Below are 54,407 nucleotides of genomic sequence, written 5' to 3'. Positions count from 1 at the left end.
GCAGGTCCAAACCTGAGGGTGACCGAAGTGTCTCCGGGCTTCATCGACACCACCTTCACCGATTCATCGATTACCGACGAAACCGTGAGGGCTAGGATCAATACGCAGAAAGAGCAGCTGGCAATCTCGCCGGACGCTATCGCACGCGCCATCGCCTTTGCGATCGAACAGCCCGGCGATGTCGAGGTTGGAAGCATCGTTGTTCGTCCGACAGCGCAGGACTGAAGTCGCGTCCGCGCGCCGTCGGATGTTGGTCCTGGTTTTTGCTCACCACGACGCCGTGCAGCCAGTGAGGGTGTCGCCATTCCCGTGACCACGCGGCTTAAGTCGGCTTCATACCTCTGTTGCCCAAGCCAACCGAGGGTGCGTGTCAGATCTGTGCCATGCCGCCATCGACAGCTAGTTCTGCGCCTGTCGTAAAGCTGCTCTCGTCACTTGCAAGGAAGAGCGTTGCTGCCGCCACCTCTTCAGGCCGACCCATGCGACCAAGCGGGATCATGCTGGACAAGGCATCTCGAACCTCCTTCGAGGCGCTTGCCATCATTGCCGTATCGGTTGGTCCGGGGCTGACAACGTTGACGCGGATTCCTTTCGAAGCGAGCTCATTGGCCCATGTGCGGGTAAACGAACGAACTGCCGCCTTCGTCGCACCATAGACGCCGTATCCCTTCGTGCCGATATCGCCGGCGATCGAGCCTATCAGCACGATCGTTCCACCAGCCTTCATGAGGTCGAGCGCGCCCTGTGCCGCAAAGACGAGAGACCGCACATTCAGGCCAAATGTCCGATCGAAATGATCCTCCGAAATGTCTTCCAACGGCGCATATTCCGACAGGCCTGCATTGATCACGAGGACGTCGATCCGGCCATGTTCTGACCTGATCTGTTCTAGAACAAGCTGAAGATCGGCCTTCTCGCTGGCGTTTGCTTGAATGACCCGGATGCTGCCGGAGCCTCCTGTTTCCAGCAAACTCTCTCCACCTTTGCGGCTAGTTGCATAGACCTGCGCGCCTTCGCGGCCGAAGCGTTGAGAAATCGCTCCACCGATGCCACCGACTCCGCCAATCACGAGGGCGACCTTGTTTGCCAATCTGCTCATGTGAACTCCATCATCGTTGATGAAGCCTAGATATACGCTCTATACCTACGGTCAATTACGCACTAAAGGTAAAGCAGATATCGAGGAGTATACCTATGACTGCACCGGATGAAGGTCCTTTTCTCAAAGTAGACCCCTCCCGCCGGCCCAAAGCTGTGTCTACTGAGGCCTTGCTGGATGTGGAGAAAGCGCGTCCGGTGCTGGAGCAGATCGCCAACAAGTGGTCAGTGCTGATCCTGACGGTCCTGTGCTCCAGGCCATCCAGGTTCAACGAAATCATGCGGCGCCTCGACGGGATTACGCACAAGGCCCTTTCCGAAGCCTTGAAGCGGCTGGAACGCAATGGGCTCATTTACCGCGAAGTTCTGACGACAACGACACCGGTTGGCGTTGAATATACGATTACTCCGCTCGGCCGCTCACTCCAGCAACCGTTCGAGGCGCTTTATGCATGGTCGATGGCTTACGGTCCGGAGCTTGAGGCCGCCCGTCGGCAATACGATCGCGTTCGAGACTAATTCGCTGTCACGGGGCAGAGTTTTATCTCCAGCCTGACACTCTGACGATCTGCATGCCAAAATTCTTGCCTTGTAGGAGCATTCTCAAGACCGCGAACGAAGTCTTCTGCCCACTTGAAGCTGCCATCGCAATCCACGCTGCAAATGGATCGTTGTCGCCCCTGAGGGGCGACAACGGTTGGTCAGATCGCGTTCGCCAGCTTGTTGTCGATATACAGTTGCCGAAGCTTGAGCGTCTGCAGGCCCGGCTTGCCGTCTCCAACCGGTTGCCCATCGATCTTGGTGACCGGTAGAACGAAGTTGGTGGCCGAGGTGATGAAGGCTTCCGCAGCGTTTTTCGCTTCCTCGGGAGTAAATGCACGTTCTTCGACGCCGAGGCCGGCGTTGCGGGCGATGTCGAGAACGCTCAAGCGCGTGATGCCGTGCAAGATCGCGTTCGACAGGCCGCGCGTGATCAGCTTGCCGTCCTTGCTGATGATATGCGCCGTCGCGGCGCTCGCCTCGGTAACGAAACCGTCCTCCACCAGCCAGGCATCATCGGCGCCCATGGATGCTGCCTGCATCTTCGCCATCGAGGGGTAAAGCAGCTGAACCGTCTTGATGTCGCGCCGAGCCCAGCGCTGATCGGGAACCAGGGCGACGGAAATTCCGGTCCTTACCTTCGGATTGTCAAGTACAGACTTTGCTTGCGTGAACAGAACCAACGTCGGCGTCACATTTTCAGGAAAAGCGAAGTCGCGGTCGGCCGCGCCGCGGGAAATCTGTAAATAGATAAGCCCTTCTTGAAGACCGTTCTTCAGGACGATCTCGCGATGAACAGACAGAAGTTCCTCTTCCGTCAGCGGGCAGTCGATGCCGAGCTCGGCCATCGAGCGATGCAGGCGAGCTGAATGCCCGGCATATTCAAGCAGCTTACCATCGACAACGCCAGTAACCTCGTAGATCGCGTCGGCGAACAGGAAGCCGCGGTCGAAGACGGAGATTTTTGCGTCAGCTTCGGCGAGCCAGCTGCCGTTCAAATATACGGTACGGGTCAAGATCATTCCTCGTTCAGATTTCAGGCTTGGAAAAGGGGGCTATGTCGATTCCGGCGGCGATGAGTTTGTCACGCAACGCACGCGCCGTCACCGCAGCGCCCGGCGTGTCGCCGTGAATGCAGACGGTGGCCGCGTCGACGGCAAGGCTTGCGCCGCCGACCGTCGGGATTTTGTTGTTGCAGACCATCGAGAGCACCTGGTCGACGCTCTGCTCGACATCATGAATGACAGCGCCCTCCATCTGTCTAGGCGCCAGCATGCCATTGTCGCGATAGCGGCGATCGGCATAGACCTCGCACGCGACGCTGAGGCCGGCGCTATCCGCGGCGCGCATGGTCTGCGAGTAGGGGAGGGTGATGAAGACGAGGTTCGGATCGACCGCACGGATGGCGCGCACGCAAACCGCAGCCAGTTCCGCATCCTCGGCCGCCATGTTTCCGAGCGAGCCGTGCGTCTTCACGTGGGTGATCGGCCAGCCGAGTGCTGTTGCCATGCCCTGGATCGCGGCGATCTGATAAACGATCTGTGCCTCGATATCTTCAGGCCGTTCGCCCGAAATTCTGCGTCGGCCGAAGCCATAGAGATCCATGAAGGAGGGATGGGCGCCGACGGCGACCCCATGCTTCTTTGCGCTCAGGATCGTGTCGCGCATGACAACGGGATCGCCGGCATGGAAACCGCAGGCGACGTTGGCCGTGGTGATGATCTCCATCATGGCCGCGTCGTCGCCGATCTTGTAGGCGCCGAAGCTCTCGCCCATGTCGCAGTTCAAATCTACGGATACCATGGTCGAACTCCTTGTTTGCGAGGGTGCTGCCGGTCGTTCTTCAATTGCCGGCGCATGTAGGATAACGCTTGACATACAGTTGGTGTACTGAAATGACAAGTGCATTGTCGATTGAGAATCTTGCTTGTCGAGACGTGTTTGATGGTGATGGTGGAAATATCTCTCGCTCTAAGTTTGCGCTCGGCACTCCCGCCTGAGCGGCATTCTACTGCGCCCAAAGCCCTCGTAAAGGTGAAGTCCCGGATATGGTGATGACCCAGTCGGTAAAGCACAAATATCCGCGCATCATCGCCTGTGGCGACAGCGCGCTCGTCGTCGAATTCTCCGACCAGATCGATGAAGAAACGAATCAGCGGGTGATTGCGCTTGCAGATATGCTGGCGACACAGCCAATCACAGGTATCGTCGAAACCGTTCCGACCTACCGCTCGCTTCTCGTCGCCTATGACCCAACCGTCATCCGCGCGAAGAACCTCTCGACTTCGCTCGAAGCACGGCTCGGCCAGCTGTCGGCGGCTAGCGCTACCGCGCGCCGGATCACCGTGCCCGTTCTCTATGGCCACGAGGTCGGGATCGATCTCGATGAATTGGCGGAAATGAAGCAGATGTCGCGCGAGGAATTGATCGCGTTGCATGTTTCTGCGGATTATCGCGTTTACATGATCGGCTTCGCGCCGGGCTTTTCCTATCTTGGCGGCCTGCCGCAGCCGTTGCACACGCCGCGCCTGGCCGTTCCGCGCCAGCGGATCGAGGCGAGCGCGATCGGCATCGGCGGCAGGCAGGCCAGCATCAATTCCGTTCCCGGCCCGAGCGGCTGGCGGTTCATCGGGCGCACGCCGCTCAAACTGTTCGATCCCTCTCGCGCCGAGCCATTCCTGTTGCGCGCCGGCGATCGCGTGCGGTTCCGCCATGTTGATGTCGATGAGGCCGAAAGCCTCGATGCCGCCATCAGCCGAGGCAAGGCGGTGGAGGAGTGGGAGACGCCATGACCGTGCTCCATATCAAACAGGCCGGCCCGATGCTGACGGTCCAGGATTTCGGCCGCGCCGGGCTTATGCACCTCGGTGTCTCCGGGGCCGGCGCGATGGATCGCGCATCGATGCTGATCGCCAGCCGGCTGGTCGGCAACGCTGATGGCGACGCGGCGTTGGAATTCGCGCATGTCGGCGGGGCCTTCGTGGTTGAGAAGCCGGTGCGTTTCGCTGTGACCGGCGGCGCTGTCGACATCACGGTAGATGGTGAGGTCAGACACGGCTGGGAAAGCCACTGGCTGATGCCGGGCGAGGTCCTGAAGATCGGTGCATTGCGACAGGCGGTGTGGGGTTACCTTGCGATCTCGGGCGGCATAGAGACGCCGATGGTTCTGGAGGCGCGCTCGACGCATCTTCGCTCCGGTCTCGGTGGCATCGAGGGTCGGCGGCTTGCGATCGGCGACCATCTGCCGCTCGGCGAGACGAAACCGGCGCCGCTGCTGGCGCTGCGTAAACCGTTCTCCCGCTCCGGTGGGCCGGTGCGGGTCGTTCCGGGGCCGCAGGCGGATCATTTCGACGCGAAGGCCTGGAAGAATTTTCTGCAGCAACCCTTCGGCGTCACGCCAACTCGAGACCGCATGGCGCAGGTTCTCGACGGGCCGGCGATCCATGCCTTTACAGGGCACGATATTGTTTCCGATGGCACAGTGGCAGGCTCGATCCAGGTGCCTTCATCCGGCCGGCCGATCGTGCTGATGGCGGAGCGCCAGACGACGGGCGGCTACCCCAAGATCGCGACGGTTGCCTCGGTCGACCTGCCACGGTTGGCGCAGACCGCGACGGGCAGCACCATTCGCTTCAAATCCATATCCCAGGATGAGGCTGAAGATCTGCTGATTGCGCGCAACGAGGCGCTCGCGGATATCCTTGCATCTCTCGAAGAAAAACCAGAGGCCGCGACAAAGGCGGAGGAACAACAATCATGAGCCAACCGCTTGCCAAGCAGGCCTATGCGAAAATCATCGAGATGATCCTCGCCGGTGGCCTCAAGCCCGGCGACGTCCTGCAGGAGGCGAAGCTCGGCGAGGAGCTTGCCATGTCGCGTACCCCGGTGCGCGAGGCGATCAAGCGCATCGAGGCAGAGGGCCTTGCCATCCAGGAAGGGCGCTTTCTCAAGGTTCGTACGCTGACGCCGGGCGAGGTGAACGAGATCTTCTTTCTGAGAAGCGTCATCGAAGGCTATTGCGCTCGCCATGCGACGGCGGTCGCACCATCAGTTCTCGACAGTCTCGAACGGCGCGTGGCTGCTCTGATGACGGAAGGGCCGGGCGAAGAGGACGAACAGCGCCGGGTCGACGACGATTTCCACCTGACGCTGGCCAGCTCCACGTCCAACCAGATGATGGTGCGGACGATCAGCGACCTCAGGCGCCGGACCTGCATGTTCGACCACAGCCTTGTACCCGCACGCTATCTGAAGGGCTGCGAGGAGCATCTCGAAATCATCGCGGCGCTGCGCGCAAAGGATGGCGAGCAGGCTGGAAAGCTGATGAGCCAGCATGTCCTCAACGCCCGCGACGCGATTGTCGGGCGGCTGGAAACCAACGAGCGGAAAGCAACGCGATGAAGTGCCTGATCGTTCAGCCCATTCACAAGGATGGCCTTGATCTTCTGCAGCAGGCCGGCGTGGAACCCGTGCTGTGCCCATCGCCGGACGCTGAGACCGTATCGACAATGATCATGGGCTGCGACGCCGCCATCACCCGCGATGCGGGCCTCTCGGCTGCGCCCATCCTCGCAAGCGATCGCCTGAAGGTCGTTGTCGTTCACGGCGCGGGCCACGATGCCGTCGACAAGCGCGCGGCGCATCAAAAGGGCGTGCTGGTGTGCAACACACCCGGCGCGAACGCGCAATCGGTTTCGGAACTCGCCTTGGGGCTCACGCTCGCCGCGGCCCGGCTTGTTCCGGCCGCGGATCGTGCGGTGCGCTCCGGCGAGCGCGGCTTTCGCGAAGCCCATACGTTTCATGAATTGTCCGCCAAGACGGCGCTTGTCGTCGGGTGGGGCGCGACCGGCGCCGGCTTGGGGCGGATGCTTTATGCAGCGCTCGGCATGCGGGTTCTCGTCTTTTCGCCGCGAAGCACAGACATCGGCTCGTTCCAGCGGGTGAGCACGCTCGCCGAAGGTCTGGCGCAGGCCGATGTCGTCTCGCTCCACACACCCATGCGCGACGAAACCCGGGGCATGATCGGCGCCAGCGCTTTTTCGGCCATGAAACCGGGTGCCATTCTCGTCAACACTGCGCGTGCCGGTTTGATCGACGAGACGGCACTTTGCGACGCGCTCGCGAACGGCGTCGTTGCCGCTGCCGCACTGGATGTCTATTCGCCGCAAGCGCCGAGCGGTCCGCTGGGCGCCACCGAGCGCGTCATCTTCACCCCGCATCTTGGCGGCACGACGCCCGAGGCGCTGCAGCGCGTCGCTGTTGGTGCTGCCCGCAATGCGCTTTTGGCGCTTTCCGGCGAGAAGCCGGCCACAACCATTGATTTCCTACCGGAGGTAGCCTTATGAGCGCAATCATCAGGGACACGATCGATCGCCTGCTTGATCGCATCAACGCCATTTCCGATCCCGGTCCAGGCTTCACCCGCCCATCCTACAGCCCCCTCGAAAGCCGCGCGTATGATGTGGTAGCCGAGGAGGTCGAGCGGCTGGGCATGGCGGTATCGCGGGATGCGGCCCTCAATCTCTTCGCGCGCCTACCAGGCCGCGATCGCAATGCACCCCCGATCTATATCGGCTCGCACGTCGATACTGTTGCAATGGGCGGCGCTTATGACGGCGCGGCCGGTGTCGCCGGCGCCGTTGCGCTTGCGGCGGCCTTCGTGGACAGCGGGCAGGTGCCGCCGGTCGATCTTGTCGTTACCGTGACGCGCGCAGAGGAAAGCGTGTGGTTCCCCGTCTCCTATGCCGGCTCGCGGGCCGCCCTCGGACGCCTGACCGCGCCTGAGCTGCAGGCGAAACGGGCCGATAACGGCCGCACCCTCAGCGACCATATCCGCGCGGAAGGCGGTGATCCCGATGCCATATTGAGCGGTCCGGGCCTTTCGCCCGCACGCTTCATCGAACTGCATATCGAGCAGGGGCCGGTGCTTGACGACGCGAAGGAAGCCTTCGGCATCGTCGATGGGGTGCGCGGCGGATTGCGCTATCGTGAGGCGCGCATCGGCGGCACCTGGGCGCATTCCGGCGGCGCGGCGCGTGCGGCACGCTCGGACGCGGTCTTCGCGCTCGCCGATCTGATTGTCGCAATGGACAAGCACTGGGGTAACATCCTCGAAGGCGGCGACGATCTCGCTGTGACCTTCGGTCGGGTCGATGCGGCGAGTTCTGAACACGCCTTCGCGAAGGTGCCGGGCCGGGTCGATTTCTGCGTCGATCTGCGCAGCGACGATGTCGCGGTTCTCGAACGCGCCGATGCGCTGCTGCAGGCCGAGGCGGCATCCATCGCCGCGTCGCGCGGCGTGCGCTTCGACTTCGGGCAACAGTCGCGCAGCCAGCCGACGCGGCTGTCGGCTGGTCTCGGCAACATGATTGCCGATGCGGCGCAACGTCTCGGCCATTCCCCGCGCCGGATGTTGTCGGGAGGCGGCCATGATGCGGCAGCCTTCGCGCAGGCGGGCTGGGACTCCGTCATGGTGTTCCTGCGCAACTGGAACGGCAGCCACAATCCCGATGAAGCCATGGACAATGCGGATTTGGCTGCCGCGGTCGAAACCTTGTATGTCGCTATTGCCGGCGAAACGGGCGGTCACGATGAGTGAAAGGGAAAACCTGACACAACAGGTCTATCGCGATCTGAAGCAGCGCATCCTCGAGGGGCAATTTTCCTCCGGGGACATGCTGACCGAACGTTCGCTCGCGCAGGACTCGGGCATATCACGCACGCCGCTGCGCGCGGCGATCTCGCGCTTGGAGAAAGAGGACGTAATCTCAAGGCTGCCGAACGGCGCGCTCATGGTGCGCCAAGTGACCGTCGAGCAGTTGCTCGAGATCGTCCAGCTCAGACGCTTGCTTGAAGGAGCCGCGGCCGAGACGGCAGCGACCCGGCCCCTCACGTCCGATCTCATCCGCTCGCGCGAACTCATGCGTGCCTACGCCAGTGGTGGCGACATCGCTTTCGATCACTTCTGGCTCGACGACGATGCATTTCACAACGCCGTTGCCTATGCAGCCGACCTTCCCTTGCTCGCGGCCATGCTGACCGAGATGCGCGGCGTTGCGCGCCGCTGCACCATTACTCGCACCCACGACCGTTTCGACCAGCAGGCGCTTGAACACATCGCGGTCATCGACGCTATCGAAGTCGGGGACAGCGCGGCGGCGCGAATGGCGATGGAGACCCATTTCGACAGCGTGCGTGCCCGCTTCCTCGGCTGGCTAGCGCGGAGTTAGATATTGAACATGCAATCCAAGATACTGAATGAAAGCATCGATACGCTCCGCGCAAGCGAGGCAGCGTTTTCGCGCGACGAGTTCTCGCGGCGCCAGGCACGTGCGGTGTCGGCGCTTGCCGCCAGCGGCCATGAGGCGCTTGTCGTCACGGGGCCGGAGACGATCTACTGGCTGACCGGGCGCCAGACCGCCGGATATTTCGCGTTTCAGGCCTTGATCATGACGGCATCGGGGGACTTGACGCTGCTTGTTCGGCAGTTGGAGTTCTACGGCACGGTGGCCAACACCTGGCTCTCCGATATCGTCGTCTACCAAGATGGCGAGAGCCCGGTCTCGACGCTTATGGCGCTGTTGCGGGACCGAAAAATCGCGCGGCCGGCGATCGAGCTCGGTGGCTGGTTCCTTCCCCCACGAGTGGCCGAGGAGATCTCCAGGGAGCTCGGGCAAGAGCGTCTTGCCGATGGCTCGGATATCCTGCCGCCGCTGCGCATGGTCAAATCGGCCGATGAGCTCGCCGCCATCCGCGCTGCCGCGGGCTATGCCGAGGCGGGCATGATCGCGGCCATCGACGCCTGCCGGGACGGGGCCAGCGAAAACGACATCGCGGCGGCCATGCTGCAGGCGGCGACACAGGCCGGTTCCGAGGCCATGGCGATGGAGCCGCTCGTCTCATCGGGACCGCGTAGCGGCCTGCCGCACATGACTTGGCGCCGGCGCCTGTTGGAGGCGGGCGATCCGGTGTTCCTCGAACTCGCGGGCAGCCATGCTCGTTATCATTCCGCGCTCATGCGCAGCGTCTGGATCGGCGGCCCGCCCGATGCCGCACAGCGTATGATGGATTGCTCGCTACGCGCCCTCGACGGCGCGCTTGCGGCGATCCAGCCGGGTGCGTCGTGTTCGGCGCCACATGAAGCCGCACAGCGCATCATCGACGAGGCCGGCTACACCGCCGCGTTTCGCAAGCGTATCGGCTACTCGATGGGCGTCGCCTTCGCGCCCGATTGGGGCGAGGGGGGTATCCTCAGCCTGTTCACCGGCGTCTCGCGCCTGATCGAGCCGGGCATGGTGTTCCACCTGCCGGCGACGCTGCGCAGCTACGGCCACTGGACGGTCGGTGCGTCGGAGACGGTGATCGTTACCGAACACGGGGCCGAGCCGCTGTCGAGCCTACCCAGAACCCTCACCATTCGCTGATCAAGACCATTTCGCCATCACAAAGGAGACCACCGTGCGCTCACTCTTCCATCTCGCCTACCATGTCACCGATCTCGACGCGGCAAGACGCTTCTACGGCGACGTCCTCGGCTGCGCCGAAGGCCGCTCGACCGATACCTGGGTCGATTTCGACTTCTTCGGTCACCAGATCTCGCTGCACCTCGGCAAGCCGTTCGAAGTCACGCGTACCGGCAAGGTTGGCGATCACATGGTGATGATGCCGCATCTCGGCGTCGTGCTGCCCCTTGAAGATTGGTTCGCTCTCGCCGAACGCCTGCAAAAGGGCGGTATCGCCTTCGATATTCCGCCGGTCGTCCGCTTCGAGGGTGAGCCGGGCGAGCAGCGGACCATGTTCTTCTTCGACCCGAGCGGCAACCCGATCGAGGTCAAGGGCTTCAAGGATTTCGACAGCGTCTTCGCGCACTAAAAAGAAAAGGACCGGGCGATTATCTCGCCCGGTCCTTTGTTATCGCGGTTACCGCCGCCTGACCTAGAAGACGCTCGGCGACTTCGTCAGCAGCTCGTTGCCATCCTTGCCGATGATGATGATGTCCTCGAAGAAGGCAGCACCAACGCCGTCGAGCGACAAGAACGCCTCGACGCCGAAGACCATGTCCTCTTCCACGACGTCCTCTGGCATCGACATGGTCGTCGAGATGCGCGGCAGCTCGAAGCCGAGACCAATGCCGTGGCCGAAAAAGGGGAAGTTCTTCATGATCGAAGAGATCGAGCCGCCGAACGCGGCCGTCATGCGATCGCCTTCCGCCGCAACATCGAGCAATTTTGTCCCCGGCCTCATCATATCCGACAGGCGATGCACGATATCGCCGGCGGCTTCGATCAGCCGCAGTTGTTCGCTGTTAGCCTTGCCACGCACCGCTGTCCGGCCCGGATCGAGGTAATATCCCTGAAACAGGGGACCATGCAGCGTGCCGGTGACGAGATCGCCGACAGCAGGCACATCGGCGCTGTAGCCTGTCAACGGGAAGCGCTGGTCGAAGCCCAGCGTGTCGCCATGGTTGGTGCCGATCATCTGGATCCGGCCACCGCGGCGCACGACCTCACGCGCCGCCTCGCCGGCCGCTTCGCGCTCCGACATGCCGCTGATCAGGCTTTCCATCAGGATTGTCATTCCCGCCGTCGCCGTCTCTCCCGCGACACGATAACAGTCGAGTTCGCGTTTGCTCTTGATGCGCCGGACCGATCTGACGAGATCGTCGGCCGCGACCCATTCGATCTCGGACGCGATCGCTTCCAGCTGCCGGTAATATTTCACCGGGATCAGGTTGGTGCCGACGAGCGCGACCGGACCCGTAACTCCGCGTTCGACGAGCGAGCGGGCAACGCTTTCAAATGGATGGTTGCTGCTCAGCACGTCATCGATCGAAACCAGATCGCGACGCACTTCCGGCTCATCGATATGCAGCTGCGGCGCCCGCCCTTCCTGGAGGATGACGCCCGCGAAGGAGCGTGCTGTCCAGATCAGCGAGTCCATGCCGCTGCTGATTGCATAGTGGTTGGAGAGGTAGAGGATGTCGCCGCAATTGTCGGTCGTTCCGCCGCCGCGCCCGAAGACGACAGTCGTGGCGAAGCCGCGCAGTTTCATCTCGTTTTGAACGCGAGCCCAGCGGGCCTCGTATTCGTCCAGCGGAAAATAGCGCTCCATCATGTCACTCCGTATGCACTCATTTGTTAAGGCCTTTATTTTCGGTACACCACGAGTATCCGAACGTCAATCGAGCCTGTTGCCCTTCTGCTGATTAATGCGCCAACCGGTCTAATATGCTTACGCGATAAGCATTTCGTGTCTAAATTATATACAAGAAGGCGATTATATAGGCTATAATTTATTGAAATTGCTACTTGAACTCCACTGGTATACTGAATAGGGTTGCCAGGACTTGATCGATCGGACCATCCCAGCACCGATCGCATCGAAGAAAGACGAGTTTGAAATGAGCCTAGACGCAGACATCGTGCCCGCCTCCAGAGGGCGCTCCTTCAGGATGAAGGCGGGGCAATTTGCCCTCGTGACGAACACCCACGGCAACCAGGTCGTCGATGCCTGGGCACTTGCCGACAGTGATCACTTCGAGACGTCTTCGCTCGATCACACGCGTTCAATGAACAGCAATATCTTCTTCACCGAGGGTATGGCGCTGATGAGCTCCCGCCGCCGCCCGATGCTGACGATGGTCGCAGATAGCGCCAAGGTGAGGCACGACACATTGCTCTGCCCATGCAATCGCGAGCTCTATCAGCAACTCGGATGCCAGGAATATCACCGCAGCTGCACCGACAATTTCCACGAGGCGCTCTCCGACGTGGGTATCGAAATGCCCTTCACGCCAGCCTCGCTGAACCTCTTCATGAATGTGCCGGTCACTTCCGATGGCACCGTCGATCGCGTCCCGCCGGATACCGCTGCCGGCGACTACGTCGTCATGCGCGCCGAGATGGATCTGATCTTCGTTCTCTCCGCCTGTCCGCAAGACATCACGCCGATCAACGGCGCCGCGCGCACCCCGCGCGACGTGGCGGTGAACATTCTCGATGCCTATCCGTCGGAGGTGCCAGCATGAGCGAACCGCTTCTAAAACTGCGCGAAATCCGCAAGAGCTTCGGCGAGAACGAAGTGCTGAAAGGCGTTTCACTGGACGTCAAGGCAGGCGAGGTGGTTTCCATCATCGGCGCCAGCGGCTCCGGCAAGAGCACCTTCCTGCGATCGATCAACGCGCTGGAAATGCCGCAGTCGGGCTTCATGGACTTTGAAGGCCTTTCCTTCGATTTCCGTCCGGCCTCGCGCTTCTTCCCCACGCCGTCGCAGCTGCAGTCCTTGCGGGCGCGCGTCGGCATGGTGTTCCAGAGCTACAATCTCTGGCCGCACATGACGGTGCTCGAAAACGTCACGCATGCGCCGATCCGTCTCTTGAAGCTGCCGCGTGCGCAGGCAATCGAGGAGGCGGAGGCACTTCTGTCGCGCATCGGCCTGTTCGAAAAGCGCCATAGCTATCCGTCGCGCCTGTCGGGCGGCCAACAGCAGCGCGTGGCGATCGCCCGTGCGCTTGCCATGAAGCCGCGCCTGATGCTGTTCGACGAGGTCACCTCGGCGCTCGATCCCGAGCTCGTCCACGAAGTTCTGGTTTTGATGGCATCTCTGGCGTCCGAGGGCATGACCATGCTGCTCGTTACCCACGAGATCGCCTTCGCGCGCGACGTCTCTTCGCGCGTCCTGTTTTTCGACAAGGGCGTGATCGCCGAAGAGGGGCCGCCGGATATTCTGAGGCATCCCGAAAGCGACCGCCTGAAGCAGTTCCTTCATCGCATCCTGCATGACGACGTTGGTCATTCCTTCTCGAACGATCAAGGTCAGGGAGCGCAGGCGTAATGAGCGGTTTTATCGAAGAAGTTCAGCTTTATGGTCCAGGCTTTCTTGAAGCCGCATGGACGGTATTCGGCCTGACGATCCTGACGATCGTCGTCAGCTGGGCATGCGGCCTTCTGGCAGCGCTGGCGCAGCGTTCCAAATGGAAATCCGCGCGCGTGGCGGCGGGCTTCTATATCTGGTTCATTCGCGGCACGCCGACGCTGATCCAGGTCTTCATCATCTATTTCGGCCTGCCGCAGATAGGCATCCGGCTTTCGCCGTTTACCGCCGGTGTCATCGCGCTCGGTATCAACAGCGGCGCCTATGTTGCCGAAATCATCCGCGGTGGCCTGAACGCCATCCCGCGCGGCCAGAATGAATCGGCCCTGGCGCTTGGCTTCAGCCCGAGCGAGACGATGCGCACGATCATCCTGCCGCAGGTCTTCCGCATCGTTCTGCCCGCCGTCACCAACGAGGCGATTTCGACGCTGAAGAACACCTCGCTTCTCTCGACCATCACCGTCGTCGAGCTGACGCTTTACGCACAGACGTTGATCGCGGCGACCTTCCGTCCCTTCGAATTCTACATCGCCGTGGCGGTCATCTATCTCGTCCTGACCACGATCCTCACATTCGTCGCCTCCTGGCTTGAGCGACGCTACGCGAACCTGGGTTGAGGTGAGCCATGAGTGTCCTTCCGATCGACTCGCTTGAAACACCACGGTTCTGCGGCGTTCCGACCTTCATGCGCCTGCCGCAGGCGACGACGCTGAGCGGGCTGGATGCGGCCGTGATCGGGCTCCCCTCCGATTCCGGCGGTCCGTATCGCACCGGCGCGCGCTTCGCACCGAACGCGGTGCGCGCCATGTCGGTGATGCTGCGTCCGATCAACCCGTATCGCGGCAACATCAACGTCTTCGAAGAGCTTGTTGTGGCCGATGTCGGCGATGCCAACGTCGTGCCGGGATACGAGATCGAATCCCTGGAGCGCATCGGGGAGTCGGTCGCGGCTCTGGTCAATGCCGGCATCGTCCCCTTCGCGATCGGCGGCGATCACTCGATCACGCTTGCCGAGATCCGGGCGCTCGCCAAGGTTCATGGCCCGATCGCGCTTGTTCATTTCGATTCCCACACGGACACCTGGGACAAGTATTTCGCCGGCAAGAAATACAGCGCGGGAACGCCGTTTCGTCGTGGCGCCGAGGAAGCGATCATCGATCCCGCGCACTCGATCCAGATCGGCATGCGCGGCTCGCTGTTCCAGAGGGACGATATCAGCCAATCGATCGATCTCGGCTACGAGGTGCTGACGACTGACGATGCACTCGATCTCGGTCCTCGTGGTCTAGCACAGCGGATCGCCGATCGCGTCGGTGGGCGCCCGACCTTCATATCCTTCGACATGGATTTCATCGATCCGTCTGCGGCACCCGCGGTCCAGACCCCCGAGGCGGGTGGACCGACGGCGCGCGAGACGCTTCAAATCCTGCGCGCCCTTAACGACCTCAACCTCGTCGGCTGCGACGTGGTTGAGGCCAATCCGCTTTACGACGGGCCAGGACAGATCACCGCCTTGATGGCCGCCACCGTGACGGCGGAGCTGATGGCTTTGCTTGCTTCCCAACGCGCTCACGCGGAGGGCTGACGAAAACCGGCGGCGCGACGCCGAGTGAATGCACCGAAACAACATAAAAGGGAACTGACCATGAAATTGAAGTCTCTGATCATCACCGCCGCCGCACTTGCGGGCATGGCCGTGAGCTCCATCGCCCACGCTGCCGACCTTGAACTCCTGCAGCCTGGCAAGCTGATGGTCGCCACGGAAGGCACCTACGCGCCGTTCAGCATGCGCGCACCTGACGGCAAGCTCGATGGCCTCGAAATCCGCGTCATGACGGAAGTCGCAAAGCGCCTCAACCTCGAATACACGCCCGTCCTGATCAAATGGGATTCGCTGCTCGTCGGCCTTCAGGCGGACCAGTACGATGTCATCAGCGCCGCCATGGACATCACCGAGGCCCGTCAGCAGCAGGTCACCTTCTCGAACGGATGGCTGGAATCCGGTGGCCGTATCGTCGTGCCCAATGGTTCCGCAATCAAGAGTGCTGCCGATCTCAAAGGCAAGACGGTCGGTGCCCTTGTCGCCTCGAGCTGGACGAAGATCGCCGAAGAGAAGGGCGCGACCGCCAAGGGCTACAAGGCCGAATCCGATGCCATGCAGGACCTCGTCAACGGCAATGTCGACGCTGTCATCACCGATGCGATCGCCGCTGCATACGCCATCAAGTCCGCGAAAATGCCGCTGACCATGACCGACGATTATGTCAGCCATGTCCAGAAGGGCTTCGCCTTCAAGAAGGGCAAGCCGCATCTGGTCGAGGCAGTCAATAAGGCACTGGCCGACATGGTTGCCGACGGCACCTACGCCAAGCTGACCACCGATCTGGTCGGATTTGATCCGACACCCAAGGACCCGATCAAGACCATTCAGTAATGATCGCCTGGCCGGGCACAAAAAGTGCCCGGCCTTCCTTCTTAGTACCCCCCGGCGTCCACAACGGGCAACCCATGCAGAGCATATCGATGTCGTCTCGCGTCGCGCTTATCACGCGCTTATCCAAAGCAGCCGAAGACAACTGGCTCACAGTCCTCAGTGCGGCTATGCCACGTGAAACCATCCGTCCCATTCATGCGCTGTCGACCGAAGAGCTTGACCGCGTCGATATCGCGATCGTCGCCAATCCCGATCCTGTCGATCTCGGGCGGCTGCCGAACCTGAAATGGGTTCATAGCCTTTGGGCGGGCGTCGAGCGGCTGGTTCTGGAACTCAAAGGTTTCTCGCATCCGATCGTGCGCCTCATCGACCCGGATCTTGCGCGAACCATGGCCGAGGCTGTGCTCGCCTGGACGCTTTATCTCTCCCGCGACATGCCGGCCTATGGCCTGCAGCAACGCCAAGGTCTTTGGCAGCAACTCCCCTACCGATCGGCACCCGACACCCGGGTCGGCCTATTGGGACTGGGGGCTCTTGGTCGCGCCGCCGCCCAGCAGTTGCAGCTAGCGGGTTTTGCGGTCAGTGGCTGGAGCCGGACCGAGAAGAAGGTCGAGGGTGTGACGACCTACTTCGGCCCGGGGGGCTTGGAAGCCATGCTAAAGGCATCCGACATCGTGGTTTGCTTGTTGCCGCTGACGGCCGAAACGACCGCTCTCCTCGGCACGCGCGAGTTTGAGCTGCTGCCCGCGAATGCTGGCTTCATTAATTTTGGGCGTGGCCGCATTATTAAAACGCTTGATCTCGTTGCCGCACTCGACACCGGCGCCTTGAAGCACGCAGTGCTTGACGTCTTCGAGAACGAACCCCTCGATGGGAAGAGCTCTCTATGGGGGCACCGCGGGGTGACCGTACTGCCACACATTTCGGCTCCCACCAATCCGTCAACTGCCGCGCAGATTGTCGCTGACAGGATTGTTCAGTACCGCGCAGATGGTCTTCTGCCCGATGGGATCGATTTCAATCGCGGCTATTAGTCTTCGATCGATATCCTTTGCAAGGTCGAACACGCCGTTGCGACGAATTCCCGACTGCTTGACCCGTTGATTGCAGTGGATGTTTTATGGAGGCGTCGGCAGGCCATTCGGCCGAATCCTAGTCCATCCGCAGTGCACCGCGCGGTGGAGCGTATAAGAAGCGCTCGGCCGGTTATCAGCCAGGCGCTTCCTGTCAGGTGCCGGCCTTCATGGCGGCTATCAGTTGTTCGAAGCTGCGGACGCCCCTGTTATAATTGCGGGCAACTGCACTCATGAGTTCCGCGACCGCCGCCGGGTCCTTGGCTGTTCCGCGTTCACGTGCGATCGTCTTAACGACATCGACGCAGATGCGCAGATCTTCCTTTGTAAGATTGTTTGCCATCTGATCCTTAGCCTGGAATGCCCGCCAATTTTTGGCGGGCAATCCTGCTTAATAGTCCATTCCGGCACCGGTCGGCAGAGCCGGTGCGGCGTCCTTCTTCGGCTTTTCGGCGATCATCGCTTCCGTGGTCACAAGGAGACCAGCGACGGATGCGGCATCCTGAAGCGCGGTCCGCACGACCTTGGCGGGGTCGATGACGCCTTGAGCATAAAGATCACCGTATTCGCCCGTCTGGGCATTCCAGCCGAAAGAGAAGTCGGTTTTCTCCCGCAACTTGCCCACGATAACCGAGCCTTCCGCACCGGCATTTTCTGCGATCTGCCGCACGGGTGCCTCGATGGCACGCCGGACGATGTCGATGCCGACCTTTTGATCCTGGTTGGGCGTGGCGAGATTGTCGAGAGACTTGACCGCGCGAAGCAGAGCAACACCACCGCCGGGCAGTATGCCTTCCTCGACGGCCGCGCGAGTTGCATGAAGCGCGTCGTCGACGCGGTCCTTCTTCTCCTTGACCTCGATTTCCGTCGAACCGCCAACCCGGATGACCGCGACGCCGCCGGCGAGCTTGGCAAGCCGTTCTTGCAGTTTTTCGCGGTCGTAGTCGGAGGTCGTTTCCTCAATCTGAGCACGGATCTGCGCGACGCGGCCGTCGATCTCGGCCTTCGAGCCGATGCCATCGATGATGGTCGTGTTCTCCTTCTCGATGGCCACCTTCTTTGCCCGGCCGAGCATGTTCAGTGTCACGCTCTCGAGCTTGATACCGAGATCCTCGGAGATAACAGTGCCACCCGTAAGGATAGCGATGTCTTCCAGCATGGCCTTACGGCGGTCACCGAAGCCCGGAGCCTTGACGGCGGCAATCTTCAGACCGCCGCGCAGCTTATTGACCACGAGGGTGGCCAGCGCTTCGCCTTCGACATCTTCGGCGATGATTAGGAGCGGTTTGCCGGACTGAACGACCGCTTCCAGAACCGGAAGCATGGCCTGCAGGTTCGAAAGCTTCTTTTCGTGGATAAGGATATAGGGGTCTTCCAGTTCGACCCGCATTTTATCTTGGTTGGTGACGAAGTAAGGGCTGAGGTAACCTCGATCAAACTGCATGCCCTCGACAACTTCGAGCTCGGTTTCTGCGGTCTTGGCTTCCTCGACTGTGATGACACCTTCGTTGCCGACCTTCTCCATGGCTTCGGCGAGGTACTTACCAATTTCCTCATCACCATTGGCCGAGATCGTGCCCACCTGGGCGATTTCCGAATTGCTGGTAATCTTACGGGCGTTGGTCTTCAGCTCCTTGACGATAGCGTCCACGGCGATATCGATGCCACGCTTCAGGTCCATCGGGTTCATGCCTGAGGCAACCGCTTTGGCACCCTCCTTGACGATTGCCTGGGCTAGAACGGTCGCCGTCGTGGTGCCGTCGCCGGCAAGATCGTTGGTCTTCGACGCCACTTCGCGCAGCATCTGGGCACCCATGTTTTCGAACTTGTCCTCGAGTTCGATTTCCTTGGCGACCGATACACCGTCCTTGGTGATGCGCGGCGCGCCGAAGGACTTGTCGACCACCACGTTGCGGCCCTTCGGACCAAGCGTTACCTTCACAGCGTTGGCGAGAACGTCGACCCCGCGCAGCATGCGTTCACGGGCGTCAGTGTGGAATTTGACTTCTTTTGCAGCCATTTATCTAACTCCTCTATAGGCAGCTATTTGACTGATGGTTGGCGGTAGGACGGATTAGGCCGCTTTTTTCTGCTCGGCCTGGGCTTCGATGATACCCAATACGTCGCTTTCCTTCATGATCAGCAAGTCTTCACCGTTGATCTTGATCTCGGTGCCGGACCATTTGCCGAACAAGATGCGGTCGCCGGGCTTGACGTCGAGCGCCTGGATCTGGCCTGCCTCGTTACGAGCGCCAGTGCCAACTGCGACGACCTCGCCCTCGGACGGCTTTTCCTTGGCAGTATCGGGAATGATGATGCCGCCCTTGGTTTTCTCCTGGGATTCAACCCGGCGGACAAGAATGCGGTCATGAAGCGGTCGGAACGACATGTTTTCCTCCGTTGAGCAAAAATGATGACGTTGAATGCCCTGGCCGGACCGGATGACCAGTCCGGGCAGGTGCGAACCTCATCGAGCGTTCGCGCGAAAAATTTATTTTCGGGATTTTCCAATTTCAAGAGGGGCGCTGCGAAAAATTAGCACTCAGCTATGATTGCTGCTAACATGCTGAAAAAGCGCAGAAAATCGACGCGGGGTTCCTCGATTCTGTTGATCGGGGCAACGTTTTGGATCACCATCATCGCGTTACGAAACGGAGATGAAGCATGCAATTCTCAACGGACCTCGAACGCCAACTGAACGGCTACGGCTTGACCACCGCCCATATTCTCTATCGCATCCCGGACTTTGGATCCGTCCTGCAGACCTACGTCTGGCAGGACTACGATCTCGCCCCGGATTTTCCTCAGATGCACAAGTTTCTGGACTTTTGGAAAGCCACCCTCGATGGTCCTCTTCACTCGGTTCGCTATAGCCACCAGCACTTGATCGGGCCGAACCAATGGCGCCGTGTCGATGGCGAATTCAAGATGCACTAACTCTTGAAACTGAGATTTCCACCTCCTCACTATCCCTACCGATCGGCCTTGACCAGGGGCGATCGCCTTCAACGTCTGTGAGGAATGGAAGAACGAGAAGCGGAGTGTCTAAAATCATTTGGATGCCAAGATCGCCCGCAGGGAAGAGGTCATGGTCGATGTGATGCTGTGATTGCAAAGCGCCGCAGGCCGGCTCTCGTCTGGGGTGGGGCCGGGTCTCGACGATGTCTGCGACTATGCGGAAGTGATCCAATTAAATGTCGAGGAACTGGAAGGCGAAAGACCCCAAATGCTGAGCGGGTATTTAGCGAGGATGCCGCTTACCGACATTGCGTTGTCAGCCGATAGGTGCATTGACGATACCAAACTTGCGGTCGGCAAAAAATTTTTGAAGCGGATCTTGAAAGGGATAGCCGTTCAAACCAGATCGTTTGGCGCCAGCCGCTGAGACAGGGTTGGCTTCGCCGGGAGCGCCGCTTTTGGCATTCCCGTATCCATGTTGCTTCAAGGAGGATATGGCTATGGCAACATCTTACGATTATGCACCACTTTTCCGCTCGAGCGTTGGCTTCGACCGGATCTTCAACCTACTTGAAAATGCCCAGCGCGCACGCTCGATCAGCGACTGGCCACCCTATGATATCGTCAAGAGCGGTGACGACAGCTACCGAATTTCGATCGCAGTCGCAGGCTTCGCCGAAGACGATCTCGACATTACCTTCCAGTCCAATCTGCTGATCGTCACCGGCAAGAAGCAGGAGGCCACGAATGAGGGCTATCTGCATCGTGGCATAGCCGGCCGTCCGTTCGAGCACCGGTTCGAGCTTGCCGACCACGTGCGTGTGAACGGAGCCGATTTGAGGAATGGTCTGCTCTCGATTGATCTTGTCCGTGAAATCCCGGAAGCCCTCAAGCCGAGGAAGATCCACATCCAGAGCACGCCGACCCTCGCAAAACCGGCCGCCGCGGCGCAAATCGAAGCGCAGAAGGCTGCTTAATTTTCAGATGCAATCATAGGCGAGGGCGCCAAGCGCTGGCGCCCATCAACATTCCGGGTTGGGAAGGAGACAGGCATGAAACCCGATATGTTCAAAAACCCTGTCACAATTCTAGTTGGCCTGGGCTTTCCCGCGCAAGTTCGCAGCGTGATGGACGCTTACCGACACCTTGCCGAATGGCCGACATCATTCAGAGACACGGCGCACTGCGTGGCTATGAAAGCGTGTCAAGCCGCACTTCGCGGTGAAATCGAAGCAGAGACGGCGCGCGGCCTCTTCGCAGCATTCGCCGCCAAGCATGATCTACTGGCTCCCGAAACAGCCGCGATTGCTGCCTCTCGCATGCGACGAGACCGCGATCCACACGTGCAATGAGAAGCATGCGGTCGATCACCAAGTATAACGGGGCCGGCGATATTGATGAGATCGGTCTCGGCGGCCGATCGGCGCCGTCAGATCCTGCTTTCTGTCGGTAGATGACAAGCGGAACGTCCTAGCCGCATGGGCATCGAACTTTTTATGCCGTCAATTCAACGCTTGATTTCCGGCATTGCCCGGGACGAGCGAGCAACCTCGATCGACGAAGTTCAACGGGTGTTCCGGGAGTTCGAAAGTCGGTAAGGCTAGCAATCAACGAGACCATCGGCTGATGCCGTAATTTCGGCGGGACAAGGCTGGCGTGCGCTGCCAGCCTTTCAGGTTGGCGGCGTGAGCTGGCTTTGCGCAGGTCGTCATCGTCATGTCTTTAATGTCGCGGCAATCCGGCTCGCACCGTGCCTGCCACGCCGCCAAACCAGGCTGCGACCGCCCCGATCGAAAGCGCAACGAATGCTAAGATCGCGCCCTTTGACAGCACCTCGCTGGCCGACTGAGCCGCCTCAATCGCCTTTTGCTTTGCTATCTGGATCGAATGCCTGTATTGGGCTTCGTAGTCCGCAACCTGTGTCTTGGCTTGATCGGCCGGAATATTCTGCGCGCGAGCGAGCGCGGCCGCCGCCTTGTTACGGGCGTCATCCAGTGTCGCCTGATCCCCGGAGATCACTGCCCGCAGGGCAGTAACGGCAGTGTCGCGTAGCGCCTGGGGATCATTGCCGCCGGTTGCAGATCTGATCTGCTGTTCGATGCTTGAAAACTGATCCCCGTTGGTTGCCAATGCCGGCACCGCAACAGTTGCCGCCGATGTCGCTGTCTGGCCGACACCGCCAAGTATGCCCGAAACGCCGCTGAATGCGCCACCGACAATCGCACCAAGAGATGTGGTCAGCAGATAGAGAACCAGCAAGGTCGTGACAGCCCATGCCGTCAGGCCTTGATAACCACCAGTCGCTCTACTGGGACGGGCAGACAGGCGGCTGGCGATGTAGCCGCCGACGAAGGACGCGCCAACGCCTGAGGCAAGGAACCACGCAGCGCTAGCTGTCGAGACATTTCCGGCTGCGGGGTTGCCAAACGACGATGGATCGAAAACCGCTAAACCGATCCCAAGGCCAAGTAGGTTCGACAGGGCTTGAACGGAGAGTGCAAGTGCAACACCGGCAAAGACAGCGCCCCAGGAAACCTTGTTCAAAATTGCCGTCTCCGGCACATAATCTTCTCTGTCATCTCGACGATTTACACCAATCGGCTCAGTCATGAGCGTGTCCTTTCGAATTTGGCGCATGTGAGTTCGGAGCGAGAGCACGGGGCTTTAGGGCGCCCCGATGCTTGGCACATCCAAAGATTTGGGGTCCTTCAAGCTAAAATCAGCTCGCTTTGCGCAGTTGTAGGCGCGAAACGCCGGCCGCAACATTAAGACCTGTGCCCGCTTCCGCGCTCAGCGGCTGAAGGCCAAAATTCTTGGCGTTGCCGCCAACGAGCGCATTCGCTCCGAGACCGACGCCAAGAGATGCGCCAGCGGATGCTCCGACATAGGTCCCGGCAAGGCTGCCTTCTCCAACTGTCGTCGGCGTCGTGTTGACGACGATCCAGCTTAGATATGATTTTCCGGTAACGCCCACATCGAGACCGAGCTTGCCAATTGTGCCGGTATAGCGTTCGACCTTGCCAGTGCGCTGTTTGAACTGGCAATCGACAGTGCGGCTGGAACCGATGAGCAAACCGACCCCACCAGCGACTTCGCACGACAGTGTTCCAAGTCGCTCTCTAGGTTGCGAAGCAACTTGCTGGTGATGCGGTTTCTTGCTGTGATGGGTGCCGGCCGCCGAAGCGACCGATGCCAAAGCAACTGTGCCCGAAAGCGCGAGGATGAGCATCTTTTTCATGGTTGGCTCCTTGTTTGATGTAGCTTTTAGGTCTGCCCTGGCGCCTGTCAGGCGGGCTGCGAAACAGAAGCGATCCGCAGGTTGCAGATCACCGGCATCGACGTGAAGTCCGCGGCAAGCGAGATCGCATTGCGTGCGGCTTGCTGCGATGACGCCGTTCCCGTGAGCATGACGACGCCCTGTGCTATCTCGACGTCAATCAGGCAGTCCTCAAATCCATGGGTATAAGCCAGGAGGCATTTGATCGCAGCACCTGCCGCGATGGAGTTCGCAGCAGTTGCTGCGCTCGTGAACAGCGGAAATAGCATCGGGAATGACCTCGGCTGGGAGATTTCGGCTCGCCAATTTTGGCGAGCCAGTCGGTTGCAAGACACTCACTTCAACGCATCTTTTATGGCGTCCTTGCCCTTGCCGATGGTGCTCTGAGCCTGGCCGGCAGCCTTGTCAACCTTGCCTTCGGTTTCCAGTTCCTTGTTACCGGTGACCTTGCCCGCCACCTCCTTGATCGTGCCCTTCAGTTCCTTTGCGGCACCTTCGATACGGTTCTTATCCATAATGCAGCCTTCCTTAGATAGCGTTTCGATCATCAGACACCGGCGACTGCGGTGTCATGACATTGGAAATAGAACCGTTCCCGATGAAAGTTGAGAGTGGAAAGTACTATCGCAATTAGTATCAAATGACCTTTTTGTGGGCTCCACGTCACTTTCCGCGCGCTTTTTTACCCCCGCGCGTTGATGATCTTCCGTCGGTGCCGCCCGTAAAGCCGCGTTCCCGCGCCCAGATGACAGCAGCCGCACGCCGGTTAACGCCGATCTTCCCGTAAAGGGAGGCGATGTGGTTGCGGATGGTGTTCTTTGAAAGATGGAGCGTCTGTCCCATCTCCGCATCGCTTTGCCCATTGCAGATCAGGCCGAGGATCTCACGCTCCCGCTCGCTAAGCTCCAGCAGTCCGGCTGTCGACCTTGTCGTCGAGGCTTGCTTCAAGGTCGCGAGACGCTCAACAATGGAGCGACTGAACCAGGACGTATCGGCCATGACACTTTCGATCGCCTCGACGAGTTGCGCTTCGCTGCGCCGGCGTTCTGTTACGTCCTGAAAAGCCCAAATGATGCATTGTTCGTCATTGATCTCCACGCGTTCTGCCGAAACAAGGCAGTCGGCCGTGTCACCGTCCCTTTGTTTCAACCGCATCGGTTCGTCTCGCACGAAGATGTTGTCGCGCAGCTTCTGCTCCACTCCGCGTCTGGACGCAATGTCCTCCCAAAGACGAAGCTCGCCGGCAGTGTGGCCGACCACTTCAGTCAGCCCGTAACCTGAGATCTGCAGGAAAGCGTCGTTCGCTTCTGTAAAAACGAAGTCATCGAGCCGGGAGATGGCGGCTGGCGCGGGAGAGAGCCTGAAAGACTTTGAGAACCGCTCTTCGCTTTGACGAAGGGCGTTCTGGGCCTTTCGTCTGGCGTCAAGGTCGGCAAACGTGAAAAGCATGCAAGGCTCTTCGACGACGGAGATCGGCTCACCGGCAACGATGACGAGCCGGTCGCCACCATCGGGAAGAGGCACTAAGGCCTCTCGATGGCGGATCACCCGGCCTTCGTTCAGTTTCGAAAGGGCGTCGTCTCCGGTTTCGCAGTTCGAAAATAGTCCGATCGCCTCGACGGTTCTGCCGATGACGTCTTCCTTTGAGAAGCCTGTCATTTCAAGGAAGCCTTCATTGACACGGATGAAACGCTGATCATCGAGCCGACAAATCAGACCTGGGGCCGGATTGGCATTAAATGACCGCTCAAACCGCTCCTCTGCTTCAAAGCGCGGCGTCTCATCTTTGATAATCAGAGCCAGTGCGTCAGGCTTGTCGCCAGCATCGGTGATGAACATTGTGCGAACAGTGTGCACCCAAACCAAGTCAAGATCGGCTGCCGGCGATACTTCGACTGTCACGTCGTCGATTGTCTCGCCAGCGAGGAGCCGCTCCATAGGGTACTGGCCTTCCTCCAGAGGATGATTGTTGCGATACCGCAGAGTAAACGTTCGCCGATATCCCGCTGCGTCGCCCCCGAGCTCCTCGATGCTACTCGCTCGATGCATGGCGATGGCTGCGGCATTGGCCCAAACGATACGTCCAGCCTGCTCAACAAGGATAATGCCGTCACTCAGGCCCCCAATCAGCTCTTGAAGGCTGCCCTTGTTGATCTTTGGCGGCTCAGGATTTTCGCTCATGTCGTCCCTCAGATTCAGTGGCGGACCAATAGGTTGCGTCCCTGGAAGCGATGTAAAGGGTCGGTGTTCATCGTTTCTTTGATTTCTCGGCAATGGAACGTCAATCACGAGACGTATGTCTGTAGCCGCGCAGCTTTGGCCGACTGTCCAATTTTGTGAGTGCGGGTATTGCGACCGTAGTTTTGCAAAGTAGCCAAGACTGACGAGAAAAAAATCAAGTGAGGGCAGGCACACAAAGACACAACAAAAATTTTATGAGACGGGCAGTTGTGGCCAAAGGTCTCACACGCAATTATGCCAACGCCAGTGAAGTCGTCCGAGTAGCGGCCCGCGTTGCCAAAGTGCTGATGCGGGGCCGGGGCATGTGATGGTGTATATGGATAGCGACGCGACGATCGCATAGGAAAGCCATCCTCGCGCCCTGGGCAATAGCCCTGCAGAACTGTGGCGGCATATCTGGAACTGCAACCAAGCGCTGACTGAGGTCGGCCTTTGCGGTTAGGTCAGCCTGCGGCGTTTAGTTCACAGCCGGTTGCGAGTGTCGGGATCATTTTCCGTCTGAGCGACAGGTAAGTGCCACGCCTTCGAGAGGTATCAAGCAGGTATAAAGCATTTCGTTCATCAGGAGCCTGACTGGCGTCGCTCGGCCCGAGGGCAAAACTCCGTCTGACACTGGAGCCTAACGTCTGCGTGTCGTAGATGTTTGCACAGATTGCATCCAGGATCGAACTTGGAACAACACAAGAGAGCGCGAAAATCGAACATCTCCGTCCTAACACAAGCGCCGATGAATGGTGGCCATCACATAGACCCGTTCGACCGTGAAACGTAAGATGAAGCCGAGCCACGCCGGTGCCGGCTGATGTCTCCACTTTGCAGCTTACCTCGGTTGGATCAGAACGATTACTAGCCGCACGGAGTGCGTCAGACAACGATTTTTTTCGGCCTAGAGTCTGAAGAGACGTACTTGGTTCGTATCGTATCAAGAGCTTGCGGTGGATTGCCCGTCGCCGAGCCCGGCATCCAAAATTGAGCAGGCTTTGGCCTTTCGACGCTTTGTCTAGCTGGGTGTCGCGCTGCTCAACACCAGCGAAGAGCGATTTCTCTGGAGGTAGGTGCCGCATCCCTTCCGCTGGGCAAGCACCCCGTCCTTCATGATCGTCTCGCCACGCAAGAGCAGCTGGACAGGCCAACCACGCACCTCCTGCCCTTCATAAGGTGTATAGTCAGCGCCGTGCTGGAGGATGTCATTCGTCACAATGACCCTTTTATCCGGATCCCATAGGGCAATGTCGGCATCGGCACCAATCGCAATCGTGCCTTTGCGCGGATAAAGACCGTATAGCTTGGCATGGTTGGTAGAGGTGACTGCAACGAACTGGTTGATGTCGATCCGGCCTTTCATGACACCTTCCGAGAAAAGAATCGGCAAGCGTGTGGCAACGCCGGGAATGCCGTTCGGGATCCAACGGAAATGCCGCTTGCCTTTCTCGTTCAATTTTCCTTCGGGATCATCGAAACGGAAAGGGCAATGATCGGAGGAAAACAGATCAAACACGCCCTGTTTCAAACCCTCCCAGCAGGCATCCTGGCTTGCCTTGTCACGCGGTGGTGGAGAGCAGACGTATTTGGCGCCCTCCATCTCGGTCTGATCTAGATCACCGGCGGTCAACATAAGATATTGCGGGCACGTTTCGCCTACAATCTTCTGGCCGCGCTGGCGGGCACGGCGTATTTCCTCCATCGCCTCGCGGTTCGAAACGTGGACGATCACGACCGGCACATCCACGATTTCGGCAAGAGAAAGTGCGCGGTGGGTGGCTTCTCGTTCGGCTGCAACGGGCCTCGTCGTGGCATGGAATTTCGGCGCGAACTTGCCCTCTTCTTCATGCCGGCCGATAAGGTAGCGGATCGCATCCTCGTTTTCGCAGTGCACCATAACGAGAGCGCCGGTGCGGCGTGCCGTATCCAGCGTCGCAAGGATTTCGTCGTCGCGCAACCGTAGTCCTTCATAGGTCATGAAGACTTTCAACGAGGTATAGCCATCCTGCACCAATGCTGGGAGTTCCTGGCCGAGGACTTCTGGGGTCGGATCGGTGATGACGAGATGGAAGGCAACGTCTACGTGACATTTCCCTTCTGCCTTGGCATGATAGACCTTCAATGCCTCCCGAAGCGTCTGCCCCTTTTCCTGCATGCAGAAGGCCAGAACTGTGCTGTTGCCACCAATGGCGGCGGAGCGGGTGCCGCTGTCGAAGTCATCGGCCATGACGATGCCATCACCGGAGGGCTGGTCAAGATGAACATGGCTGTCGATACCACCGGGCATCACGAACAGTCCGGTGGCGTCTATTATCTCGTCGGCATCGGTCAGGTCAGCGGCAAGTGCAGCGATACGACCATCCTTGATGCCGACATCACTGACGAACGTGTCGCTTGCCGTCACCACTGTTCCGTGCCTGATCACCGTATCGAAACGCATCATTCCCTATCCTTCTTGTCGTCATTGCTCAGCTTGCTTTCGCAAATCCCGCATCTCCCGCCAGAATACGGTCAAGTGCTGCCGTGAAGCGATCGACCTCTTCCAGCGTATTATAATGGACCATGGACACCCTCAGCATGCCGCCATGGTCGGTGAGCCCAAGATATTCGGCAAGCCGTTTCGAATGGAAATCCCCAAAACGCATGGCGATGTTTTCGCTGTCCATTGCTTTGCACAACGCGCCAGCCTGACGGCCATCGAAGCGGAAGGCAATAGTAGGCACGCGCTTCTCGTCTTGATTGGCCTGTCCAACAATCCGGCAGTCGTTTCGAGAGCGAAGGTAGCCCAGGAGCCTCTCCGTCAGAAGATTTTCCTGTTCGGTGATTGCTGCAAAGGCTGCCTCTATTTTCTGGCGCACCGGTCCAGTCTCGCCTGCCTGTTCGCCAAGTGCGGCCAGATAATCGACGATGCCGCATGTGGAATAGGCCAGTTCATAGTTGGGATTACCCGGCTCCAGCTTTCCTGGCACTTTGTCCTTGCCGTAGAAATAATGATATAGGGTGTCGAGTTCGAGCAGATAATCATATTTGCCATACATCAGCGCGTAATGTGGGCCGTAGGTCTTGTAGAGGCTGAAAACGTAATAATCGACGTCTAAGGCCTGTACGTCGACGGCACGGTGCGGGGCAAAGGCCACGGCATCGACGCATATTCTTGCACCACGCGCATGCACGAAATCGGCGATCTCGCGGATCGGATTGATCGATCCAAGGATGTTGGAGACGTGGGTCACGCAGACGAGTTTGGTGCGACCGCTCATCAGCGGCGCCAGGTCTGCGAGATCGAGCATCAAGGTGTCTTTGTTGAGCGGCCAGATCTTCAGCGTGATGCCGGCCTCTTTCAGCCGGTCCCAGGGGCCGATGTTGGATTCGTGATCGCTGACCGTAACGACGATCTCGTCGCCTGGCGAAAGCTGGCTTTGCATCGCACGGGCTAGGTTCTGCAGCAACGCTGTGGTGGAATTGCCGAACACGATCTCTCCCGGATGCGAAGCGTTGACCAAGTGCATGGCTGCGGTCCGCGCTTCGTAGAGCGCTTCGGCGGCCGCCTGCGATACGGCGTAGGAGCCGCCGATCTGCACGTTTTTTTCGATCAGGAATTTATTGATGCGCTCCAGTGCGCCCTTGAGGATTTGAGATCCACCCGCATTGTCGAAATAGGTCCAGCCGCGGTGAAGGCCTGGGAACTGGCTGCGCACGTAGTCGAGGTCGAGCGGTGATGAGGTAATCATTCCTAGTGTCTCCCTAATGGTCTTTTATTCAGTGGTCGCGGACGGCACGAAGGAACTCACGCGTCCTTGCCTCTTTAGGATTGTCGAAGATGTCGGAAGGTGTGCCAGTTTCGACGAGGCGCCCGCCATCCATGAAGATGACGCGGTCTGCCACCTGACGTGCAAAACCCATCTCGTGCGTGACAATCACCATGGTCACTCCGGTGCCGGCCAGTGTGCGCATGACATCCAGCACTTCGCCGACCATTTCCGGATCGAGAGCCGATGTTGGCTCGTCAAACAGAAGAACTCGTGGCTCCATGGCCAGCGCCCGGGCGATTGCCACACGCTGCTGCTGGCCGCCAGAGAGTTGACCTGGAAATTTCGCAGCCTGCTCGGCAATGCCGACGCGGGCTAGAAGCTCGCGCGCCTTGCGTCCAGCTTCCACCTCTGGTGTCTTTCGAACCCTCATGGGAGCGATCATGACGTTTCTCAAAACGGTCATATGCGGAAACAGATTGAACGACTGGAAAACCATGCCGACTTCCGCACGCACTTTGGCAAGTGCCGGGCCAGGCGCCACGCGAATGCCATCTACCGTGATGCTGCTATCTGGCTGAAAGGCCTCCAGATGATTGATGCAGCGAATGAGCGTCGATTTTCCGGAGCCGGAAGGACCGATTACGCAGACGACCTCGCCTTCAGCCACATCGAGGTCAATGCTATGCAAAACGGTGTATAACCCATACGCTTTGGTCAGCCCGCGGATGGAAATCAGTGGGGTTGTGGTCTTTCCCATCAACGTTTCCCCCGATTGAAGTGTCTTTCAAGCCGCGCAACCAGAGCAACCATTGGCCAAAGCAGTGCGATGTAGATCACGGCCGCACCGATCAGCGGCGTCGGGTTGGCGTTGAGCGCCTGCGCTTGTGTTGCCTGTTTCAACAAGTCCGGCATGGCGACGACCGACGCAAGGGCGGTGTCTTTCATGACATTGATGCAGTTGTTGGTGAGCGGTGGAATAACGATCCGGATGGCCTGCGGAAGGATGATATCCACCATGGTGTTGCGGTTGGAGAAGCCAAGCGCTGCGGATGCTTCAAATTGACCGTGGGGAACAGCCTCGATGCCAGCGCGAAAGATTTCCGCGGTATAGGCGGCAGACACCAGCGACAGCGCGGTGACAGCAGAAAAGAATGGAGACAGCCGGATCCCGACGAATGGGAGCGCGTAATAGATAATGATCAACAGCACCAGCAAAGGGATCGACCGGAAGATGTCGATGTAGATTCGGATCAGCAGCGTGAAAATGGCCGGGGCGTAAAGACGTGCTATCGCCAGAAATAGACCCCCGACCAGACCGCAAAGGATGCTGGCAACGCCGATCTGAACGGTGACAACAAGTCCCCAAAGCAATTGCGGCAGGCTATTAAGAAAGACCGGAATATTGAAGAAGGTCGTTATGAGGTTCATGCCGGATAGGCTCCCTTGGCAACCTGGCGGGACACGAGCGGCCCCGCCAGACGCAGTGTAAGCCCTACTTGGCCTTGGGCATATCGAGTACAGCAACGGTCGATGTCGTGTCCTCGGCCTTTGCGCCGAACCAAGTTTCGTGCAACTTAGCGATGAAGCCCTCGCCCTTTAGCTTGGTGATGACTGCGTTGACCTCTGCAGCCAACGGATCGCCCTTGTTGAACATGATCGAGTATTTTTCGCCTGTCGGAATACGCTCGACGACCTTCAGCTCCGGCTTGTCCTTGGCGTAGTAGAGCAGTGCGGGAATGTCGGAGATATAGCCATCGACCCGTCCTGCAACGAGATCGAGCATGGCGGGCTGCAATCCTTCGAACTTGCGGATTTCGCCAAGCTTGTAATCACCCTTATGGGCTTCCGCCCACATATCACCCGTCGATCCGGTATCTACGCCAACGACCTTGCCACTCATGTCCTTCAGCCCGGTAATGCCGGAAGCTGCTGTCACTGTTAGAGACTGATCGCTGTCATAGTATGGTTGGGCGAAGCTAACCGACGCCAGGCGTTTCTCTGTGATGGTAATCGATGAAATCGCCATATTGATACGGCCGGACTGAACAGCGGAAAAGAGACCGTTGAACGGCGTATTGACGAACTCTACCGACTTGCCCAGGCGCTTTGCGATTTCGTTGACGAGATCGACTTCGAAGCCAACGGTCTTTCCGCTGGCATCTTGAAACTCCCACGGCACGTTACCAATGTTGGCACCAACCGTCAGATCAGCGGCTTGGGCGCTGAACACGCCGAGCGCCGACACCAGCCCGGCTAGAAAAGTAGTTTTCATGCGCGAAACGTGAAGCATTTGAGAACCCCTTGTTTTATGATTCAAGCCAATCTACGTTGGTCTAACTGGTCAGACCAGTATGACCAGACAAGCACGTGCATTAATCCTTTGCAAGATCCCAATTGAAAAATGTATCGAAAGCGGCAGTGCGGGTTTAAGGGAGCTAGGATCGGATGCTGAATAAAACGCTTTTGCCACAATCGGTTGCCCGCGAAATCCAGGCCATGATTCAGTCTGGGGAATTGAAAGCAGGTGAGAAAGTCCCCTCTCAACGTGAGTTCTCCCAAAGATTTGGCATCAGCCGGGCGTCGTTACGCGAGGCACTTTTAACGCTCGAGACATTGGGCTTGCTGAAGACGGAAGCTGGGAGAGGGACATTCGTGGCCGCCGGTGATGGGACGGCCGGCCCAAGTGGCAACATGGCGCCGTGGCGTTATTCCGAAAGCTATTCTGTTTTTGACGTCTTCCAGACCCGGATCCTGCTCGAGGGCGAGATCGCACGCCTCGCGGCTGGGCGATTGTCGCAGGCACAGCTCGATTTGATGGAAAAAGCAACCAAGACCATGGAGGAGTGCTGGGCTAGTCAGGACCTGCTCGCCAATGTCGATGCCGATCTGGAGTTTCACGGTATCATCGTGTCCGCTTGCTCCAACACCATGTTAAAGGCGCTTTATAAGACGGTGCGCGATCAGGTCACCGAAACCCAGCGTCAGCCTATCCCCATCACGGATCCGGAACGAATGCGTCAATCAATCGCGGAACACCGCCGCATTATCGCAGCTCTAAAGTCCAATGCCGGAGATACGGCTTGCGTTGAGATGGAAACGCACATTCGAAATACCGCGCGCTGCGCCGGGTTGCAGCCGTAGAAAAGTGATCGAGGAAGACGTGAACGTGAAACTGGGATGACAGAGCGAACTGGACTTTGCCAGCTCGGTTCGGCTGTATGAAGTTGGCGTCAGCGTCGACGGTCATTTGGTTCCATCTGAAGGTCGTTTCAGGCCGGCCCAGCCAGCTCGCGCCGAATTCCGCCTCGAATTGGACGATGATGCTATGTCGGAGCCGGCAAGACGAAAAACCGACCGCTAGTCGTCGACTGACAAGATCGCCAAAAATGGCCTTTCGGGCTCTCGTGCCTTGACCAAATCGGCAGGATGGGGCTCTCACGGGGCTCCTCTGCCAAGCGATTGGCGTTATAGATCATGGCATAGAAGCCGATGCCTTTCTCGTCGTCCAACTACGCAGCGTCAGCTGCGGAAACTTGTCAAAGTTCCGTCGCAAACCTTCTGGCACGCTTCTTGCCGTGAGAAGAGCTTGCGCCCTCAAGAAGCATTTCCAAAGTCACATCGCCAGTACGCAAAAACTTGGCCTAGAGCTGAGGAGAGGCAATCCGTCTTTGGCCTTGGCCGATTTCGTCGTGCATGTGTCGCGAGACGCTTCACTCCCTCTAAGCTCTCGCGCTTTCGGCCGCTCGCACGCTCGATTTCGCGCGCATTGGTCGATCGCCGACGGGATCGGTTTTCGGCAGATGAGCGCCCACCGAAAAAAAGTTTCGAGAGCTGAAAAAACGTGTTGACACACAAATTGATCAAAAATACTGTACCGATCAGTAAACAGTTTACTGAATAGTACAAACTAACGATTTGCAAAGGAAACGCAAAATGACACGTCCTCCTCTCCCACCGTTCACACGCGAAACCGCAATCGAAAAGGTCCGTCTGGCTGAAGATGGCTGGAACAGCCGCGACCCAGCCAAGGTGGCGCTTGCCTACACTCTCGACACCCGCTGGCGAAACCGCGTCGAATTCGCCACCAACCGCCAGGAAGCCCAGGCGTTTTTGGAGCGCAAATGGAACAAGGAACATGAGTACCGCCTCATCAAGGAGCTCTGGGCCTTCACCGGCAATCGCATTGCTGTGCGTTACGCCTATGAATATCGCGACGACAGTGGTCATTGGTTCCGTGCCTATGGTAACGAGAACTGGGAATTCGCAGAGGACGGCCTGATGGCGCACCGCCACGCATGCATCAATGAAATGCCAATTGCTGAAGCTGATCGCCTTTTTCACTGGCCGCTCGGTCGTCGTCCGGACGACCATCCCAGCCTCAGCGATCTTGGTCTCTGATCATGGCCCGCATGGTCGCTGAAAGATCCGATGCCATTGCCTCCCTGGCCGAGGTTTTTCGCGAGCATGGATACGAAGGTGCGAGCCTTGCCCTGATCGGCAAGGCGACAGGTCTTGGCAAGGGTAGCCTGTATCACTTCTTCCCAAACGGGAAGGAGGAGATGGTCCGGGCCGTGCTCGCCGATATCGAGCAATGGTTTGAAGATTCCGTCTATTCTCCGCTGAGAGACGGAGAGGATGCCGATGCTGCCATCGCGACGATGCTCAAGGAAACCACGAAATACTTCAGGTCGGGCGGGCGCGTTTGTCTCGTTGGTGCGCTCGCTGTCGCCAACACCCGAGACCTCTTCGCCCAGGCCATCCGAGGTTACTTCGTCGGCTGGGTAGACGCTCTGCAAGCGGCGCTCGTTCGGCAAGGTCGTGACGTCGAGCAGGCGCGCATCCTCTCGGAAGACGCCGTTCTCGCCATCCAAGGCGCGATCGTTTTGTCCAGGGCACTCGACGATCCCGCCGTTTTCCAACGCGCTATCGATCAGCTTCATGGTCGATTGGCGTTTGACGGGACGGCACTCGACAATTCCTCGGGTAAAAGGTCGTTTTGACCCCTCGCCGCTGCCTGGCCTAAGATTTTGCTTGCGGAGACATGCCCCGTGGCCTTCGCGAGCTGGAGAGGCAGCTTATCATCATAACGTCATCCTCTTTGCGATAACCTCGCTGATTTTTCCGAAGCCGATGTCCACGGCAACGTGTTCGCCTCAACGCGCGTCATCGGAAGCGGTTGACACCATGAGGATCTTCTTCGTTAACGTCCGTGACCCATAAAAGCGGTGCGTTTGCGGCTAACGCTCGTTATTCTTCTGATCAAAGGAGATGGCTACGGGATGATCCACTGGAAGCAGGCTGTCGACCGTTTTGCCGATTTCGGGATGACCTTCGGTAGTCGTCGACCCTGAACAATGGGTTCGCGATCGGCAACGTGCATCTTGTCGAAGGTCCAATCGACTATGCCAAGCACACGCGCGTGCTGGTGCGAGATTTAGCGGCGAGGCTGCCGATCGTGCAGGCGGCTCGGTAATTCTACCGATTCCACTCCGTGGCGACGCGAATTCACCTGATCATGGCTTCCAGTAAGCTGAGAATTATCGACAACCGAAAGAAAGTTACCAAAGTGAAGATCCTCCTGATCACCCTGGCCACCAGCGCGCTGGTTGCGACCTCCTCTTATGCTCAAGACACCTTGCAGCAGACAAGCATCGCAACCACCCTCGCGGTTGATATCGCCCAGGCCGCCGTCTCGGCATGCAGCGCTGATGGTTACAACGTCTCGGCAGCCGTAACGGATCGGTCGGGTGTCCTTCTTGCCTTGGTGCGCGCCGACAAAGCAGGCCCGCATTTCACCAACGCCTCCACGCAGAAGGCCTTCACGTCGGCGTCGTCGCGTAACCCCACCAGCGCGATCGCCGAGAACGTGTCAAAGAGCCCGGTTGCCGCCGGCATGGTCGATATCCCAGGCTTTCTCGTGTTGGCGGGTGGCGTACCGATCAAGGTCGGTGCGGATACGATCGGCGCGATCGGCGTAGCTGGTGCACCAGGCGGCAATCTGGATGAAGCATGCGCGAACCAGGCGATCGAAAAAGTCGGCGCACGCATCAAATAGGAAAGCGATGTCACGCGGCGTCGATCGAAGCGATCGACGCCCTCGGCTGTGAAAGTCTCAGATATGAACTGGGTTCCTGTAGTCTTTGCAACGTTCAAGCTTACCGCATTGGCTGTCGCGATGTATTTCGCTGTCAAATGGCATTACGACCGAGGCGAGAAGCGGACGACACGCGCGTTGCTGCAAACGGGCACAAAAGTGGTCGCATTGTTTCTGGTTGCGCTAGCCGGCGTTGGGCTCGTCGCGCTTTTTGCGAGCCGGATGCTTGGACTAGACCTAAACCTGCCTTGATATCGTCGCATTCACTGCGAGGTGCCAAGCAGGGCTTACGCTGACCTGAGGTCGGCGCCGTAACATGGAGTGTCTTTGGTGGCGCACCTCGCAGTGCTTTAGGAGAAGCTCTGGACGAAGCTGCGCAGGCGTGATCTCCTGGCCGCTGGATGCCTATCGATCGCATTTTCAAGCAAAAGGACGCACCCGTCGTGGCGAAACAATTCCAGAGCATAGACAATCGTCTCAAGGATTTTATCGACCGGCAGCATATTTTCTTCACCGCCTCGGCAACGGATGGTTCACGGGTGAATGTTTCGCCTCGTGAGGCGGGTTGTCTGCGCGTAATCGATGGGAATACGGTGGTCTACCTGGATAGAACGGGCAGTGGCAACGAGACTGCGGCCCACTTGCGCGCAGATGGCCGGCTAACGATCATGTTTTGTGCGGTTGACGGGCCACCGATGATCTTGCGCCTTTACGGCCGCGGGCGATCCATCCCCCGCGGCAGCCAGGAATATAACAATATCCTGATCTGTCATTACGACGGTGCGGAACCTTCAGGAGCCCGGCAGGTCATTTTGCTGGACATTGACCTCGTGCAGACTTCTTGCGGCTTCGGCGTTCCTCTTTTCCACTACAAGGCCGAGCGGCCGAGCCTCGATCAATGGACCGACGCAAAGGGACCGGATGGTATCGAGATCTATCGGCGGGAAAAAAACGCCTACAGCATGGACGGCCTGCCGACGGGCATGTTCGATGACGCCTAGCCGGGTTGCGAACAAATTTAGTGTTGCAGGCTCACCTTAGTCTCAATGGCAGTTTCGCATGCCTGTCATACGCCATGAGCCAGATGCGGGTCTGCTCCGCGACTGCGGGTGTTCCGAGTTTTGTTGCGATGCTCGCCCGATGACTGTCAACGGTTCGCGCCGACACATTAAGTGCTGAGGCGATCTCCTTGCTTCCAAAGCCCTTTGATACGAGTTCGATCACTTCCCGCTCGCGGGAGGTGAGGTGGTCCAATAGTCTGTTGCTTTCATTGCAGACGAGAAGATCGTCGAGTGCGCTCTCGAAGGCTGCAATGGATTCCATCAGCACATGTTCATCGATAGGCTTTGCAAGAAAGTCGACGACACCGGCCTTAAACGCGCGGCGGCATGCTTCGACGTCACCGTGCCCCGTGATCATGACGACTGGCCAGCGGATGCCGAGATCCTCTAGCTTCTTCAAAAGCTGCGGTCCACTGACGACCGGCATCCTGAGATCGAGAAGTATGATCCCCGGCTGCACGTTTCCCAGATTATTGAGCAGGTGCTCGGCATCACAGAAGGTGCTCACCTCCTTGGCGTAGGTGGCGAGCAGTAGCGTCATTGCTTCTCGCACCGCGAGATTGTCGTCGACAAGGTAGATCACGAGGGTTCTCCCGGTGGCAGGCGGATAATGAAGGTGGCGCCGCAGTCATTAAATGCTTCGAGACTACCATCCATGCGCTCGATCAGCCGCGACGACAAAGGCAGCCCAAGGCCCATGCCCTCAGCTTTTGTGGTGAAGAACGGTTCAAAGATCCGATGAAGTGAAGCGGTTTCTATGCGTGGCCCATTGTCTGCCACTACGATGGCAACCCCGCTTTCTTCGCGCCGAGCCCTTAGTGTAATGAGAGGTGACGGGCATTCGGCGAGCGCATTTGCGGCATTACGCACGAGATTATGAATGACCTGCTGAAATGAAACCACGTCGATCGGCACAATGGGCAGACCCGAGGGAACCTCGACATTCAAGGCGATTGACCGCGCCTTGATATCCGCCTGGATCAGGCCGATGGCGGCCCTAACTGCCTCATCAAGAGGGACCAATTAGATATCGGCCGGCGCACCTGAGATATAGGCCCTCATGCGTTCCAGGATATCACCCGCACGCTTTGCTTCGCGAATATTTGCGTCGAGTGCCTTTGCGAGGATGTCCTGGCGGCCGATTGCCAGCGCGCGCTTTGCGGCCTGGCTCTGGCTGAGCACCGCTGTCACCGGTTGAGCCAGTTCGTGGGCAATTCCGGAGGCCATCTCACCGAGAGCGTTGACCCGGCCAGCATGCGCGAGCATCGCTTCCTGCTTCAGCATCGCTGCCTTCGTCTCATGGCGCCGCCGTTCGGCCCGGGTTTGCCTATGGGACATGGCCAACCAGATGACCGCGGCCCAGCCGACAATCAGCGGTACGGCCAACCGAAGCGGGACGAGTTCATCGATGCCGAGATTCCGGCTGATTTCCAGCTCGAGGGGCTGAGTATGGCTCATCATCGCGATGCTTGTCGTAGCCGAAAGGAGCGTTTTGTCGCCGGGGCCATGTTTCGCGAGTGTCTCGCCATTCAGTGTCAGCTTGGTGGAGTAGTTAAGGGGCGCTATATCGCGGCCCAGCAACGCATTGGCGTCGATACGCAGACGCAAGAGGCGGCCGGGCTAGACAAGCTTGAAGATATGGTAGGCCTGCCCGCCGGGCAGGGCGCGGCTCACGATATCGCCGACATTGGAGAGCTGTGGTAATTCGCTGAGCGAGCGGCCATCTTCCTCTGTGGCTCCAAGCGGCTGGCCATACAAGAATGCCCGCGGGGCAGCGGTATCGAGCCGGAATGTGGTGATTTGGACAATACGGGGGGATACCGGACCAGAATGTTTTCCGAGAGGCCTTGAATGATCGGCGACGGCTCAACTGGTGACATGCGAACGATCGCGCCGAGTGCGCTTAGATGGGCATCGTGTTGCGCCAGTTTTTCAGCAGGTAGCGTTTCGGTGTTACCTGATCTTTCAACAAGCTCCTGCTGACCCGCTCTATAGTTGGCAACGGCGAGGACCAGAACAGACAGCGCACTGACTGCGACCCATGCAAGTGCGGTTTTTGCGGGAACTCGGCGCTCGTTTAGAAATCGTCGCATGACACAGGATGCTGCTAAGCATCCACTCCGTGTGTGAGTGGCGATGGTCAAATCAATACCCATCGGGCGCAAAGCGGCAATCGGTAATCCTACCGGGACAGGATCGCAATGCCGGCTTTCACGTGATCAATTGTTGGTGTGGAGGAGGCTCTCGAACAGGAACCAGATACGTTTCTCGGTCTCGTCGCTCCAGCTTCAAGCAGGCTGACGATCGCGCCATCGTTAGATTTCTCAGAGGATGGACGAAGTTGGCATCATGAGCAGCGATGCATTGCTTGCAAGAGATATCCGGATCGTAGGGCGTCGCCGCCGATCCGCTTGGCAAGCGGATCTTTCATCGCCAACAACTCGTAGCCGTGCTCGTCGAGCAGCAGATGGTAATCGCGGGAATGCGACGCGGACATGCCACAGTAAATTCTTGGTATTGAGTTAGAGCCGAAATACATCTGCCAGTAGTGCGGCGGCGCCGGCGCGCCGATCGGGCGTGCGGCCGCACGCAACTTGCCAAATGCTGGTCGCCAAGGAGGGGCGCTGACGCCCCTCTGTTTTTCGATCGGCCCAAAGCGCCGCGGCGTCAATCGCCCACACCGGATAGGCGTCAGCCCTTGATGAAGGCCAGCAGGTCGGCGTTCAGCACTTCGGCATTGAGGGTGAGCATGCCGTGCGAGAAGCCCGGATAGGTCTTGATCTGGCCGTTCTTCAGCAGCTTGATCGATTTCCTGGCGGCATCCGCGATCGGTACGATCTGGTCGTCTTCGCCGTGCAGGACAAGCGTCGGAACGGTGATCGCCTTCAAGTCTTCCGTCTGGTCGGTTTCGGAGAAGGCCTTGATGCCATCATAGTGCGCCTTGGCGCCGCCCATCATGCCCTGGCGCCACCAATTCTGGATAACGCCCTCCTGCACCTTGGCGCCATCCCGGTTGAAGCCGTAGAAGGGACCGGCCGGAACATCGCGAAAGAACTGTGCGCGGTTGGCGGCAAGTGCCGAACGGAAGCCGTCGAACACTTCGATTGGCAGGCCCTCAGGGTTGTTTTCGGTCTGCAGCATCAGCGGCGGAACGGCCGACACCAGAACCGCCTTGGCGACGCGCCCGGCCGGTTGGCCGAACTTGGCAACGTAGCGAGCAACTTCACCGCCACCGGTGGAATGGCCGATATGCACGGCGTTCTTCAGATCCAGCGCTTCCACGACGGCAAAAGCGTCAGCGGAATAGTGGTCCATATCGTGACCGTCGGCAACCTGCGCGGAACGGCCGTGGCCACGGCGATCATGGGCAACGACGCGATAACCCTTCGAGAGAAAGAACAGCATCTGCGCGTCCCAGTCGTCCGAAGACAGCGGCCAGCCGTGGTGGAAGACGATCGGCTGAGCGTCCTTCGGACCCCAGTCCTTGTAAAAGATTTCCGTGCCGTCCTTGGTTGTTACGAAGCCCATGTCGATATCTCCTTGTGAAAAGTTGCCGGTTGAAGAATTCTGTGAGAACGCGAGCCCCGGGATGGTCACGCTGGCAAGTGCGATGCTGCCGAGCAGTACGCTGCGTCTCGACACGAAGAAGCGATTTGTCTCGGATGTCATTGCATTCTCCTGTCGCGCTATGTGTGCGCATTCCTTATTTGACAAGCAGAAGATATCGCCATCTTATGTCGAACGCGCGTGGCGCAAATGACTTTATCCGAGGCATAAGTGGCAAATCGAAACAACGTTGATTTCATAGAGGTGGGTTTGCTGATCTATCCGGATTGCCAGTTGGCTGCCGTCTACGGGTTGACCGATCTGTTTCGCATCGCCAGCGACTGGTCGACGGATCTGCAGGCCCCGACAAGCCTTCGCAGCATCCGCGTCAGTCACTGGAAGATGGAGAATGGGGATGTATCCTGTACATGGGATTCACATCCTGGAATCCCCCACTCGCTGACCTACGTTATCGCGCCACCGAGCATCATCATGCCGGAGAAAATGCAGACCATGAGCCCCGCGTCGCAATGGCTTGCGTTTCAGCATGCGCGTGGCGTGACCGTCTGCTCAATTTGCGCCGGAGCCTTTGTCCTTGCAGAGACAGGGCTCATTGACGGGCGGCGCGCCACAACGCACTGGGCCTTTGCCGAAAGGCTTGCCGAACGGTTTCCCAATATCGACGTTTCGCCCGACAACATGATTATCGACGATGGGGACGTGATCACCGCCGGCGGTATTCTCGCCTGGGCCGATCTCGGTCTTCTGCTTGTCGAGAAACTGCTTGGGCAGGCCGTGATGCTGGAGACGGCACGTTTTCTTGTCGTAGACCCGCCGCGTCGCAGCCAGAGCCAGTACAAGGCTTTTCTTCCGCGCTTCGATCACGGCGACAAGGAGGTCCTGCAGGTCCAGCATCAGTTTCATGCGAAGCCGGAGTTGCAGAAATCGATCGGCGAACTGGCAGACAGCGTGCGTCTTTCAGAACGGACGCTGCAGCGCCGCTTTATTCGCGCGACGCGGCTTAAGCTGACCGAATATCTACAGAACGTGCGCATCATGAAGGCGCGACAGTTGCTTGAGACGACGAATGCTTCTGTCGAGAGCATTGCCTGGGCAGTAGGCTATTCGGATCCTGCAGCATTTCGCAAGGTATTCGGCCGGCTTACGGGCGCGAAACCGAATGTCTATCGCGGTGATGCGCGGACTTGATCGCCGGGGATATGCGGGTCTTGATCTCGCCGACCGGGACGATAAGCTTAAATAAAATGTCCTGCAGCGGATTGCGATATCCTCACGCCACGAGGAAGCCGGACCGGGGTCAGTGAAACGGTAGGAAGTCACAAGACCTACCTGTCAAGCAATTGCCTGTAGAGACGGGGCGGGAGAGGGGGCATTGGCGCGCTGCTTGGAAATAATCGCCATTACCGTGGCGCGCCACCAGGCGATCCGAGCTGTCTGCACATCAGCTCGGATCAGAACTCGCGCCTGTGGAAAGTCACGTCGGTGCTCGCGGTTGCGGCCATGCTAGCTGCGATGCGTACCCTTGCGACCGGCAAGCCGCAGCCCGAGCGCTCTATTCGCACTCCCGCCCATAAGCGTTGTCAAAACGGCTTGGTCGGAAGATACTTGCCGTCGAGCGTGATGACTGCTCGGGAGCCACCTTCTGGATCGTCGACCTTCTCGATGCTCAGCTTGAAATTGATGGCGCTGATGATGCCGTCGCCGAACTTTTCGTGGACCAGAGCCTTCAGTGTGGTCCCATAGACCTGCACGATTTCGTAGAAGCGGTAGATGGTCGGGTCACTCGGCACACCTTCTCCGATGCTGCCGCGGACCGGAACGGTCTGAAGCAGGGCAACAGCGTCGTTATCGAGATCGAGCGTCTTGCCCACTGTCTTGGCTGCATTCGCCGGCAGCGGATGCTGGCCGAGAAGGGCAGCAGTGACGAACGCCTCCGACAGGCCCGTGCCCTCAGTAATCTTTGCGAAGCTCAAGTCCTTCTTGAGTTTCGATGCGAGGATGGCGTTGGTCAGGTCCTGGCGAGTGGTCTTTGTGGCTTGGGACTGCAACATTGGTATTGTCTCCATATTGGGAATGTGGCTGTTAATGTGGTCGGGCTCAAGCGACGCGCCTGGCCTGATATCTAATGGCCTGGACGTCAGGATTGTCGGCGAGGGAAACGAAGGCGCTCCTGCTGCCATCGAAAGCTTCGATAAGGCCGCTCGCAATATCGTAAATCCAGCCATGGAGGGTGATGCGCCCTTCTTCGAGAGCGAGCCGCACCGACGGGTGGGTCTGGATATTGGCGAGCTGGGCGATGACATTTTCACGCACCATGGATGCGACCTTGGCGGGCTCGTCCTTGTGCTGGCGGGCCTCGTTCACCACACGGGCGGAGTCGGCGTAGCGCAGCCAGCTGCCCACAGCAGGCATGTGGTCCAGGCACTTACAGGTCGCGATGGCGGTCATCGCGCCGCAGTCGGAATGGCCGCAGATCACGATGTCAGAGACCTGCAGCGCCGCGACCGCGTATTCGACCGAGGCGGAAACGCCGCCCGGCTCCGGGCCGTAGGACGGGACGATGTTGCCGGCGTTGCGGATAACAAAGAGGTCGCCCGGTTCGCGTTGGGTAACCAGTTCAGGCACCAGGCGGCTGTCCGAGCAGGAAATGAACAGAGCCCGCGGGTTCTGCTGATTTGCCAAGTCCTTGAAGAGCTTAACCCGCTCAGGAAAGGCTTCCTTCTGGAACTTCAGAAAGCCGTCAATAATGTCTTTCATCGCTGCAATCTCCGTTTCGCGATCTGTTGAGGTGAAAGCTACGGGCCGCATGGAATAATGTAAAAGTCTCGTTTATTATGCGATGGATTAGATAATCTTATAGGTTTGAATATGCTTTCTCGACAGGTTCGCTATTTCCTTGCAGTGGCGGAGCACCAAAGCTTCACGCGGGCCGCGGAGGCCCTGCATGTCTCGCAGCCGGCGCTTTCGCAGCAGGTCAGGCTGATGGAGGAAAGCCTTGGCGTGCAGTTGTTCGACAGATCAGGGCGCACGACACGATTGACGGATTCCGGGGAGGTGTATCTCCAATATGTGCGCCGTGCTTCGCAGGAGTTCCGGGAAGCCAAGCGCGCCCTCCACGATGTGAACGACCTCAGCCGTGGAGCGCTGCGGGTGGCAGTGACGCCAACGTTCACGACCTATCTGGTCGGCCCCCTCGTCGAGGCGTTCCATAGTCGCTACCCGAACATCTCCCTCAACCTGCGGGAGATTTCGCAAGAGCACATGGAGGATCTGCTTCTGTCTGACGAGATCGATGTCGGGATTGCGTTTTCCGGCACGTCGACAGCAGACCTCGATCTTGAGCCCCTGCTGGTGGAAACACTGGCCCTGGTGGTCAGAACCGGACATCCCTTGGCGGGTGAAGCATCAGTCGGACTTGAGGCCCTGAGTGCGGCGTCCTTGGTGCTGCTCAGCGCAGAGTTCGCCACGCGCGAGCAGATCGATCGTTTCTGCCGTCAGCACAACATTCAACCGCAGGTCCGGATAGAGGCCAACTCCATCAGCGCAGTGATCGAGATTGTCCGCAGGACGTCTCTCTCGACACTCCTGCCCGCAACGATCGCCTTCGCCCATCAGGACCTGAAAGCAATTGCCCTCGATCCGGTGCGCCTGCAGCGCACCGCCGTGTTGATGCAGCGCCGGGACGCCTACCGAAGCGCTGCGGCCAAGACATTTGTTGCCCTGGCAAGGGAGGTCGCGGCCGGGTTGGAAGGGTTTCAGGCTGCGTGACGCCACCGCGCCGGTGATCAGCCGCAGAAGGCGACGTCCACACTCACTTTGCGGATCATCTGCGCCACTTGCGGTAAGGCCCGCACCACCGCGCCCTTGTTGGTCCCGATGAACACGTCCTGCATGGGGAGGCGGGAGTGGGTCCTCAGCAAATGTACCGTTCCCGCTTTCAGCTGGGTATGAAGCAATCTGCCTGGCAGGATACTGATGCCCGTGCCTGCCTCAACCAGGTTGAGGATGGCGCCAAGGCTGTTGCAGACGTTGAGGCGAAGGCCAAGCTCGCGGTTGCCGCTCAGGGCATTGGTCGTCAAAGTGTGGAGATTGGATGGGGCGGGGGTTGAGAATATTCTCTGTCGGAGAAGCATCGCTTCCGAGACGAATTCGCGCGGCATCTCAAGTTTGGGGCTCGCAAACCACTCCACCGTCTGACGGCCGAGCAGTTCCAGCGCAACATTGTCGTGCTCCGGTGGTGTCGACAGGACGGCGATGTCGAGGAGCCCCTCAGAAAGTTGTCGGGCGAGGTTATGGCTCGTGTCGACGGTGGCTGCAACGCGGGTGTCGGCAAAGCGACCGTCGAGTTCGTCCAGCAATGCGGGAAGGCATACGACTGCGAAACTGTCCATTACACCCACTCTGAGCGTCGGCAGGCGGGTATTGCGCGTTTTGATGTTGGATTCGATGTCCCGGGCAATGCCGATCATAGCCTCGGCATAGTGCTTGAGAGCCTCCCCCTCGCTGGTCAGCTGCAGCTGGCGTTTCTGCCTGATGAACAGCGGTACGCCGAGTTGCTCCTCCAATTCCTTGATCCGATAGGACACGGTCGGCTGGGTGATGCTCAGCTTCTCCGCTGCCGCATTGAAGCTGCGCAGTTGCGAGGCCCAATAGAATGCCTCGACCGCCGAAAAGCTGAGAGCCATGTCAACCTATAGAAAAATTCGATCGATACCTGGCAATATCCTAATTGGATTTTGAATTCAATCACTCCTAAGCTCACTCAATAAGCAGTTCAGCTAGGTGGTCAAAAAATGTACAAAACCATTTCCCGCGCGCATATCCTCGAAGATCTGCCAGAGATTGCGGATATCGAGTCAGCCGAATTGCGAGAGAAGGTTATCGACGCCTGGGTGTTCGCTCTCGAACGCTCGTCCTTCGATCGCGTCACCGACATTCAGGGCGAGGGCAGCCCGAACATCTTTTCGCTGAAGCGGGGTACTCAGGATGCGCATCTGCGTGGCGTCACCCGTCTGGCTCTGTCGATCTATGAAGAATTCAAGGCAACCTATCCCGAGGCCAAGGTCGATCGCGACATCATTCTGGCCGGCGGTCTTTGCCACGACATCGGCAAGACCTGGGAATTCGATCCGGTCAAGCTGAAGCGCTCGGCCGAGCGCGGCGATCGCTACGGCGACCCGACCTACCGTCATTCCGCCTATGGCGCACATGTCTGCCTGTCCGTCGGCCTTCCCGACGAAATCGGCCATATCTGCATGGGCCACGCAATGGAATTCGGTCAGATCGGCCATAGCACGGAATGCTTCATCATCCGACAGGCCGATCACACCTGGTGGTTGGTCGCGGCAGCGCTCGATCTTTGCCATCCCAATACGATCGCGCAAGCGGGCAAGAATATCCGCGTGCGACCGCTCGGGACCGAGTGACGACTGTAACTGTAAGGCGCGAAAGCCGAGGTTAGCATGGATTACACCTTCCAATTCGGCCCACTGGTAAACTACCTACCGCAGTTCATCAGCGGCTTTTGGCTAACGATGCTGCTGGCGTTCGTGGGAATTTTCGGGGGCATTGCGCTCGGCGTCGGCTGTGCCGTCGCCTCCACCTTACCGGGCTTTTTGCCGCGTTTTCTCGTCCGGTGCTACGTGGAGGCGATGCGCAACACGCCGCTTCTGGTGCAGATCTTTGTGATCTTCTTCGGACTTCCGAATCTCGGCGTGCGGATGTCGCCATTGACGTCGGTCGTCATCGCGCTGGTTCTCAACAATGGCGGCTATATCGCGGAGATCGTCCGCGGTGGCATCCAGTCGACGCATCGCAGCCAGGTTGAGGCGGCCGAGAGCCTCGGGATGACCTATTTCCAGACGCTTCGCTTCGTCATCCTGCCGCCGGCGCTCGAGAAGGTGTTCACGCCCGTCGTGTCGCAATGCGTGCTGCTCATGCTGTCTACCAGTCTCGTGTCGGCGATCGGCGTCGAAGATCTGACAGGGGCTGCGATGATCGCCAGTTCGGAAACCTTCCGCACGATGGAGGTCTATCTCGTGATTGCCGCGGTATACGTCCTGATGAATTTCGTCTTCCGCGCCATCCTGAACCTTGCCGGGTTGCTGATCTTCCGCCGCTCGCGCCGCAATCTTTTCCGGGGAATCTGACATGCGTACTTTTGGCTCGCCGGAATTCCTTTTCATCTTTTACGCGCTGCGCTGGACATTGACGCTGACTGTCATCGCTTTCGTGGGCGGGGGCCTGGTCGGCATCGCGCTCGCCGTGATGCGCATCTCGTCTTCAAAGGCTCTGCGCGTCGCGACCTCCGCCTATATGCAGTTCGTCCAGGGTCTGCCGCTGCTTATCCTGATGTTCATCTGCTACTACGCCCCATCGCTGTTCGGCTTCGAAGTCAGCGCGATTGCAGCTGCCGCCGTGGCACTGACCATCAATTCCAGCGCGTTTCTCGGCGCCATATGGGAAAGCGCGCTTCGGGCCATTCCGAAGGCGCAGTGGGAAAGTGCGGACGCCTTGGCACTGCACCCCTACAAGGTCCTTCGCTATGTGATTGCACCGCAGGCCATCCGGCTGGCAATGCCCTCGACGGTCGGCTTTCTCGTGCAGATAATCAAACAAACCTCGATCGCCTCCATTATCGGCTTCGTCGAGATTACCCGTGCCGGCCAGCTCGTCAGCAATGCGACATTCGAGCCACTGAAATCCTTCCTGGCCGTAGCCGCCTTTTATTTTGCTGTGTGTTTCCCGCTCACCCAGCTCAGCCTCTGGCTCGAGAGCCGCGCCGCAAAGCGGGGAGCCCGCGCCTGAACCACCTCATCATCAACGACACGAAGAAGGTCGCTGATCATAACCGGAACCCAAAACTGAGAGGATACAACATGCGCCTGAAATCCCTATTCATGCCCCTGATCGGTCTCGCCATCGCTCTGGGCGCCACTGCGGCCTCCGCCGCCTCTCTCGACGAAATCATCGCCCGCAAGAAGGTCATGATCGGCGTTGATCTCTCGGTCCCGCCCTTCGGCATCACGAACGCCGAAATGCAGCCTGATGGTCTCGACGTCGATGTCGCCAAGCTGCTCGCCAAGGATCTGGGCGTCCAGCTGGAGCTCGTGCCGGTCACCGGCCAGAGCCGCATTCCGTCGCTGCAGACAGGCAAGGTTGACTTCGTCGTCGCAAGCTTCGGCATCTACACCGAGCGCGCGCTGTCGGTCGCCTTTTCCAACCCCTATGGTGGCCATAAGTCGGTGATCATCGCGCCGAAGGGCACCGAGATTAAGAGCCTCGCAGACCTGAAGGGCAAGAAGGTCGGTGTGCCGCGCGGAACTGCGCATGAGAAGGTGCTGTCGGCTGCCAATATTCCTGGAATGGAGCTGATCCGCTTCGACGATGACAGCACGACGCTGAACGCGCTCGTCGCCGGTCAGGTGGATGCGATCGGGACCGTAAACTACATCGGCGCCCAGCTGCAGGAGCGCTATCCCGACAAGTTCGAGGAAAAGACGACCTATCTGCAGAGCTTTTATGGTGTGGGCCTGCGTCGGGGCGATCCGGACCTCCTGCACTGGCTGAACACGGTTCTCTTCGTTCACAAGCAGAGCGGCGAGCTCGGCCAGATCTACGAAAAGTGGATGAAGACGCCGATGCCTGAACTGCCGTCCTTCTGACCCCAATGGCCGCAGAGGGCAGCCTATGCCGCTGCCCTCGCATTTCCATCGAGAGGTAAACATGTCTGTCGTAGTCGCAAATAATATCCGCAAGAGCTTTGGGCCGCTCGAAGTGCTCAAGGGCGTTTCCCTGAATGTAGATGCCGGCGAGGTTATCGCGTTGATCGGGCGGAGCGGCTCCGGCAAGAGCACGTTCCTGCGTTGTCTCAACGGGCTGGAGACGGTTGATAGCGGCCTCATCCAGATTGCAGGCCATGCCATGTCACGCAAGCCGGCGGCCCTGCGGGAACTCCGGCGCGACGTCGGCATCGTTTTCCAAAGCTACAATCTCTTCCCGCATCTGACGGCGGGCGAAAACATCATGCTTGCCCCCGTTCAGGTGAAAGGCGAGACCAAGACTGCTGCTCGGGACGAAGCGCAGCGCTGCCTGTCCATGGTCGGGCTCGGCGATCGCTTCGATGCCTATCCGGACATGCTTTCGGGCGGCCAGCAGCAGCGCGTGGCAATCGCTCGCTCGCTTGCCATGCGCCCCAAGGTCTTGTTGTTCGACGAGGTGACCTCGGCTCTTGATCCGGAACTCACCGGCGAAGTGCTCGCCGTCATAGAGGATCTAGCGCGCCAGGGCATGACCATGCTGCTCGTGACCCATGAAATGGGATTCGCGCGCCGCGTCGCCAACCGCACGATTTTCATGAAGGACGGGATCATCCACGAGGAAGGGCCCTCCGCCGAATTTTTCACAAATCCCAGAACGCCCGAGCTGCAAGCCTTCCTCAGATCAGAGATCGGCTGACCGCACAAAACGCATTTTGGCTATCACATGGAGCCCCCGGTCGGGAGGAGAGGAACAGCTGTGTCAAAAAAACGGAAAATCGCACTGATCGGTTGTGGCGTCATGGGTCACGCAATTGGCTCACGGCTTCTGAAAAGCGGTCATACCGTCATCGCCTTTGACGTCGATCCGTCCAAGGTAGCGCAGATGACGGCCCAAGGCGCGGAGGCAGCCGCGTCCGCATCGGAGGCGGCGTCGCGTTCAAACGCCGTGGTTCTCAGCCTCAATTCCGCAGCGATCGTTCGCGACGCTGTGTTCGGGGCTACCGGCGTCGTCAAAGGTGCTGCAGCCGGAACGGTGATGATCGACATGTCATCGATCGACCCGATCCTGACCAGGCAATTCAGCGCGGATGCCGCAGCGGTGGGCCTGAAGTGGCTGGATTGCCCGCTCTCCGGCGGGGCGCCAAAGGCTTACGAAGGCAAGTTGACGGTGATGGCCGGTGGCAATCCCTCCGATTTCGCCGAGGCTAAGCCGATCCTCGACGACCTTTGCCAGAACCTGACCCTGATGGGCCCAAGCGGCGCTGGCCAGACGACCAAGCTGATCAATCAGGTCCTGTGTGCGCTCAATTTCGTCGCCGTGGCCGAAGCCACCAAACTGGCGATCGACTCCGGTGTCGATGCGCAGCGAATCCCCGCGGCGCTGAGCGGCGGACGTGCCGACAGCGCCATCCTGCAGGAGTTCATGGGCAAGATGGCGCGTAACGATTACTCGCCGACCGGCCGCATCGACAACATGGTCAAGGACCTTTCCGCCGTGCAGTCGCTGGCCGTCCACACAGGCACCGCGATGCCCATGACGTCGCTTTGCATGGAGATCCATCGGCTGATGGTGTCCGCAGGGCTTGGCGCGGCCGACAATGCCGCGCTGATGAAGTTTTACGATGGCCCGAAGGCCTAAAGGAGGAATGACATGCTGATCCGCTACGCCGAATTCGTCGGAACGATCAAAGCCGGCAAACAGGAAGAGTTCTACGATTTCGTAGAGACCACGCTGACGCCACTATGGACAAAATTTGACGGTGCAGTGAGCGTTTCCGTCTGCCGCGAGCTCGAACGCGACGAGGGCGCGCCCTCCATGCCCCTGCTTCTGGCCATCACCTATCCGGACCAGGCCGCGCTTGAGCGCGCCATGGCGTGCGATGCACGCTTCCAGTCGCGCGAACAGACGCAGCATCTCCTGACCATGTTCGAGGGCAAGGTTTATCACCGCGTTACCAGCGCCGCGATCCACGATTTCGTGGCACAGGCGTGAGTGCAATGACGTTCCCGCTTTTCGACCTTACAGGTCTGCGAGCGCTCGTCACGGGTTCGTCGCAGGGGATCGGGCTCGCGCTTGCGCGCGGGCTCGCCGAGCACGGTGCTGAGGTCGTGCTCAACGGCCGCGATCGCAGCAAGCTGGACGCCGCGATGCGCGAGCTGGCGGGTGCCGGCGCCCGGGTTTCGGCCAGTGACTTCGATGTGACGGATGCCGACGCGGTCAAGCGCGGCGTCAATGCGATCGAAAGCGATGTTGGTCCAATCGATATCCTGGTCAACAATGCCGGGATGCAGTTCCGCAGTCCACTGGAAGAGTTTCCGGCCGACCGCTGGGAGCAGTTGCTGAAGACCAATATCTCCAGTGCCTTCTATGTCGGGCAGGCGGTCGCCAAACACATGATAGGCCGCGGCCGCGGGAAAATCGTCAACATCGCATCGGTGCAAAGCGAACTCGCCCGTCCCGGCATTGCGCCCTATACGGCGACGAAGGGTGCGGTGAAAAATCTGACCCGTGGCATGGCGACGGATTGGGCGAAATACGGGCTGCAGATCAACGCGCTGGCGCCCGGCTACTTCAGGACGCCGCTCAATCAGGCGCTGGTCGACAATCCGGAATTTGCCGCGTGGCTGGAAAAACGCACGCCAGCCGGTCGCTGGGGCGATGTCGAGGAACTGGTCGGCGCAGCCGTCTTCCTGGGGTCCCGAGCCTCATCTTTTGTGAATGGACACACGCTTTATGTCGACGGCGGTATCACAATCAGCCTTTGATCCGGTGGCATTGGTCGGGCCTGTTGTGGTCATGGGCGTCTCGGGCTGCGGTAAAACCTCGGTAGGGGACGGCCTTGCCCGCCGCATCGGCGCCGATTTCATCGAAGGTGACAGCCTTCATCCCGCGGCGAATGTCGAAAAGATGCGGGCGGGCTCACCACTCGATGATGCCGACCGCTGGCCCTGGCTCGATGCGCTCGGTCGGGCGCTGGGTGGCGACGGCAATGTCGTCGTCTCCTGTTCTGCGCTGAAGCGGACATATCGCGATCGGCTTCGGGTGCTGGCCGGCAGGCCTGTGGTCTTCATCTATCTGCATGGCGACCGCGACGTCCTGGCCGCACGGATGGCCGCGCGCAGTCACGACTACATGCCGTTGTCGCTCCTCGACAGCCAACTCGCGACGCTTGAACCTCCTCACGCAGAGGACCGGGTCGTTGCGATCGAGATCAATCAACCGCTGGAGGCGATCGTCTGCTCGGCGCTCGAATATCTGGCGTCGCCAAACGGTCCTTGAGACCGGATACAAAACAAATGGAGGAAACCATGAGCAAGCCGAACATCCTGATGATCGGACCCTATCCGGAATGGGATATGGTCGAGTTGGAAGCGCAGTTTGAAGTACACAAGCTTTATGAAGCCCCCGACCGCGAGGCGTTTCTCGCGCAGCGTGGCGCCGATATCAGCGGCATCGCCACTCGCGGCGAACTGGGCGCCTCGGCCGATCTCATCGGCCAGTTGCCGAAGCTGGAAATAATCTCGGTCTATGGTGTCGGTTACGATGCGGTCAATCTGGATGCGGCTCGCGCCCGGGGCATCCGCGTCACCAACACGCCAGATGTCCTGACCAACGACGTTGCTGATCTCGGCGTCGCCATGATGCTGGTCCAGTCGCGCGGCATGATCGGCGCCGAAACCTGGGTCAAGGATGGGAGCTGGACGGCGAAGGGCCTCTATCCTTTAAAACGTCGCGTCTGGGGCCGCAAAGCCGGCGTGCTCGGCCTCGGCCGTATCGGCTTCGAGGTCGCCAAGCGCCTCAAAGGATTCGACATGGATATCGCCTATAGCGATGTCTCGGCGAAAGATTTTGCCAAGGATATGACCTTCATCGCCGACCCCATCGAATTGGCAAGGCATTCCGACTTCCTCTTCGTGACACTCGCCGCATCGGCCGTGACCCGCCACATCGTCTCCAAACCGGTGATCGAGGCGCTCGGCCGCGAGGGCATGCTGATCAATATCTCGCGCGCCTCCAATATCGACGAGGAGGCCTTGCTGGAGGCGCTGGAAAGCGGCAAGCTCGGCTCGGCAGCGCTCGATGTCTTCGAGGGTGAGCCGAAGCTAAACTCGCGTTTCCTGGCGCTGGACAATGTTCTTCTGCAGCCGCATCACGCGTCAGGTACAATCGAGACACGAAAGGCGATGGGTAAGCTGGTGCGCGATAACCTCGCCGCTCATTTTGCGGGTGTCGCCCTTCCGACCCCGGTATTGTAAGGAAATCGCCATGAAAGCCGTCGTCATCCATGCCGCCAAGGACCTGCGCATCGAGGATCGCGAGGTCGAAGCGCTTCGGCCGGGACAGGTCGAGGTTGCGATCGAAGCCGGTGGTATCTGCGGTTCCGACCTGCACTATTATCAACACGGCGGCTTCGGAGCGATCCGTTTGCGCGAACCGATGATCCTTGGCCATGAAGTGGCGGGCAAGATCAAAGCGTTAGGCGGGGGGGTATCGGCCCTCGCTATCGGTGACCGGGTCGCAGTCTCGCCCTCCCGCCCCTGCCATGCCTGCGAATACTGCCTCACTGGCCAACAGCACCATTGCCTGAACATGCGCTTTTACGGCTCTGCCATGCCCATGCCCCATGTTCAGGGTGCATTCCGGCAGAGGCTGGTGGCCGAGGCCGATCAGTGTTATAAGATCGCCGAAGGGGTATCGATCAACGAGGCGGCTATGGCCGAGCCCTTCGCGGTCGCCCTGCATGGCGTCAACCGCGCCGGTGCGCTGACCGGCAAGCGGGTTCTGGTGACTGGTTGCGGCCCGATCGGGGCGCTCGCCATTATCGCCGCTCGGGCCCATGGCGCTCGCGAAATCGTTGCCACGGATGTAATGAACACGGTTCTCAATAAGGCTCTGGAGATCGGCGCCGACCGGGTCATCAATGTTGCCGATAACCCGGAGCAGTTGTCGGCTTATTCGGTAAGCAAGGGTTATTTCGACGTGCAATTCGAGGCTTCAGGCAATGAGCGCGCTGTGCGATCCGGTCTCGAAGTGCTTCGCCCGCGCTCGACCCTTGTGCAACTCGGCCTTGGCGGCGATGTATCCATTCCCCAGAACACGATCGTGTCCAAGGAAATCGAGATGAAGGGCACTTTCCGCTTTCATGAAGAATTCGGCTTGGCCGTTGCACTGATCAACAAGCGGCGCGTTGACCTGAAGCCGTTGATGACGGGGACCTTTCCAATGGAGGAGGCAATCACCGCATTCGAAACTGCCGGCGACAGGAGCAGATCGATGAAGGTTCAACTGTCGTTTTGACCGCGGTAGCAGGTTAAAGATCGCGCAGACATCGGGATGCGAAGGCGCTGCAATTTGGAAACAGGAAACCTAGACGGCAGCAAACCGAACATAGCCGGCGCTACGGCTTAAGCCGCCAAGTCTTCTTAGGCTGGTCGCTTCGTTGCTTCTAGCCGCCTAGCCATCAATTGTTCTTGATTGAGATAATGGCGCATCGCCGAGGAGCTGGAGAGAAAGCAAAGCTATTCTTTGCCATCGAGCCGGCACATGCCGGGCCGCCGAGGCGCAGCGTTGGCTTCTGGGATTGAAAATCATAGGAGAAACGGTATCGGTCATTGGTTCCGAGCGAGAGCCCACATCAAGAGGCTCTTCGAGATGACGCGCCTTGGCCTACCGTGTTCAGCCGGTGCTGGCCCGGCCACAATAGCGATGCCACTCAATTTCGGTTTCGCGGGCAACGCAGAGAGCAACAACAACCCATTTGAAGCGTACGATCGTCAGCACCATCAACACCACTTTCTCTAGCCCCTTACTGAGGATCTAGGGACTGGAACTTATGGGCGTGTGAAGCATTCTGACGCAATGAAACTCAATATAGCAATCATGACGATGTTAGCCGCTGGCTTGACTGCGTGCAGCCCGGCAGGTCCCTCAGGCAATCTATCCGTACCTCAGCCTAAAAAACCGATCGAACTAAACCGGTACTTAGGCCACTGGTTCGAGTTGGCGCGCTACGAGAACCAGTTTGAGCGCGGTTGCGAGGCGGTTACTGCCGACTACACACTTCGCACAGATGGCATGGTCCGCGTGCTGAACACCTGCCGCGAAGGCGGCATAAACGGCAAGCGAACAGAAGCCGAAGGCAAAGCAAAAATTGTCCCGGACAGCCGCAACGCCAAGCTCAAAGTCTCGTTCTTCGGCCCGTTTTACGCAGATTACTGGATCCTCGATCGTGCACCTGATTATTCATGGTCGATTGTTGGGGAAGCCTCGGGTCGATATTTGTGGATCCTGACACGGTCGCCTAAAGCCTCAGAAAAGACTCGTAAGATGCTCGTCGAGAAGGCACGGGCTCTCGGTTACGACATTGCTATGCTGCGCTGGACGAAGCACTAAAGCGTGTCGCATCTATTCAGCCTCATATCCTGCTGCCTTGAAGAAGTTTCGGCATTCGGTGACGGAGAAGAGTGTGATGATGTCGCCGAGCGCTTTGGTTATTGTATCGAAGCTTCGAGCGGCCCGCTTTCGCAGGAGTGACTTGAGTTTCGAGAATGCCATTTCGATAGGGTTCAGGTCCGGCGAATAGGGCGGCAGGAAGAGAAGCCTTGCGCCTTTTGTCTTGAGCAACTGTTCTGCCCTTTCGCTTTTGTGGAAGCCGACATTGTCGAGGATGACGACGTCGCCGGGCGATAGTGTCGGCA

Annotated in this window: 65 protein-coding genes (1 of these 65 running past the window's edge); 39 read left to right on the top strand and 26 right to left on the bottom strand. The window is 59.1% G+C overall.

Translation table 11 applies throughout. The features are described from left to right. On the top strand, positions 1–225 hold the final stretch of the coding sequence (locus D460_RS0127180; RefSeq protein ID WP_018901772.1) for an SDR family oxidoreductase. Its footprint begins 513 nt before the window's first position; the window shows 225 of its 738 coding nt (coding positions 514–738); its start codon lies beyond the left edge, outside the window; its stop codon occupies positions 223–225. 145 nt (positions 226–370) lie between these two features. Here the strand turns inward: D460_RS0127180 and D460_RS0127175 are convergent, their stop codons facing one another. Continuing rightward, a complete protein-coding gene (locus D460_RS0127175; protein WP_018901771.1) occupies positions 371–1,099 on the bottom strand; it encodes an SDR family oxidoreductase in 729 nt (242 codons plus the stop codon). Positions 1,100–1,194: 95 nt separating this feature from the next. On the opposite strand from D460_RS0127175, the gene D460_RS0127170 reads away from it, so the two are divergent. Beyond that, the gene (locus D460_RS0127170) at positions 1,195–1,617 is read left to right on the top strand and encodes a helix-turn-helix domain-containing protein (protein WP_018901770.1); all 423 of its coding nucleotides are present in this window, start codon (positions 1,195–1,197) and stop codon (positions 1,615–1,617) included. A gap of 182 nt (positions 1,618–1,799) precedes the next feature. Here the strand turns inward: D460_RS0127170 and D460_RS0127165 are convergent, their stop codons facing one another. Continuing rightward, positions 1,800–2,660: a D-amino-acid transaminase gene (locus D460_RS0127165; RefSeq protein ID WP_018901769.1), complete on the bottom strand. Its 861-nt coding sequence runs from the start codon at positions 2,658–2,660 to the stop codon at positions 1,800–1,802. A 7-nt stretch (positions 2,661–2,667) separates the two neighbouring features. Further along, the gene (locus tag D460_RS0127160) at positions 2,668–3,441 is read right to left on the bottom strand and encodes a 5-oxoprolinase subunit PxpA (protein WP_026283597.1); all 774 of its coding nucleotides are present in this window, start codon (positions 3,439–3,441) and stop codon (positions 2,668–2,670) included. Positions 3,442–3,692: 251 nt separating this feature from the next. Between D460_RS0127160 and pxpB the strand changes: the two genes are divergently transcribed. From pxpB to D460_RS0127120, 8 genes are read left to right on the top strand one after another with little or no spacing between them, the layout of a single operon-like run. Next, the gene (pxpB, locus tag D460_RS0127155) at positions 3,693–4,430 is read left to right on the top strand and encodes a 5-oxoprolinase subunit PxpB (protein WP_037112254.1); all 738 of its coding nucleotides are present in this window, start codon (positions 3,693–3,695) and stop codon (positions 4,428–4,430) included. Continuing rightward, a complete protein-coding gene (locus D460_RS0127150; RefSeq protein ID WP_018901766.1) occupies positions 4,427–5,398 on the top strand; it encodes a biotin-dependent carboxyltransferase family protein in 972 nt (323 codons plus the stop codon). The genes pxpB and D460_RS0127150 overlap by 4 nt, the downstream gene beginning before the upstream one ends. Beyond that, positions 5,395–6,039 (top strand): GntR family transcriptional regulator, encoded by a 645-nt coding sequence (locus D460_RS0127145; protein WP_018901765.1) that lies wholly within the window; start codon positions 5,395–5,397, stop codon positions 6,037–6,039. The genes D460_RS0127150 and D460_RS0127145 overlap by 4 nt, the downstream gene beginning before the upstream one ends. After that, on the top strand, positions 6,036–6,983 hold the full coding sequence (locus D460_RS0127140) for an NAD(P)-dependent oxidoreductase (RefSeq protein WP_018901764.1): 948 nt from the start codon (positions 6,036–6,038) through the stop codon (positions 6,981–6,983). The genes D460_RS0127145 and D460_RS0127140 overlap by 4 nt, the downstream gene beginning before the upstream one ends. Beyond that, positions 6,980–8,236, top strand: coding sequence for a hydantoinase/carbamoylase family amidase (locus tag D460_RS0127135; RefSeq protein WP_018901763.1), 1,257 nt, complete (start codon positions 6,980–6,982; stop codon positions 8,234–8,236). Before D460_RS0127140 ends, D460_RS0127135 begins: the two co-directional genes overlap by 4 nt. After that, positions 8,229–8,867 (top strand): GntR family transcriptional regulator, encoded by a 639-nt coding sequence (locus D460_RS0127130; protein ID WP_018901762.1) that lies wholly within the window; start codon positions 8,229–8,231, stop codon positions 8,865–8,867. The genes D460_RS0127135 and D460_RS0127130 overlap by 8 nt, the downstream gene beginning before the upstream one ends. Before the next feature lie 9 nt (positions 8,868–8,876). Further along, complete coding sequence (locus D460_RS0127125) at positions 8,877–10,061, top strand: Xaa-Pro peptidase family protein (protein WP_026283596.1); 1,185 nt, start codon at positions 8,877–8,879, stop codon at positions 10,059–10,061. A gap of 34 nt (positions 10,062–10,095) precedes the next feature. Next, entirely contained in the window at positions 10,096–10,509 is a 414-nt protein-coding gene (locus tag D460_RS0127120; RefSeq protein WP_018901760.1) for a VOC family protein, read from the top strand. 63 nt (positions 10,510–10,572) lie between these two features. Here the strand turns inward: D460_RS0127120 and D460_RS0127115 are convergent, their stop codons facing one another. After that, a complete protein-coding gene (locus D460_RS0127115) occupies positions 10,573–11,748 on the bottom strand; it encodes a M24 family metallopeptidase (protein ID WP_018901759.1) in 1,176 nt (391 codons plus the stop codon). 289 nt (positions 11,749–12,037) lie between these two features. Between D460_RS0127115 and D460_RS0127110 the strand changes: the two genes are divergently transcribed. The 6 genes from D460_RS0127110 to D460_RS0127085 all read left to right on the top strand — a co-directional run bounded on the left by D460_RS0127110 (position 12,038) and on the right by D460_RS0127085 (position 16,977). Further along, positions 12,038–12,664, top strand: a complete 627-nt coding sequence (locus D460_RS0127110) for an urea carboxylase-associated family protein (protein ID WP_026283595.1) — start codon at positions 12,038–12,040, stop codon at positions 12,662–12,664. Continuing rightward, entirely contained in the window at positions 12,661–13,470 is an 810-nt protein-coding gene (locus D460_RS0127105) for an amino acid ABC transporter ATP-binding protein (RefSeq protein ID WP_018901757.1), read from the top strand. The genes D460_RS0127110 and D460_RS0127105 overlap by 4 nt, the downstream gene beginning before the upstream one ends. Continuing rightward, positions 13,470–14,126, top strand: a complete 657-nt coding sequence (locus D460_RS0127100; RefSeq protein WP_018901756.1) for an amino acid ABC transporter permease — start codon at positions 13,470–13,472, stop codon at positions 14,124–14,126. The genes D460_RS0127105 and D460_RS0127100 overlap by 1 nt, the downstream gene beginning before the upstream one ends. An 8-nt stretch (positions 14,127–14,134) precedes the next feature. Next, the gene (locus D460_RS0127095) at positions 14,135–15,094 is read left to right on the top strand and encodes an agmatinase (protein WP_018901755.1); all 960 of its coding nucleotides are present in this window, start codon (positions 14,135–14,137) and stop codon (positions 15,092–15,094) included. Positions 15,095–15,199: 105 nt separating this feature from the next. Beyond that, positions 15,200–15,943, top strand: a complete 744-nt coding sequence (locus D460_RS0127090) for a transporter substrate-binding domain-containing protein (RefSeq protein WP_348625661.1) — start codon at positions 15,200–15,202, stop codon at positions 15,941–15,943. Positions 15,944–16,032: 89 nt separating this feature from the next. Further along, positions 16,033–16,977: a glyoxylate/hydroxypyruvate reductase A gene (locus tag D460_RS0127085; protein ID WP_026283594.1), complete on the top strand. Its 945-nt coding sequence runs from the start codon at positions 16,033–16,035 to the stop codon at positions 16,975–16,977. A 193-nt stretch (positions 16,978–17,170) separates the two neighbouring features. Here D460_RS0127085 and D460_RS0127080 read toward each other — a convergent pair whose 3' ends face one another. The 3 genes from D460_RS0127080 to D460_RS0127070 are packed head-to-tail and all read right to left on the bottom strand — an operon-like array spanning position 17,171 to position 19,405. Continuing rightward, positions 17,171–17,359, bottom strand: a complete 189-nt coding sequence (locus D460_RS0127080; RefSeq protein WP_018901752.1) for a hypothetical protein — start codon at positions 17,357–17,359, stop codon at positions 17,171–17,173. A 48-nt stretch (positions 17,360–17,407) separates the two neighbouring features. After that, on the bottom strand, positions 17,408–19,036 hold the full coding sequence (gene groL, locus D460_RS0127075; protein ID WP_018901751.1) for a chaperonin GroEL: 1,629 nt from the start codon (positions 19,034–19,036) through the stop codon (positions 17,408–17,410). Between the two features lie 54 nt (positions 19,037–19,090). Continuing rightward, entirely contained in the window at positions 19,091–19,405 is a 315-nt protein-coding gene (locus tag D460_RS0127070) for a co-chaperone GroES (RefSeq protein WP_018901750.1), read from the bottom strand. A 275-nt stretch (positions 19,406–19,680) separates the two neighbouring features. Here D460_RS0127070 and D460_RS0127060 point away from each other — a divergent pair, with 275 nt between their 5' ends. The 4 genes from D460_RS0127060 (at position 19,681) to D460_RS0127045 (ending at position 21,326) form a co-directional block, all read left to right on the top strand. Beyond that, positions 19,681–19,953, top strand: coding sequence for a USG protein (locus D460_RS0127060; RefSeq protein WP_018901748.1), 273 nt, complete (start codon positions 19,681–19,683; stop codon positions 19,951–19,953). Between the two features lie 172 nt (positions 19,954–20,125). Beyond that, positions 20,126–20,401: a hypothetical protein gene (locus D460_RS0127055; RefSeq protein WP_018901747.1), complete on the top strand. Its 276-nt coding sequence runs from the start codon at positions 20,126–20,128 to the stop codon at positions 20,399–20,401. A gap of 73 nt (positions 20,402–20,474) precedes the next feature. Then, a complete protein-coding gene (locus D460_RS0127050; protein ID WP_018901746.1) occupies positions 20,475–20,951 on the top strand; it encodes an Hsp20 family protein in 477 nt (158 codons plus the stop codon). A gap of 75 nt (positions 20,952–21,026) precedes the next feature. Next, a complete protein-coding gene (locus D460_RS0127045) occupies positions 21,027–21,326 on the top strand; it encodes a DUF982 domain-containing protein (RefSeq protein ID WP_018901745.1) in 300 nt (99 codons plus the stop codon). Between the two features lie 370 nt (positions 21,327–21,696). Here D460_RS0127045 and D460_RS0127035 read toward each other — a convergent pair whose 3' ends face one another. The 10 genes from D460_RS0127035 to D460_RS0126990 form a co-directional block, all read right to left on the bottom strand. Then, positions 21,697–22,584 carry a hypothetical protein gene (locus D460_RS0127035; RefSeq protein ID WP_026283593.1) on the bottom strand — a complete coding sequence of 296 codons (888 nt, stop codon included), beginning with the start codon at positions 22,582–22,584 and terminating at the stop codon, positions 21,697–21,699. 109 nt (positions 22,585–22,693) lie between these two features. Then, positions 22,694–23,212 carry a DUF992 domain-containing protein gene (locus tag D460_RS0127030; protein WP_018901742.1) on the bottom strand — a complete coding sequence of 173 codons (519 nt, stop codon included), beginning with the start codon at positions 23,210–23,212 and terminating at the stop codon, positions 22,694–22,696. 47 nt (positions 23,213–23,259) lie between these two features. Beyond that, positions 23,260–23,520, bottom strand: a complete 261-nt coding sequence (locus D460_RS0127025; protein ID WP_018901741.1) for a BON domain-containing protein — start codon at positions 23,518–23,520, stop codon at positions 23,260–23,262. Between the two features lie 66 nt (positions 23,521–23,586). Next, positions 23,587–23,766, bottom strand: a complete 180-nt coding sequence (locus tag D460_RS0127020) for a CsbD family protein (protein ID WP_018901740.1) — start codon at positions 23,764–23,766, stop codon at positions 23,587–23,589. A 148-nt stretch (positions 23,767–23,914) separates the two neighbouring features. Beyond that, complete coding sequence (locus D460_RS0127015) at positions 23,915–25,432, bottom strand: helix-turn-helix transcriptional regulator (protein ID WP_018901739.1); 1,518 nt, start codon at positions 25,430–25,432, stop codon at positions 23,915–23,917. 1,060 nt (positions 25,433–26,492) lie between these two features. After that, entirely contained in the window at positions 26,493–27,914 is a 1,422-nt protein-coding gene (gene hydA / locus D460_RS0127010) for a dihydropyrimidinase (RefSeq protein ID WP_037112250.1), read from the bottom strand. Positions 27,915–27,942: 28 nt separating this feature from the next. Continuing rightward, positions 27,943–29,205, bottom strand: coding sequence for a cysteine desulfurase-like protein (locus D460_RS0127005; RefSeq protein ID WP_018901737.1), 1,263 nt, complete (start codon positions 29,203–29,205; stop codon positions 27,943–27,945). Positions 29,206–29,233: 28 nt separating this feature from the next. Further along, positions 29,234–29,983: an amino acid ABC transporter ATP-binding protein gene (locus D460_RS0127000; RefSeq protein ID WP_018901736.1), complete on the bottom strand. Its 750-nt coding sequence runs from the start codon at positions 29,981–29,983 to the stop codon at positions 29,234–29,236. Continuing rightward, positions 29,983–30,654: an amino acid ABC transporter permease gene (locus D460_RS0126995; RefSeq protein ID WP_018901735.1), complete on the bottom strand. Its 672-nt coding sequence runs from the start codon at positions 30,652–30,654 to the stop codon at positions 29,983–29,985. Before D460_RS0126995 ends, D460_RS0127000 begins: the two co-directional genes overlap by 1 nt. 64 nt (positions 30,655–30,718) lie before the next feature. Continuing rightward, positions 30,719–31,516 carry an ABC transporter substrate-binding protein gene (locus D460_RS0126990; protein WP_026283592.1) on the bottom strand — a complete coding sequence of 266 codons (798 nt, stop codon included), beginning with the start codon at positions 31,514–31,516 and terminating at the stop codon, positions 30,719–30,721. A gap of 155 nt (positions 31,517–31,671) precedes the next feature. Between D460_RS0126990 and D460_RS0126985 the strand changes: the two genes are divergently transcribed. From D460_RS0126985 to D460_RS0126960, 5 genes are all read left to right on the top strand, one after another. After that, on the top strand, positions 31,672–32,367 hold the full coding sequence (locus D460_RS0126985; RefSeq protein WP_018901733.1) for an FCD domain-containing protein: 696 nt from the start codon (positions 31,672–31,674) through the stop codon (positions 32,365–32,367). A gap of 792 nt (positions 32,368–33,159) precedes the next feature. Then, positions 33,160–33,624, top strand: a complete 465-nt coding sequence (locus D460_RS0126980; RefSeq protein WP_018901732.1) for a DUF1348 family protein — start codon at positions 33,160–33,162, stop codon at positions 33,622–33,624. A gap of 2 nt (positions 33,625–33,626) precedes the next feature. Further along, on the top strand, positions 33,627–34,226 hold the full coding sequence (locus D460_RS0126975; RefSeq protein WP_037112235.1) for a TetR/AcrR family transcriptional regulator: 600 nt from the start codon (positions 33,627–33,629) through the stop codon (positions 34,224–34,226). 515 nt (positions 34,227–34,741) lie between these two features. Continuing rightward, positions 34,742–35,281 (top strand): heme-binding protein, encoded by a 540-nt coding sequence (locus D460_RS0126970; protein WP_081619989.1) that lies wholly within the window; start codon positions 34,742–34,744, stop codon positions 35,279–35,281. 482 nt (positions 35,282–35,763) lie between these two features. Continuing rightward, on the top strand, positions 35,764–36,321 hold the full coding sequence (locus D460_RS0126960; RefSeq protein ID WP_026283591.1) for a pyridoxamine 5'-phosphate oxidase family protein: 558 nt from the start codon (positions 35,764–35,766) through the stop codon (positions 36,319–36,321). 31 nt (positions 36,322–36,352) lie between these two features. Here D460_RS0126960 and D460_RS33950 read toward each other — a convergent pair whose 3' ends face one another. The 5 genes from D460_RS33950 to D460_RS0126930 all read right to left on the bottom strand — a co-directional run bounded on the left by D460_RS33950 (position 36,353) and on the right by D460_RS0126930 (position 39,909). Next, complete coding sequence (locus D460_RS33950; RefSeq protein WP_018901727.1) at positions 36,353–36,964, bottom strand: response regulator; 612 nt, start codon at positions 36,962–36,964, stop codon at positions 36,353–36,355. Further along, on the bottom strand, positions 36,961–37,404 hold the full coding sequence (locus D460_RS0126950) for an ATP-binding protein (protein WP_018901726.1): 444 nt from the start codon (positions 37,402–37,404) through the stop codon (positions 36,961–36,963). The genes D460_RS33950 and D460_RS0126950 overlap by 4 nt, the downstream gene beginning before the upstream one ends. Next, complete coding sequence (locus D460_RS33945; protein WP_026283590.1) at positions 37,405–37,989, bottom strand: histidine kinase dimerization/phospho-acceptor domain-containing protein; 585 nt, start codon at positions 37,987–37,989, stop codon at positions 37,405–37,407. A 739-nt stretch (positions 37,990–38,728) separates the two neighbouring features. Beyond that, positions 38,729–39,052, bottom strand: coding sequence for a hypothetical protein (locus D460_RS36565; RefSeq protein WP_196809382.1), 324 nt, complete (start codon positions 39,050–39,052; stop codon positions 38,729–38,731). A gap of 20 nt (positions 39,053–39,072) precedes the next feature. Continuing rightward, positions 39,073–39,909 (bottom strand): alpha/beta hydrolase, encoded by an 837-nt coding sequence (locus D460_RS0126930; RefSeq protein ID WP_026283589.1) that lies wholly within the window; start codon positions 39,907–39,909, stop codon positions 39,073–39,075. A 249-nt stretch (positions 39,910–40,158) separates the two neighbouring features. Between D460_RS0126930 and D460_RS0126925 the strand changes: the two genes are divergently transcribed. Next, positions 40,159–41,136, top strand: a complete 978-nt coding sequence (locus tag D460_RS0126925) for a GlxA family transcriptional regulator (protein WP_196809381.1) — start codon at positions 40,159–40,161, stop codon at positions 41,134–41,136. Positions 41,137–41,528: 392 nt separating this feature from the next. Here the strand turns inward: D460_RS0126925 and cynS are convergent, their stop codons facing one another. Both cynS and D460_RS0126915 read right to left on the bottom strand, forming a co-directional pair. Further along, entirely contained in the window at positions 41,529–41,999 is a 471-nt protein-coding gene (gene cynS, locus D460_RS0126920) for a cyanase (protein ID WP_018901720.1), read from the bottom strand. A gap of 46 nt (positions 42,000–42,045) precedes the next feature. Further along, on the bottom strand, positions 42,046–42,705 hold the full coding sequence (locus tag D460_RS0126915; protein ID WP_018901719.1) for a carbonic anhydrase: 660 nt from the start codon (positions 42,703–42,705) through the stop codon (positions 42,046–42,048). Positions 42,706–42,816: 111 nt separating this feature from the next. Between D460_RS0126915 and cynR the strand changes: the two genes are divergently transcribed. Beyond that, positions 42,817–43,716 carry a transcriptional regulator CynR gene (gene cynR, locus D460_RS0126910; RefSeq protein ID WP_018901718.1) on the top strand — a complete coding sequence of 300 codons (900 nt, stop codon included), beginning with the start codon at positions 42,817–42,819 and terminating at the stop codon, positions 43,714–43,716. Positions 43,717–43,733: 17 nt separating this feature from the next. On the opposite strand, the gene D460_RS0126905 is transcribed toward cynR, so the two are convergent. After that, positions 43,734–44,633: a LysR family transcriptional regulator gene (locus D460_RS0126905; RefSeq protein WP_018901717.1), complete on the bottom strand. Its 900-nt coding sequence runs from the start codon at positions 44,631–44,633 to the stop codon at positions 43,734–43,736. A gap of 108 nt (positions 44,634–44,741) precedes the next feature. Between D460_RS0126905 and D460_RS0126900 the strand changes: the two genes are divergently transcribed. From D460_RS0126900 to D460_RS0126845, 12 genes are all read left to right on the top strand, one after another. Beyond that, a complete protein-coding gene (locus tag D460_RS0126900) occupies positions 44,742–45,374 on the top strand; it encodes an HD domain-containing protein (protein ID WP_018901716.1) in 633 nt (210 codons plus the stop codon). A gap of 36 nt (positions 45,375–45,410) precedes the next feature. Then, complete coding sequence (locus D460_RS0126895) at positions 45,411–46,097, top strand: amino acid ABC transporter permease (RefSeq protein ID WP_018901715.1); 687 nt, start codon at positions 45,411–45,413, stop codon at positions 46,095–46,097. Between the two features lies 1 nt (position 46,098). After that, entirely contained in the window at positions 46,099–46,755 is a 657-nt protein-coding gene (locus D460_RS0126890; RefSeq protein WP_018901714.1) for an amino acid ABC transporter permease, read from the top strand. 71 nt (positions 46,756–46,826) lie between these two features. Continuing rightward, the gene (locus D460_RS0126885) at positions 46,827–47,612 is read left to right on the top strand and encodes a transporter substrate-binding domain-containing protein (protein WP_018901713.1); all 786 of its coding nucleotides are present in this window, start codon (positions 46,827–46,829) and stop codon (positions 47,610–47,612) included. 61 nt (positions 47,613–47,673) lie between these two features. Beyond that, a complete protein-coding gene (locus tag D460_RS0126880; protein WP_018901712.1) occupies positions 47,674–48,405 on the top strand; it encodes an amino acid ABC transporter ATP-binding protein in 732 nt (243 codons plus the stop codon). A 60-nt stretch (positions 48,406–48,465) separates the two neighbouring features. Continuing rightward, the gene (locus D460_RS0126875; RefSeq protein ID WP_026283588.1) at positions 48,466–49,347 is read left to right on the top strand and encodes an NAD(P)-dependent oxidoreductase; all 882 of its coding nucleotides are present in this window, start codon (positions 48,466–48,468) and stop codon (positions 49,345–49,347) included. A 12-nt stretch (positions 49,348–49,359) separates the two neighbouring features. After that, entirely contained in the window at positions 49,360–49,701 is a 342-nt protein-coding gene (locus D460_RS0126870) for a hypothetical protein (RefSeq protein ID WP_018901710.1), read from the top strand. Positions 49,702–49,706: 5 nt separating this feature from the next. Beyond that, entirely contained in the window at positions 49,707–50,474 is a 768-nt protein-coding gene (locus D460_RS0126865) for an SDR family oxidoreductase (RefSeq protein ID WP_018901709.1), read from the top strand. Beyond that, on the top strand, positions 50,443–50,988 hold the full coding sequence (locus D460_RS0126860) for a gluconokinase (protein ID WP_155947868.1): 546 nt from the start codon (positions 50,443–50,445) through the stop codon (positions 50,986–50,988). Before D460_RS0126865 ends, D460_RS0126860 begins: the two co-directional genes overlap by 32 nt. A gap of 29 nt (positions 50,989–51,017) precedes the next feature. Next, the gene (locus tag D460_RS0126855; protein WP_026283587.1) at positions 51,018–51,965 is read left to right on the top strand and encodes a 2-hydroxyacid dehydrogenase; all 948 of its coding nucleotides are present in this window, start codon (positions 51,018–51,020) and stop codon (positions 51,963–51,965) included. A 10-nt stretch (positions 51,966–51,975) separates the two neighbouring features. Continuing rightward, positions 51,976–53,007, top strand: coding sequence for an L-idonate 5-dehydrogenase (locus tag D460_RS0126850; protein WP_018901706.1), 1,032 nt, complete (start codon positions 51,976–51,978; stop codon positions 53,005–53,007). A 561-nt stretch (positions 53,008–53,568) separates the two neighbouring features. Continuing rightward, complete coding sequence (locus tag D460_RS0126845) at positions 53,569–54,102, top strand: lipocalin family protein (RefSeq protein WP_018901705.1); 534 nt, start codon at positions 53,569–53,571, stop codon at positions 54,100–54,102. A gap of 12 nt (positions 54,103–54,114) precedes the next feature. Here the strand turns inward: D460_RS0126845 and D460_RS0126840 are convergent. Beyond that, positions 54,115–54,407, bottom strand: a 293-nt coding sequence (locus D460_RS0126840; RefSeq protein ID WP_018901704.1) for a transposase, incomplete at its 5' end; no start/stop codon positions are given.

It is taken from the genome of Rhizobium sp. 2MFCol3.1 (assembly GCF_000377565.1).
Lineage (GTDB): Bacteria > Pseudomonadota > Alphaproteobacteria > Rhizobiales > Rhizobiaceae > Rhizobium.
This window is presented reverse-complemented; position numbering and strand designations above follow the sequence as displayed.

What these genes read in the sequence shown, in the direction of transcription:
- D460_RS0127175 (WP_018901771.1), bottom strand. Translation starts at nt 1,099, where the DNA reads ATGAGCAGATTGGCAAACAAGGTCGCCCTCGTGATTGGCGGAGTCGGT.
- D460_RS0127170 (WP_018901770.1), top strand. Translation starts at nt 1,195, where the DNA reads ATGACTGCACCGGATGAAGGTCCTTTTCTCAAAGTAGACCCCTCCCGC.
- D460_RS0127165 (WP_018901769.1), bottom strand. Translation starts at nt 2,660, where the DNA reads ATGATCTTGACCCGTACCGTATATTTGAACGGCAGCTGGCTCGCCGAA.
- D460_RS0127160 (WP_026283597.1), bottom strand. Translation starts at nt 3,441, where the DNA reads ATGGTATCCGTAGATTTGAACTGCGACATGGGCGAGAGCTTCGGCGCC.
- pxpB (WP_037112254.1), top strand. Translation starts at nt 3,693, where the DNA reads ATGACCCAGTCGGTAAAGCACAAATATCCGCGCATCATCGCCTGTGGC.
- D460_RS0127150 (WP_018901766.1), top strand. Translation starts at nt 4,427, where the DNA reads ATGACCGTGCTCCATATCAAACAGGCCGGCCCGATGCTGACGGTCCAG.
- D460_RS0127145 (WP_018901765.1), top strand. Translation starts at nt 5,395, where the DNA reads ATGAGCCAACCGCTTGCCAAGCAGGCCTATGCGAAAATCATCGAGATG.
- D460_RS0127140 (WP_018901764.1), top strand. Translation starts at nt 6,036, where the DNA reads ATGAAGTGCCTGATCGTTCAGCCCATTCACAAGGATGGCCTTGATCTT.
- D460_RS0127135 (WP_018901763.1), top strand. Translation starts at nt 6,980, where the DNA reads ATGAGCGCAATCATCAGGGACACGATCGATCGCCTGCTTGATCGCATC.
- D460_RS0127130 (WP_018901762.1), top strand. Translation starts at nt 8,229, where the DNA reads ATGAGTGAAAGGGAAAACCTGACACAACAGGTCTATCGCGATCTGAAG.
- D460_RS0127125 (WP_026283596.1), top strand. Translation starts at nt 8,877, where the DNA reads ATGCAATCCAAGATACTGAATGAAAGCATCGATACGCTCCGCGCAAGC.
- D460_RS0127115 (WP_018901759.1), bottom strand. Translation starts at nt 11,748, where the DNA reads ATGGAGCGCTATTTTCCGCTGGACGAATACGAGGCCCGCTGGGCTCGC.
- D460_RS0127110 (WP_026283595.1), top strand. Translation starts at nt 12,038, where the DNA reads ATGAGCCTAGACGCAGACATCGTGCCCGCCTCCAGAGGGCGCTCCTTC.
- D460_RS0127105 (WP_018901757.1), top strand. Translation starts at nt 12,661, where the DNA reads ATGAGCGAACCGCTTCTAAAACTGCGCGAAATCCGCAAGAGCTTCGGC.
- D460_RS0127100 (WP_018901756.1), top strand. Translation starts at nt 13,470, where the DNA reads ATGAGCGGTTTTATCGAAGAAGTTCAGCTTTATGGTCCAGGCTTTCTT.
- D460_RS0127095 (WP_018901755.1), top strand. Translation starts at nt 14,135, where the DNA reads ATGAGTGTCCTTCCGATCGACTCGCTTGAAACACCACGGTTCTGCGGC.
- D460_RS0127090 (WP_348625661.1), top strand. Translation starts at nt 15,200, where the DNA reads ATGGCCGTGAGCTCCATCGCCCACGCTGCCGACCTTGAACTCCTGCAG.
- D460_RS0127085 (WP_026283594.1), top strand. Translation starts at nt 16,033, where the DNA reads ATGTCGTCTCGCGTCGCGCTTATCACGCGCTTATCCAAAGCAGCCGAA.
- D460_RS0127080 (WP_018901752.1), bottom strand. Translation starts at nt 17,359, where the DNA reads ATGGCAAACAATCTTACAAAGGAAGATCTGCGCATCTGCGTCGATGTC.
- groL (WP_018901751.1), bottom strand. Translation starts at nt 19,036, where the DNA reads ATGGCTGCAAAAGAAGTCAAATTCCACACTGACGCCCGTGAACGCATG.
- D460_RS0127070 (WP_018901750.1), bottom strand. Translation starts at nt 19,405, where the DNA reads ATGTCGTTCCGACCGCTTCATGACCGCATTCTTGTCCGCCGGGTTGAA.
- D460_RS0127060 (WP_018901748.1), top strand. Translation starts at nt 19,681, where the DNA reads ATGCAATTCTCAACGGACCTCGAACGCCAACTGAACGGCTACGGCTTG.
- D460_RS0127050 (WP_018901746.1), top strand. Translation starts at nt 20,475, where the DNA reads ATGGCAACATCTTACGATTATGCACCACTTTTCCGCTCGAGCGTTGGC.
- D460_RS0127045 (WP_018901745.1), top strand. Translation starts at nt 21,027, where the DNA reads ATGAAACCCGATATGTTCAAAAACCCTGTCACAATTCTAGTTGGCCTG.
- D460_RS0127035 (WP_026283593.1), bottom strand. Translation starts at nt 22,584, where the DNA reads ATGACTGAGCCGATTGGTGTAAATCGTCGAGATGACAGAGAAGATTAT.
- D460_RS0127030 (WP_018901742.1), bottom strand. Translation starts at nt 23,212, where the DNA reads ATGAAAAAGATGCTCATCCTCGCGCTTTCGGGCACAGTTGCTTTGGCA.
- D460_RS0127025 (WP_018901741.1), bottom strand. Translation starts at nt 23,520, where the DNA reads ATGCTATTTCCGCTGTTCACGAGCGCAGCAACTGCTGCGAACTCCATC.
- D460_RS0127020 (WP_018901740.1), bottom strand. Translation starts at nt 23,766, where the DNA reads ATGGATAAGAACCGTATCGAAGGTGCCGCAAAGGAACTGAAGGGCACG.
- D460_RS0127015 (WP_018901739.1), bottom strand. Translation starts at nt 25,432, where the DNA reads ATGAGCGAAAATCCTGAGCCGCCAAAGATCAACAAGGGCAGCCTTCAA.
- hydA (WP_037112250.1), bottom strand. Translation starts at nt 27,914, where the DNA reads ATGCGTTTCGATACGGTGATCAGGCACGGAACAGTGGTGACGGCAAGC.
- D460_RS0127005 (WP_018901737.1), bottom strand. Translation starts at nt 29,205, where the DNA reads ATGATTACCTCATCACCGCTCGACCTCGACTACGTGCGCAGCCAGTTC.
- D460_RS0127000 (WP_018901736.1), bottom strand. Translation starts at nt 29,983, where the DNA reads ATGGGAAAGACCACAACCCCACTGATTTCCATCCGCGGGCTGACCAAA.
- D460_RS0126995 (WP_018901735.1), bottom strand. Translation starts at nt 30,654, where the DNA reads ATGAACCTCATAACGACCTTCTTCAATATTCCGGTCTTTCTTAATAGC.
- D460_RS0126990 (WP_026283592.1), bottom strand. Translation starts at nt 31,516, where the DNA reads ATGCTTCACGTTTCGCGCATGAAAACTACTTTTCTAGCCGGGCTGGTG.
- D460_RS0126985 (WP_018901733.1), top strand. Translation starts at nt 31,672, where the DNA reads ATGCTGAATAAAACGCTTTTGCCACAATCGGTTGCCCGCGAAATCCAG.
- D460_RS0126980 (WP_018901732.1), top strand. Translation starts at nt 33,160, where the DNA reads ATGACACGTCCTCCTCTCCCACCGTTCACACGCGAAACCGCAATCGAA.
- D460_RS0126975 (WP_037112235.1), top strand. Translation starts at nt 33,627, where the DNA reads ATGGCCCGCATGGTCGCTGAAAGATCCGATGCCATTGCCTCCCTGGCC.
- D460_RS0126970 (WP_081619989.1), top strand. Translation starts at nt 34,742, where the DNA reads ATGGCTTCCAGTAAGCTGAGAATTATCGACAACCGAAAGAAAGTTACC.
- D460_RS0126930 (WP_026283589.1), bottom strand. Translation starts at nt 39,909, where the DNA reads ATGGGCTTCGTAACAACCAAGGACGGCACGGAAATCTTTTACAAGGAC.
- cynS (WP_018901720.1), bottom strand. Translation starts at nt 41,999, where the DNA reads ATGTTGCAGTCCCAAGCCACAAAGACCACTCGCCAGGACCTGACCAAC.
- D460_RS0126915 (WP_018901719.1), bottom strand. Translation starts at nt 42,705, where the DNA reads ATGAAAGACATTATTGACGGCTTTCTGAAGTTCCAGAAGGAAGCCTTT.
- cynR (WP_018901718.1), top strand. Translation starts at nt 42,817, where the DNA reads ATGCTTTCTCGACAGGTTCGCTATTTCCTTGCAGTGGCGGAGCACCAA.
- D460_RS0126905 (WP_018901717.1), bottom strand. Translation starts at nt 44,633, where the DNA reads ATGGCTCTCAGCTTTTCGGCGGTCGAGGCATTCTATTGGGCCTCGCAA.
- D460_RS0126900 (WP_018901716.1), top strand. Translation starts at nt 44,742, where the DNA reads ATGTACAAAACCATTTCCCGCGCGCATATCCTCGAAGATCTGCCAGAG.
- D460_RS0126895 (WP_018901715.1), top strand. Translation starts at nt 45,411, where the DNA reads ATGGATTACACCTTCCAATTCGGCCCACTGGTAAACTACCTACCGCAG.
- D460_RS0126890 (WP_018901714.1), top strand. Translation starts at nt 46,099, where the DNA reads ATGCGTACTTTTGGCTCGCCGGAATTCCTTTTCATCTTTTACGCGCTG.
- D460_RS0126885 (WP_018901713.1), top strand. Translation starts at nt 46,827, where the DNA reads ATGCGCCTGAAATCCCTATTCATGCCCCTGATCGGTCTCGCCATCGCT.
- D460_RS0126880 (WP_018901712.1), top strand. Translation starts at nt 47,674, where the DNA reads ATGTCTGTCGTAGTCGCAAATAATATCCGCAAGAGCTTTGGGCCGCTC.
- D460_RS0126870 (WP_018901710.1), top strand. Translation starts at nt 49,360, where the DNA reads ATGCTGATCCGCTACGCCGAATTCGTCGGAACGATCAAAGCCGGCAAA.
- D460_RS0126865 (WP_018901709.1), top strand. Translation starts at nt 49,707, where the DNA reads ATGACGTTCCCGCTTTTCGACCTTACAGGTCTGCGAGCGCTCGTCACG.
- D460_RS0126860 (WP_155947868.1), top strand. Translation starts at nt 50,443, where the DNA reads ATGTCGACGGCGGTATCACAATCAGCCTTTGATCCGGTGGCATTGGTC.
- D460_RS0126855 (WP_026283587.1), top strand. Translation starts at nt 51,018, where the DNA reads ATGAGCAAGCCGAACATCCTGATGATCGGACCCTATCCGGAATGGGAT.
- D460_RS0126850 (WP_018901706.1), top strand. Translation starts at nt 51,976, where the DNA reads ATGAAAGCCGTCGTCATCCATGCCGCCAAGGACCTGCGCATCGAGGAT.
- D460_RS0126845 (WP_018901705.1), top strand. Translation starts at nt 53,569, where the DNA reads ATGAAACTCAATATAGCAATCATGACGATGTTAGCCGCTGGCTTGACT.